General features: G+C 45.9%; 54 protein-coding genes (1 of these 54 cut by a window edge). 31 read left to right on the forward strand and 23 right to left on the reverse strand.

Annotation, left to right across the window (positions count from 1 at the left end; genetic code table 11):
• Window positions 1-198 precede the first annotated feature (198 nt).
• From ACYVGO_RS30240 to ACYVGO_RS30250, 3 genes are all read left to right on the forward strand, one after another.
• Window positions 199-534, forward strand: coding sequence for a PKD domain-containing protein (locus tag ACYVGO_RS30240; protein WP_142774744.1), 336 nt, complete (start codon window positions 199-201; stop codon window positions 532-534).
• Between the two features lie 6 nt (window positions 535-540).
• On the forward strand, window positions 541-1,683 hold the full coding sequence (locus ACYVGO_RS30245; RefSeq protein WP_460972508.1) for a hypothetical protein: 1,143 nt from the start codon (window positions 541-543) through the stop codon (window positions 1,681-1,683).
• Between the two features lie 81 nt (window positions 1,684-1,764).
• Window positions 1,765-2,586: a hypothetical protein gene (locus tag ACYVGO_RS30250; RefSeq protein WP_142774742.1), complete on the forward strand. Its 822-nt coding sequence runs from the start codon at window positions 1,765-1,767 to the stop codon at window positions 2,584-2,586.
• A gap of 100 nt (window positions 2,587-2,686) precedes the next feature.
• Here ACYVGO_RS30250 and ACYVGO_RS30255 read toward each other — a convergent pair whose 3' ends face one another.
• The 8 genes from ACYVGO_RS30255 to ACYVGO_RS30290 form a co-directional block, all read right to left on the reverse strand.
• Window positions 2,687-4,096, reverse strand: a complete 1,410-nt coding sequence (locus tag ACYVGO_RS30255) for a WG repeat-containing protein (RefSeq protein WP_460972509.1) — start codon at window positions 4,094-4,096, stop codon at window positions 2,687-2,689.
• 119 nt (window positions 4,097-4,215) lie between these two features.
• Complete coding sequence (locus ACYVGO_RS30260) at window positions 4,216-4,953, reverse strand: FkbM family methyltransferase (protein WP_460972510.1); 738 nt, start codon at window positions 4,951-4,953, stop codon at window positions 4,216-4,218.
• 48 nt (window positions 4,954-5,001) lie between these two features.
• A complete protein-coding gene (locus ACYVGO_RS30265; protein ID WP_460972511.1) occupies window positions 5,002-5,604 on the reverse strand; it encodes a retropepsin-like aspartic protease family protein in 603 nt (200 codons plus the stop codon).
• 231 nt (window positions 5,605-5,835) lie between these two features.
• On the reverse strand, window positions 5,836-7,158 hold the full coding sequence (locus tag ACYVGO_RS30270) for a hypothetical protein (RefSeq protein WP_460972512.1): 1,323 nt from the start codon (window positions 7,156-7,158) through the stop codon (window positions 5,836-5,838).
• 104 nt (window positions 7,159-7,262) lie between these two features.
• Complete coding sequence (locus tag ACYVGO_RS30275; protein ID WP_460972513.1) at window positions 7,263-10,697, reverse strand: hypothetical protein; 3,435 nt, start codon at window positions 10,695-10,697, stop codon at window positions 7,263-7,265.
• A gap of 101 nt (window positions 10,698-10,798) precedes the next feature.
• Entirely contained in the window at window positions 10,799-12,289 is a 1,491-nt protein-coding gene (locus tag ACYVGO_RS30280; RefSeq protein WP_142774736.1) for a hypothetical protein, read from the reverse strand.
• Between the two features lie 100 nt (window positions 12,290-12,389).
• Complete coding sequence (locus ACYVGO_RS30285) at window positions 12,390-12,833, reverse strand: hypothetical protein (RefSeq protein WP_142774735.1); 444 nt, start codon at window positions 12,831-12,833, stop codon at window positions 12,390-12,392.
• 107 nt (window positions 12,834-12,940) lie between these two features.
• The gene (locus tag ACYVGO_RS30290; protein ID WP_142774734.1) at window positions 12,941-14,446 is read right to left on the reverse strand and encodes a hypothetical protein; all 1,506 of its coding nucleotides are present in this window, start codon (window positions 14,444-14,446) and stop codon (window positions 12,941-12,943) included.
• Between the two features lie 153 nt (window positions 14,447-14,599).
• Between ACYVGO_RS30290 and ACYVGO_RS30295 the strand changes: the two genes are divergently transcribed.
• The 3 genes from ACYVGO_RS30295 to ACYVGO_RS30305 all read left to right on the forward strand — a co-directional run bounded on the left by ACYVGO_RS30295 (window position 14,600) and on the right by ACYVGO_RS30305 (window position 17,059).
• Window positions 14,600-16,345: an Ig-like domain-containing domain gene (locus ACYVGO_RS30295; protein WP_460972514.1), complete on the forward strand. Its 1,746-nt coding sequence runs from the start codon at window positions 14,600-14,602 to the stop codon at window positions 16,343-16,345.
• Window positions 16,346-16,467: 122 nt separating this feature from the next.
• Window positions 16,468-16,677 (forward strand): type II toxin-antitoxin system VapB family antitoxin, encoded by a 210-nt coding sequence (vapB, locus tag ACYVGO_RS30300; RefSeq protein ID WP_460972515.1) that lies wholly within the window; start codon window positions 16,468-16,470, stop codon window positions 16,675-16,677.
• 112 nt (window positions 16,678-16,789) lie between these two features.
• Complete coding sequence (locus tag ACYVGO_RS30305) at window positions 16,790-17,059, forward strand: type II toxin-antitoxin system VapC family toxin (protein WP_460972812.1); 270 nt, start codon at window positions 16,790-16,792, stop codon at window positions 17,057-17,059.
• A 343-nt stretch (window positions 17,060-17,402) separates the two neighbouring features.
• Here ACYVGO_RS30305 and ACYVGO_RS30310 read toward each other — a convergent pair whose 3' ends face one another.
• Window positions 17,403-17,771, reverse strand: coding sequence for an Imm10 family immunity protein (locus tag ACYVGO_RS30310; RefSeq protein WP_460972516.1), 369 nt, complete (start codon window positions 17,769-17,771; stop codon window positions 17,403-17,405).
• 16 nt (window positions 17,772-17,787) lie between these two features.
• Here ACYVGO_RS30310 and ACYVGO_RS30315 point away from each other — a divergent pair, with 16 nt between their 5' ends.
• From ACYVGO_RS30315 to ACYVGO_RS30390, 16 genes are all read left to right on the forward strand, one after another.
• The gene (locus ACYVGO_RS30315) at window positions 17,788-18,102 is read left to right on the forward strand and encodes a hypothetical protein (protein WP_460972517.1); all 315 of its coding nucleotides are present in this window, start codon (window positions 17,788-17,790) and stop codon (window positions 18,100-18,102) included.
• A gap of 748 nt (window positions 18,103-18,850) precedes the next feature.
• Window positions 18,851-19,576: an outer membrane lipoprotein-sorting protein gene (locus ACYVGO_RS30320; protein WP_460972518.1), complete on the forward strand. Its 726-nt coding sequence runs from the start codon at window positions 18,851-18,853 to the stop codon at window positions 19,574-19,576.
• Between the two features lie 17 nt (window positions 19,577-19,593).
• Complete coding sequence (locus ACYVGO_RS30325) at window positions 19,594-20,523, forward strand: hypothetical protein (RefSeq protein WP_460972519.1); 930 nt, start codon at window positions 19,594-19,596, stop codon at window positions 20,521-20,523.
• A 4-nt stretch (window positions 20,524-20,527) separates the two neighbouring features.
• Window positions 20,528-21,499, forward strand: coding sequence for a UbiA family prenyltransferase (locus ACYVGO_RS30330; RefSeq protein WP_460972520.1), 972 nt, complete (start codon window positions 20,528-20,530; stop codon window positions 21,497-21,499).
• On the forward strand, window positions 21,496-22,740 hold the full coding sequence (locus ACYVGO_RS30335) for a beta-ketoacyl-[acyl-carrier-protein] synthase family protein (RefSeq protein WP_460972521.1): 1,245 nt from the start codon (window positions 21,496-21,498) through the stop codon (window positions 22,738-22,740). The genes ACYVGO_RS30330 and ACYVGO_RS30335 overlap by 4 nt, the downstream gene beginning before the upstream one ends.
• Window positions 22,741-22,754: 14 nt before the next feature.
• The gene (locus ACYVGO_RS30340; RefSeq protein WP_460972522.1) at window positions 22,755-23,711 is read left to right on the forward strand and encodes a polyprenyl synthetase family protein; all 957 of its coding nucleotides are present in this window, start codon (window positions 22,755-22,757) and stop codon (window positions 23,709-23,711) included.
• 78 nt (window positions 23,712-23,789) lie between these two features.
• Complete coding sequence (locus ACYVGO_RS30345) at window positions 23,790-26,183, forward strand: TonB-dependent receptor (RefSeq protein WP_460972523.1); 2,394 nt, start codon at window positions 23,790-23,792, stop codon at window positions 26,181-26,183.
• An 11-nt stretch (window positions 26,184-26,194) separates the two neighbouring features.
• Window positions 26,195-26,992, forward strand: coding sequence for an outer membrane beta-barrel protein (locus ACYVGO_RS30350; protein WP_460972524.1), 798 nt, complete (start codon window positions 26,195-26,197; stop codon window positions 26,990-26,992).
• Between the two features lie 31 nt (window positions 26,993-27,023).
• A complete protein-coding gene (locus ACYVGO_RS30355) occupies window positions 27,024-27,692 on the forward strand; it encodes an ABC transporter ATP-binding protein (RefSeq protein ID WP_460972525.1) in 669 nt (222 codons plus the stop codon).
• 36 nt (window positions 27,693-27,728) lie between these two features.
• Complete coding sequence (locus ACYVGO_RS30360) at window positions 27,729-29,015, forward strand: ABC transporter permease (protein WP_460972526.1); 1,287 nt, start codon at window positions 27,729-27,731, stop codon at window positions 29,013-29,015.
• 598 nt (window positions 29,016-29,613) lie between these two features.
• Window positions 29,614-30,420: a 16S rRNA (adenine(1518)-N(6)/adenine(1519)-N(6))-dimethyltransferase RsmA gene (gene rsmA / locus ACYVGO_RS30365; RefSeq protein ID WP_460972527.1), complete on the forward strand. Its 807-nt coding sequence runs from the start codon at window positions 29,614-29,616 to the stop codon at window positions 30,418-30,420.
• A gap of 66 nt (window positions 30,421-30,486) precedes the next feature.
• Complete coding sequence (mgtE, locus tag ACYVGO_RS30370) at window positions 30,487-31,839, forward strand: magnesium transporter (protein WP_460972528.1); 1,353 nt, start codon at window positions 30,487-30,489, stop codon at window positions 31,837-31,839.
• A 13-nt stretch (window positions 31,840-31,852) separates the two neighbouring features.
• Window positions 31,853-32,767, forward strand: coding sequence for an AraC family transcriptional regulator (locus tag ACYVGO_RS30375; protein ID WP_460972530.1), 915 nt, complete (start codon window positions 31,853-31,855; stop codon window positions 32,765-32,767).
• Window positions 32,768-32,879: 112 nt separating this feature from the next.
• Window positions 32,880-33,344 (forward strand): hypothetical protein, encoded by a 465-nt coding sequence (locus ACYVGO_RS30380; protein WP_460972531.1) that lies wholly within the window; start codon window positions 32,880-32,882, stop codon window positions 33,342-33,344.
• Between the two features lie 149 nt (window positions 33,345-33,493).
• The gene (locus ACYVGO_RS30385) at window positions 33,494-33,811 is read left to right on the forward strand and encodes a DUF3817 domain-containing protein (protein WP_460972532.1); all 318 of its coding nucleotides are present in this window, start codon (window positions 33,494-33,496) and stop codon (window positions 33,809-33,811) included.
• A gap of 86 nt (window positions 33,812-33,897) precedes the next feature.
• A complete protein-coding gene (locus tag ACYVGO_RS30390) occupies window positions 33,898-34,446 on the forward strand; it encodes an arsinothricin resistance N-acetyltransferase ArsN1 family B (protein ID WP_460972533.1) in 549 nt (182 codons plus the stop codon).
• Window positions 34,447-34,620: 174 nt separating this feature from the next.
• On the opposite strand, the gene ACYVGO_RS30395 is transcribed toward ACYVGO_RS30390, so the two are convergent.
• Window positions 34,621-36,531 carry a S9 family peptidase gene (locus ACYVGO_RS30395; RefSeq protein ID WP_460972534.1) on the reverse strand — a complete coding sequence of 637 codons (1,911 nt, stop codon included), beginning with the start codon at window positions 36,529-36,531 and terminating at the stop codon, window positions 34,621-34,623.
• A gap of 212 nt (window positions 36,532-36,743) precedes the next feature.
• Here ACYVGO_RS30395 and ACYVGO_RS30400 point away from each other — a divergent pair, with 212 nt between their 5' ends.
• Window positions 36,744-37,556: a DUF2490 domain-containing protein gene (locus ACYVGO_RS30400; protein ID WP_460972535.1), complete on the forward strand. Its 813-nt coding sequence runs from the start codon at window positions 36,744-36,746 to the stop codon at window positions 37,554-37,556.
• A gap of 78 nt (window positions 37,557-37,634) precedes the next feature.
• On the opposite strand, the gene ACYVGO_RS30405 is transcribed toward ACYVGO_RS30400, so the two are convergent.
• The 3 genes from ACYVGO_RS30405 to ACYVGO_RS30415 form a co-directional block, all read right to left on the reverse strand.
• Window positions 37,635-38,900: a sensor histidine kinase gene (locus tag ACYVGO_RS30405; RefSeq protein WP_460972536.1), complete on the reverse strand. Its 1,266-nt coding sequence runs from the start codon at window positions 38,898-38,900 to the stop codon at window positions 37,635-37,637.
• The gene (locus tag ACYVGO_RS30410; protein WP_142774723.1) at window positions 38,897-39,574 is read right to left on the reverse strand and encodes a response regulator transcription factor; all 678 of its coding nucleotides are present in this window, start codon (window positions 39,572-39,574) and stop codon (window positions 38,897-38,899) included. The genes ACYVGO_RS30405 and ACYVGO_RS30410 overlap by 4 nt, the downstream gene beginning before the upstream one ends.
• Before the next feature lie 160 nt (window positions 39,575-39,734).
• Window positions 39,735-40,502 carry a MerR family transcriptional regulator gene (locus ACYVGO_RS30415; protein ID WP_460972537.1) on the reverse strand — a complete coding sequence of 256 codons (768 nt, stop codon included), beginning with the start codon at window positions 40,500-40,502 and terminating at the stop codon, window positions 39,735-39,737.
• A 183-nt stretch (window positions 40,503-40,685) separates the two neighbouring features.
• Between ACYVGO_RS30415 and ACYVGO_RS30420 the strand changes: the two genes are divergently transcribed.
• Window positions 40,686-41,798 (forward strand): DUF4369 domain-containing protein, encoded by a 1,113-nt coding sequence (locus tag ACYVGO_RS30420; protein ID WP_460972538.1) that lies wholly within the window; start codon window positions 40,686-40,688, stop codon window positions 41,796-41,798.
• A 148-nt stretch (window positions 41,799-41,946) separates the two neighbouring features.
• Window positions 41,947-42,075 (forward strand): hypothetical protein, encoded by a 129-nt coding sequence (locus ACYVGO_RS30425; RefSeq protein ID WP_460972539.1) that lies wholly within the window; start codon window positions 41,947-41,949, stop codon window positions 42,073-42,075.
• A 29-nt stretch (window positions 42,076-42,104) separates the two neighbouring features.
• Here the strand turns inward: ACYVGO_RS30425 and ACYVGO_RS30430 are convergent, their stop codons facing one another.
• Window positions 42,105-42,680 carry a hypothetical protein gene (locus tag ACYVGO_RS30430; RefSeq protein ID WP_460972540.1) on the reverse strand — a complete coding sequence of 192 codons (576 nt, stop codon included), beginning with the start codon at window positions 42,678-42,680 and terminating at the stop codon, window positions 42,105-42,107.
• Window positions 42,681-42,886: 206 nt separating this feature from the next.
• On the opposite strand from ACYVGO_RS30430, the gene ACYVGO_RS30435 reads away from it, so the two are divergent.
• Window positions 42,887-43,087: a hypothetical protein gene (locus tag ACYVGO_RS30435; RefSeq protein WP_460972541.1), complete on the forward strand. Its 201-nt coding sequence runs from the start codon at window positions 42,887-42,889 to the stop codon at window positions 43,085-43,087.
• A 226-nt stretch (window positions 43,088-43,313) separates the two neighbouring features.
• On the opposite strand, the gene ACYVGO_RS30440 is transcribed toward ACYVGO_RS30435, so the two are convergent.
• Window positions 43,314-43,730, reverse strand: a complete 417-nt coding sequence (locus ACYVGO_RS30440; protein ID WP_460972542.1) for an OsmC family protein — start codon at window positions 43,728-43,730, stop codon at window positions 43,314-43,316.
• A 111-nt stretch (window positions 43,731-43,841) separates the two neighbouring features.
• Between ACYVGO_RS30440 and ACYVGO_RS30445 the strand changes: the two genes are divergently transcribed.
• On the forward strand, window positions 43,842-44,435 hold the full coding sequence (locus ACYVGO_RS30445) for a Crp/Fnr family transcriptional regulator (RefSeq protein ID WP_460972543.1): 594 nt from the start codon (window positions 43,842-43,844) through the stop codon (window positions 44,433-44,435).
• A gap of 83 nt (window positions 44,436-44,518) precedes the next feature.
• Here the strand turns inward: ACYVGO_RS30445 and ACYVGO_RS30450 are convergent, their stop codons facing one another.
• The 3 genes from ACYVGO_RS30450 to ACYVGO_RS30460 are packed head-to-tail and all read right to left on the reverse strand — an operon-like array spanning window position 44,519 to window position 46,233.
• Window positions 44,519-44,839: a hypothetical protein gene (locus ACYVGO_RS30450; RefSeq protein ID WP_460972544.1), complete on the reverse strand. Its 321-nt coding sequence runs from the start codon at window positions 44,837-44,839 to the stop codon at window positions 44,519-44,521.
• Between the two features lie 41 nt (window positions 44,840-44,880).
• On the reverse strand, window positions 44,881-45,324 hold the full coding sequence (locus ACYVGO_RS30455) for a GNAT family N-acetyltransferase (RefSeq protein WP_460972545.1): 444 nt from the start codon (window positions 45,322-45,324) through the stop codon (window positions 44,881-44,883).
• Between the two features lie 51 nt (window positions 45,325-45,375).
• On the reverse strand, window positions 45,376-46,233 hold the full coding sequence (locus ACYVGO_RS30460) for an Rpn family recombination-promoting nuclease/putative transposase (protein WP_460972546.1): 858 nt from the start codon (window positions 46,231-46,233) through the stop codon (window positions 45,376-45,378).
• 230 nt (window positions 46,234-46,463) lie between these two features.
• On the opposite strand from ACYVGO_RS30460, the gene ACYVGO_RS30465 reads away from it, so the two are divergent.
• The 3 genes from ACYVGO_RS30465 to ACYVGO_RS30475 all read left to right on the forward strand — a co-directional run bounded on the left by ACYVGO_RS30465 (window position 46,464) and on the right by ACYVGO_RS30475 (window position 52,548).
• The gene (locus tag ACYVGO_RS30465) at window positions 46,464-47,903 is read left to right on the forward strand and encodes a TolC family protein (RefSeq protein ID WP_460972547.1); all 1,440 of its coding nucleotides are present in this window, start codon (window positions 46,464-46,466) and stop codon (window positions 47,901-47,903) included.
• Window positions 47,904-48,064: 161 nt separating this feature from the next.
• A complete protein-coding gene (locus ACYVGO_RS30470; RefSeq protein ID WP_460972548.1) occupies window positions 48,065-51,292 on the forward strand; it encodes an efflux RND transporter permease subunit in 3,228 nt (1,075 codons plus the stop codon).
• Between the two features lie 113 nt (window positions 51,293-51,405).
• Window positions 51,406-52,548: an efflux RND transporter periplasmic adaptor subunit gene (locus ACYVGO_RS30475; protein ID WP_460972549.1), complete on the forward strand. Its 1,143-nt coding sequence runs from the start codon at window positions 51,406-51,408 to the stop codon at window positions 52,546-52,548.
• 150 nt (window positions 52,549-52,698) lie between these two features.
• Here the strand turns inward: ACYVGO_RS30475 and ACYVGO_RS30480 are convergent, their stop codons facing one another.
• Both ACYVGO_RS30480 and ACYVGO_RS30485 read right to left on the reverse strand, forming a co-directional pair.
• Window positions 52,699-53,871 carry an exo-beta-N-acetylmuramidase NamZ family protein gene (locus ACYVGO_RS30480; RefSeq protein WP_460972550.1) on the reverse strand — a complete coding sequence of 391 codons (1,173 nt, stop codon included), beginning with the start codon at window positions 53,869-53,871 and terminating at the stop codon, window positions 52,699-52,701.
• 161 nt (window positions 53,872-54,032) lie between these two features.
• Window positions 54,033-55,259 (reverse strand): FAD-dependent oxidoreductase, encoded by a 1,227-nt coding sequence (locus tag ACYVGO_RS30485; protein ID WP_460972551.1) that lies wholly within the window; start codon window positions 55,257-55,259, stop codon window positions 54,033-54,035.
• Between the two features lie 87 nt (window positions 55,260-55,346).
• Between ACYVGO_RS30485 and ACYVGO_RS30490 the strand changes: the two genes are divergently transcribed.
• The gene (locus ACYVGO_RS30490; protein ID WP_460972552.1) at window positions 55,347-55,829 is read left to right on the forward strand and encodes an ankyrin repeat domain-containing protein; all 483 of its coding nucleotides are present in this window, start codon (window positions 55,347-55,349) and stop codon (window positions 55,827-55,829) included.
• Between the two features lie 146 nt (window positions 55,830-55,975).
• On the opposite strand, the gene ACYVGO_RS30495 is transcribed toward ACYVGO_RS30490, so the two are convergent.
• From ACYVGO_RS30495 to ACYVGO_RS30505, 3 genes are all read right to left on the reverse strand, one after another.
• Complete coding sequence (locus tag ACYVGO_RS30495; protein ID WP_460972813.1) at window positions 55,976-56,692, reverse strand: SDR family oxidoreductase; 717 nt, start codon at window positions 56,690-56,692, stop codon at window positions 55,976-55,978.
• A gap of 92 nt (window positions 56,693-56,784) precedes the next feature.
• Window positions 56,785-57,123 (reverse strand): translation initiation factor, encoded by a 339-nt coding sequence (locus ACYVGO_RS30500; RefSeq protein WP_460972553.1) that lies wholly within the window; start codon window positions 57,121-57,123, stop codon window positions 56,785-56,787.
• A gap of 135 nt (window positions 57,124-57,258) precedes the next feature.
• Window positions 57,259-57,671 carry the 3' portion of a LytR/AlgR family response regulator transcription factor gene (locus ACYVGO_RS30505; RefSeq protein ID WP_460972554.1) on the reverse strand. 370 nt of this gene lie beyond the right edge of the window, so 413 of the gene's 783 nt are visible here — the last part of the coding sequence; its start codon lies beyond the right edge, outside the window; the stop codon is at window positions 57,259-57,261.

Genomic DNA, 57,671 nt, shown 5'->3' on the forward strand with positions numbered 1-57,671 from the left:
CCAGATTGCTATTTTGGTTTTGGCAGACCAGCGCATGGCGTAAGGCAAAGGCAGTGAGTTGTATAAATTTACGAAAATGTTGGGTTCCGTTAACGACTGAATCTGAAATTGGAAATCAGCACAAGAAACGGATTTCCTTAATAGACTGTATTTCGTTCCATAAGTATTGCTTACTTTGTTACGTCCGAGCAGATAATTATGCTAAAGCGTTCTGTTTTTTTACTGGTATGGCTGGCTACAATAGCCTGTGAGCCCTTTGATCTAACGAAAAAAAACTTCCCTGTATGCGCGAAACCGTCGGCTTCGATTGGCTATACAGTTGGGCAGTTAGATGTTACTTTTTTTCTGGATAATCCCCAGGGCGACATTGGCGTTGCTGGCTGGGACCCGGGCGATAATAAAGGGAAAACCCGCGTTGGTACACGAGTAACGTACAGCTACGATCAACCTGGCACGTACACGATTACGCTCAGTATTGCCAATTCGTGCGATGATAAATTTACGGCTACCCGGCAAGTTACTGTCAGCAATTAACTCATTATGCGCCTACTTCTCCTCTTTTTTCTTTGCCTATTTCTGGTTTTGCCGGGCCAGGCGCAGGAGCGCGTCCGAAATGTTCGGATTTATGTGGTTGATTCTGTACAACTCGAAATTCGGTATGATCTCATTAATGCCCGTGCTGGCGACTCTGTCTATTTTGAGATACGTAGTCGCTTGCGGGGACCGTTACGCATACTGCCCGAATTTGTGCGGGGCGATGTAGGCACTCAGATTACGGCGGGGTCTGATCGACGGATTATCTGGGATGCGCTGGCCAATGGGTATTCATTAAATGAAGAAGTGCAGGCAAAGGTGCTTGTGAAAACAAGCATTCCGCTCGTTGCTTCCCAACCCACAACCCTACCAGAGCCCGTAGCCGTTCAGAAGCCGGTTGTGACAACGTCTAAACCGGAGCCTGTTCCGCCAAAACCAACAGCAAAAGAATCTGTCGTTCGTGAAGAACCCGTATCGAAAACGTCGACATCATCACGTAACCGAACAACTCGACCAAAACCATCCATTTTCGCAGCTGATTCTGTACCCTCGCAGCCAGTCACGCCCACGCCTGTGGTTGCTGTGCCGCCCTCTCAGCCACCGGCTTCAGTAGGGGTTTCAACGCCGGTTCCACAACAACCAGCCTCACAAACCACCGCCGTAGTGCAATCTGTTGAACCTGCCCCTACGGCTGCGGTAGCGGATACGGTTCGGCCTAAACGAATGCGCTATGCCGGACCCGCCTGGGCATTATTGTCGGCCGTGGCACCGGGTATTGGGAATATTTTTGTGCAACTGCCGAAACCCAAAATTGGCCTGCGTCCGTTATTGACGGTCGGCTGTTATGGGCTGATTGCCTATGGATTGGCAGAGCGGAAAAAATCGCAGGATGCCTTTGCCATTTACGAGGATCAGAAGAACGCGACGGCGGGGGAACCCTACTACCAAACTGCCAACGACCACCACCATCGGTATTTCATGGCTACCCGAGGTGCTGTAGTTGTGGCGGCTGCCGATGTGATTCTAACCTTTATTAAAGGCCTGCGTAATACTCAGATTCAGAAAGAAGCCCGGCGTATTGATGGGGTTTCACTTCGGCCCGGTCTTCAGGCCGGACAGATGACGGCTGTTGTACGGTACTCGTTTTAAATTTGACTGAGTGAAGTATTGAATGCCTCAAGTACGCTTCATTCAACATTCACTCAGTCACTCAGTCAAAATTCGTTCATTATGCGTCTGTTCCTGACAAGTAGCTTTATCGTTCTGGTATCGGTCATCAGCGTTGCGCAGTCGACGGGGCGACGTACAAAATCGGCAGTTTATTCGGCTTCCAGCGAATGGAAAAAAGTAACGCTTAAAGCAACCGCTCGATTGGCCACTGCCCGGCCTGTTAATACGCCAGCGGCCCCTGTTCCTCAACCGGTAGTCCAGCCCACTGAACAAGCGGAGCCTGCTCCTGTTATCACGTCGTCCAGTCCCGACTTTCGGCCCGCTTTTACAGGCGATTTTGCAACCAACCGGAATGGCTGGAAAGCGGGTAATCATGGGGATTACAATTATCAGATTGGGATGGGGCGTTACAGCATTCGAAAGCGTAATACAAACACCCAGCAAGTGGCGTTCAGTGCTGTTGAGTTGCCCACCGATATCAATCTGAACCGGGCTGATCTTTTCACGATAAAAGTTGATGTATTAGCCGATTCTGGTCAGGTTCCAACAGGTGGAGTGCTCTTTGGGGTAAAAGATTCGCTCAATTATTCGGCCTTTATGCTGAATGTGAAGGGCGAAGTATCGATTATCCGCGTGGCCAACGGAAAAACCTTTAGCGATTATATGCCCGGCGATTACTTCCTGCCCGGCGTGTCGGTTGAAAAGAACCGGAATAGACTGATGATTCAGCGCAAAGGAGAAACGCTACGATTTTACATTAACGCCCAGGAAATCCGAACGAGTCCCTACGCCTTCAAAATGCTTCCCGGAAATGGCATCGGGTTAGCCGCTTCGGGCTATTGGACATCGTTCCAGAAGCTAAGTGTAGTGTTGGGGAATTAGCGATTGGTGGAGTGAGTGTAGTAGTGTAGTTAGTGAAGTAAGTGTTTTTCCTACTGCATTTACTTCACTCATTACACTAACTACACTACTTTCACCAACATTAATTCCTCACCTGTTCGCCGTTTCGATTGATGGTCATGAGCTGGCCGTTGAGGAATACGGCGGCTGTGTTGCCGCGAAAGGGCGTAACGGCTTCAAATTCGGGCTGAATTACCCATTCGTCATCTTCATTAATGTAACCCCAGCGTCCTTTGCTACGGGCCCGTCGCCAGCCGCGTTCATCGGCTCCGAGTTCTACTTTGTCGTACGATTTGTTGCCGAAAGCTTCTTCGTATTTTCCCTGCCGGGCATCGGCTGGGGTAGCGGGCTTTGTTTCAGGCTCGGGTATAACGGGTTTCGCTTCTAGGGGCTTGTTTATAGGTTTGTCTTCGCGTTGAGGGACATCGGTCGAGGCAACGGTCGGTTCGTTTGGAGCAGCCGTTGGCGAATCGGTCGCTTCACTTGTTGGGGGTTCTTTATCGGGTTCCTGATGGCTTACTGTCGAAACCTCGGTTGGCTGTTCTTCCTGTCTCGAACTAGTTCTTTGTTCGGTTTTACGCTTTGGTTTTGGCTCAGGGGGGCGGGAGTTACTGCTTTTGATGAACCAATAAATGATGGCCAACAACACCATCGCGAATACAACGCCATAAACGCCACTCCGGTCGCGGGGAATCACATCTACCCGGACGGTGCTCAATGGATTGTTATTCGCATCAAAAAGGGTATAGTCTGTACTTTTCGTCGGTTTAACCCAGCCCCGATTAGTGGGCGACAGACCCTCTCCTAAATCATCAATTGTTACGGCCAGCAAATTCTCGACTTCCCAGGCCAGTGTTACGGATTGGCCCTTATGCACACGGGCAGGAGTAGCCGTAAAGGAGCGCACAATAGGCGGGGGCTCTGGCAGGCTAGATGACGTTGTTGGGACCGGTTGTTCAACCACTACAGGTGGTGGCGTAACAGGTGGTTTGATTGGCTCTGGATCACGAACCGTAATCTGTTGAGGCTCTGGTTTGGGTAATTCCGGTTCTGATTTGATTAACTCCTCAAACGTGTCGGGTTTAGCAATAGGAGCGACTACAGGTGCAGGAGGCACCACTACAACAGGCTCAACTGGTTTTGGAGCCGGAGTAGGAGCCAGACGTTGCAGGACAAGGGGAACCCAGCGATTCCGGACAAAATCCGCAGAGAGCTTTAACGAAGTAGCCGCATTGACAATCTGATTCAGATCCTGATCAATCAGGTGAGCGCGTGAAGGCTGAGCCAGACGGGCAATACGAGCCTGTATGTTTTGGAACAACAGGCTGTTATTGGCTACTTCCTGGCTTATTTCGTTTGCCCGCTTTAGCGCGTCGGTCAACGAAAGGCCTGCCTGTTGTGCATCCTGAAGGTAGCCGTTGGTTCGCCAAACGTCGGGCCCGTCGAGAACAATGGCTTCGCGAAGTCGGTCGGTCAGTTCGGTTTCAGTCATTGGATGGCGTTGAATAGAACGCTGATTGTTATGATTAATATGATTTAGGATGATCTTTAAATTAGTTTTTAAAATCATACCTGTTCTTAAAGATCATAAGAATCAGCGTTCTATTTGTTTTAAGAATATCGCATAAAGAGGGCAGTTGTCCAGGAAAGCTCCATACCACTTGCCCGTTCTTTTTCATAGTAATCAACCAGTCGCATGTTGTGGGTGCGCATCAGCGCAAGAATTTCCAGCGGATCGGATTGCCCTTCGTACAGGGGGGCAAAATTCAGTTCCAGTAAGACGGCTCCAACCCGTTTTTTCCGGAACAGTTCAGCTCCTCCGCGCAACACTGGAAGTTCAAAGCCCTGCGTATCAATTTTAAGTAAATCAATCTGTTCAATACCGTGTGTTGCACAGAAATGATCCAGCGTATCTACCTGAACGGATTCGGCCAAAATTAGCTTCTCTTCCGCAAATATATTTTCTGATTTGTTGACATTCATCGGAAGAAATGAACTCAGTTCCGATTGAGTGTAATTCCGAAACTCAGCAACGCCTGCCTGTTCCCCCAAGGCAAGCTGGTGAAGCTTTACCTGTGGACCGAACGATTGGCTTGCTAAGGCCGCAAAGGTAGCAGATGAGGGTTCAAACGCATGAATAGCTGGGCTGCGGAAGCAGCTTTTAAGTAGTTCTATGGTTTGCCCACGGTTAGCACCTATATCAAAACAAAGCGGATTTTCCTTGCGGACCACTACCTTCAGATCATACGTAAGGTCATGACCATTTACCGCGTTTGGATATCGACGAGCAACGAATAGGCCAAAGGCGGAAAAAACCGATTTTACGTAGTCAATTACCGTTTTATTCATGGTCGTCAAATGGGTCGGAATGCAGTATCCTGCAATAAACACCAAATTTCAGTCGAACGTCACCGTGTTCCGTCGATAATCCACGGAAATTTTACCAAACTTCGATAACGCCGACTGACCCAGCAGCAAAGGAGCCTTTGTACTACGCACTACATTGGCCGTCACATTTTCGAGAACCCGGTCGCCGATCTGCACGGATTTTAGCCGAATTAGATCACCGGGCGATAAGTCGCCATTTGCGTCTTCAAACCGCGACTGGCCTACAATATCATCTTCGGTAATTGTGCCTTGTTTCATCATGAACTCGGCTTCAGTGGAGGATATAGAAATCAGGCTGGCGCCGGTATCCAGAATGAATTTCATGGGATGGCCATTAATGATAACCGGGACTTTATAAACGCCTTTTTCTTTTTCCATAGCCACTTCCGTGGGGCCACTCCCAATTTGGGTTAGGGTTGGTTTTGGTATCGGGGCTGCTGTCTGGGCCGTTTGACTCCTGGGCTGATCTGCCTTACTATGTTTGCTTTTGCGCGGCTGATGACTTCCAGATCGTGAACATCCCGAACAACCTGACAGGTAAACGGTTATTGCGAACAGGCAGATGAATATAGTGAATCGGATAGCCAATGAGCTAACATGTGTGGTTTTCATACCTATGTAACGAATGAGCGACCCGGACAAGACGCCTGGGTACATAATTTTTTGACAGGATTACAGGATTAACAGAATTTTTGGTGGTAAAATCAATCCTGTTAATCCTGTAATCCTGTCAAAAAATGAGCATATCTCAGGCGTGGTGCTCTTCTTTCTTGTGGTATAACTTCTCAAAGATTTCAGCGACAGTGGTGATATAGACAATCCTCGCACTGCCATCGGCCTTGTTTATTCGTACCGAATCAATGCCTTTGTCTTCACGCGCCAGACTCCGTTTTCGAGCATTGCGGTCCCATCCCGACGCATCGTAATACGGGTGTGGGTAGCCGTATAGCTATTCTCACTCTCGCAGGCGGGTTCAATCATGTAGTTTCGATACGTCAGAAACCGTGCTAGACGGCCTGGTTCGGCTTCAAACCGGAACGAAGCTACCGATGGGTTTTCGGCGCTAACACTGAACCGGTAGGCCGATTCGGGGGAGAGTGAGCCGGATTTCTGGGATAGATCGAATTGTCCGTTTGGATCGGGTGGGGGGAAATAGAATACTTCCGAGCGGGTAGGGGCTGGTAGAGGCTCGGGCGCCTGAACGATGGGTGTTGGCTCCTGAATCTGAACGGGTTCAGGCGCTGTAACTGGCTCAACAATAGGTTCACTCGAGCGCACAACGGGCGCGGATTTTGGCGGGACATCGCCACTTTGTTTTTTCAGTTGCCGAATCACAACCAGCGGTTTATCAGTATCCAGTTCCCTGGCAATCGCGTCGTAAGCATCTGCTTTCTGACGATAATCGACTCGTACCGTGTTGACATTGTTACCAGAATTAGCCTTCTGGAATGATTCCAGGGAATTTCGCAGCCGATTGTTTTCCGCCAGTAACGCTTGCAATTCGGCCTGCGCTGACCGGTATAATAATAAATAAATGGCTCCTGCGCCGACCAACAATCCAACTAATCCACTGACGATCATCATCCAGAGTTGTTTTTCCTCTCGTTCCTTTCCTTCACGCTCTAGCTTGCCAATTTGAAAGGCTGCCGGGTCAATATCATTACCTGGCACCGCTTCAGAAACCAATGCACTTTCCGAAACCGTTGGGGTTGGCTCAGGGGCCACGGCGGGCGGCAGCATGCGGTCAATTTTAGCCAATATCTGCGCCTGTACCGATGAGTTGAGCGGCTTACCATAATTGTTGTCGGCTTTGTATCGAGCATAGAAAGTAGCTAACTGCTTCCGAATGGCCGCGTTTGCTTCTTCTGGCGACATCGTGTTAAAGGCCGCTGTGTTTTTTAGTTCACTCAGCTCCTGCATTTTTACGCCAACCTGATCCCAGCTCCCAACGGTGCGGATAATGGTCTGCGGATCGCACCCATCGCTGCAACTTAGTAACTGGGTATAAATGGTTTGCGCTTTCAACTGACCTTTTTCCTGGCTGATTTTACCAAAAACAGCAATGGCCACATCCTTCGTCATCGTATCAACCGCCGATTGGTTGATGCTCTGAGCGAAGGATCCGGTTGTAAGCAGAGTTAGTATAAAAAAGAGGATTGTTCGCATAAGTTTGTCATTCATAGTCATTAGTTGTCATTCATAGCCAGTGATTGTAATTTGTAACCATACATGACTACCAATGACAATTATTGACCATGAATGACCCTATTTTACGCTAATGCGTTGGCTAATTTGTTAATGGCGCCAATGAGTGGATAAAAGAACAACGTTTCTTCAATCGGCGCGCCAAGGGCGTCGGTCATGCCACTGTACTCCGCAGCCACATCGCCCTCTTTCCGTTGAATACCGTCCATAAGCGAGGTGTCCAGGTGCGTTCGTAGCTCCTGCTGCGCAATCACCAGCGACCGTGCCGATACATTCAGGTTTCTGACGAAACTAAACTGCTGGTTGATGGCGAAGAAGAAGTCGATGAACGCATTGGTTTCTTTCAGCAACGAGTCGATCACTTCCGGCTTGCGTAAGTCAGCGTACGTTAATGCCGAAAACTCGTCATTAAAGGTAGCCGGATAGACATAATTAATAGCCTCGGTATCAACCGGGCGGCTGTTGGCGGGCTGCATAAGTGCGCCTTTGCAGGTTACTTCTTTAGGGCCCTTACGTTCATAAAACAGCGTTAGTCCACTGGGATCGTACGTTTGATCGTATACTTTCTCGAAAATTGCCCGTGCCAGTTTACCCAGCATCTGATCGTCGGAACTAATGATAGTGAGCAGTTTCGAGCCCGTCCCGCTAAACGTAATGGCTCCCGGTAAACTGATATTCCGGTGTTTCATCAGCCGCGCAATATGGTAAAGCAGCGCCGAATAGAACAACACGAATACTACTTTCAGATCCTCATCTTTGGCTAGTATGCCGTTGAACGACAGCATACTTTTGGCTTTCACATCGTTGCTTTTTTCGATGGAGAACCAGAATGCCATAATGTCTTCCGACCGATTCGTATCCAGAATTCGCCGGTTGTTATCACTCAGGTTACCTAGGCTCTGGCTATCCAGCAATGTCTGAATCCGGTCGGCGTATTTGCGCACGAAACCGTTGTGACTGGCCGCACCGTATTCACTGAAGGCATCACCGTAGATGGCATTACCCGCAAACCGGAACGAGGTCAACAGCTTAGGCTCGTTGCGTTCATACACGACCACATCAGATGTGCCACCACCAATATCCACGTTAATAACAGGCCGGGCCGATGCACTCAACGTTGGATTCTGTTTGTAATAATAGAATGGAGCTACCGACTCCGACACCTCGCGCAATCGACCCGCCGACCCGCCAATATAGCGGTCATACAGCAACTGCCAGTCGGCACGGAGTTGACTCACCCGGCCGGGGGTCATACTGGCGGGGAAGAACCAGTACACTGTAGTTTGGGCCAGATTGCCACCTTCGGTCAGCACCTTATTCTTGATGAGCATCAGCAACTCTTCCAGGAAGGCCTCGACACGACGTTCGGTCTGGTCGCTGGTTTTGGCCCATTTTAAGTTGGTGGTGATGCGGTTGGAACCGGCCGGTTGCCGCTCTACGTAGAATGGAATATTGAAATCGGCGAGCGCCTGCGTCTGCTGATTGAAACTTAGATTCATCGGCTCGGCAATGGCCGTTCGTGTCGGGAAATTATCCGGGCGACCGGGACCGATAGTTGGCGGAACGAACTCCAGGTCGTACAGCAAAAACAACTCGAACAGGGCCGGATTGTACTGCGCCGGAGCTACTAAAGTAGCTACCTGTGGGGTTAGTTCGGCCACGTCGAACGGGCGGGGTGATCCCCCATCCACTTTGTATTCAACGTGGGTATTGGTTGTCCCAAAATCCACCGAAAACTCAAACTGCTTGCTACCGCCGTTATACAACTGCCAGCGCGGAATGAGCACCCCATTCATTTCACGGCCATCGCCACGAATGTTCGCCTGTAAGTAATCGAACTCCTCGCGCAGTACGTAATACACACTCGATCCATCCGTATTCTGTTGACGGACTGTGCGCTGATGCTTCGATTCCGCTTTTACCTCTGCATTGTCCTTCTGGCCGAAATAGGCCAGCTCATATTGGTTCTGGCTATCGAAACCCGATTCAATAAGCTGCACCCGATAATCGGCAGGTACAGTAACCGCACCCGACCGAACAAACGGATAGATGTTGACCGTAAATGAATTCTCGACAATGATGCCCTCGTTACTGGCTTCGTTCGGTGCACTTGAGGTGCCCGCTGTGAGACTATACACCCGTTCGAAGGTGACGAACTGGTTGCCGGGTTGGTTGGGCGCTGTGACCGGAATATCGAGCGTTACATTGATACCGCCCCCCTGTGGGGTCATCTTCAATCGAACCCGACCCGTGAGCAAATCATCGACATCGAAGAAGTCAAAGAAATCCTTTTTGAGCGGAAGCAGAAAGCCTTTGTCGGTAGCGGGCGTTTGTAGATTTCCATCGAAGAACCGACCCCGATCGGTTGGGAAGGGTAGCCGGATCAGGTAGGGCTCCAGCAAATCGCTGACCGTGAGCCAGGGATAATTTCCGGGCTGACCTGGTAAGGGACGCTGGTTGTCGCGCCACGACTCGCGGGCGTAGTAGGGCACCGGCGTATTCGAGTTCCACTGCGCCTGTGGTACGTACATGAACTGCCGGAAAAAGCGGTTTTGTAGCGCCATTGGCCGTGGTTGATTTGGATTCAGCCGGGCGTACTTATCAGACTTGATAATGAAATCACTGACTTTGTCGATTGCGCGGGCATCGGACTTTTTCTTACGAAGCGGGAAACCCAGTACTTCCACAATATCACCCGGTCCGGTGGTCAGTTCATCGAAATCCTGATCGAATTTTTCGCGTGTTAGCAACGGTTGCCCATTATGCGACTCGATATGTTCGTAGAACAAGCTCGGGTTTTGCTGCTGCAACAGACTGCGGCTTCGGTTCAGGTAGTCGTCTACTTCGCGGAAGCGGTCGCGGAAGTTGGGCATGAACTGCTTGATTGCGTACCAGAACTTCTGGTATTCAATGTCACGCTGGTGCAACGGACAAACGGATGCGTCGAACAGTCGGTCATTTCCCATCGACACATCGACCCAACTTAGATCGTTGCCTGAACTGAAAAACAACGTTTTGGGCGATGTTCCGCCAACCACCCGCCCCCGGTAGCTTAGTACGAACAGGCGGTTGATATCCCCGAAATTGTACTCGGGCGCATCCTGATCCAGAAAGAGTTTCAGCGCATCGCCAAGACGTTTGTGTCCCTGATTGGTCGACTGGCGAAGCCGATTGAGATCGGTTTGAACGTCGAAGGGGGTAATGGTGATGTAAGTCTTGAGCTTGTCGTAGTTGAAAAACAACTCACCCACATCCAGTGCGTCGGATACCACACGCTGATCGTTCATGGTGCCGCTCAGGTCGGGCCTAAGAGCCAGATTGAGGAAGGCCGAACGCACCAGATCCATCCGGGCAAATGGACTTGGAATAGAGGTGGGCTGTTTTATGGTTTGACCACCCTGAGGGTCACGAATGGCCGCAATCTGGTCGGTGCCCAGCGGTTTGCTGACGTACCAGTGCAGGCCGGGAGTAGGGTTATGTAAGCTGAATGTTGTTGGCATAAATAAGGGTCATTTGTTGTCATTGATGGTCATTATTTGTCATTAATTGTTAGACACCAGGAATGACAAGTAATGACCATCAATGACAACCTAATGACGTTTTAATAATCCATCACTTTAGGCAGTTTCTCGCGGACGAACTGGTCGGTTCCTTCCGAGAATAACTGAATGAATTTATCGGCTTCGCTGCCGTAGGCTTTTCCCTCGGCGGTTTTGTTGAGCGTCTGGTCGAAATCGTCTACGATGTCCAGTTTTACATCCGATTCCCCACCGAAAATACTGCGTTTTTTTGGCTCGAACCCCCGAACCGTATGGCCCAGATTGCCCGCATCGAGCAGGAAGGGCTCAAACGAACGTTTGTTCTCACGCATTTCGGACAGCCACTGCCGGAAAGCCGCATCGAAATTTTTGACGCTGTTGAAAAAGCCAGAATTCAGGAATGAAGTCGAAATGGTTGGATTGGCCTTTGACCACTGAACCGTGCCAGCCGCCTGCCGAATCCGTTGGCTCAGATACGTACTGAACAGCGCCATTTTGGACAGGGGTAAACTAATGAGTTGCTTGGTCGGATTGGCGAGATGGCCCAGCTGAATGCTGATGCTGTCCTGCTCGATACCAAACTCTTTGTAAACCGGGTTCGTTGGCTTGCCATTGGTGACCGATAGGCTACCATCGTCTATATTCATGAAATCGACAATGGCCAGAGCTGATGCCATTTCCACGAAGTGGGCTTCGTTTTTCTGCCCGCCTGCGCCGGGGTCGTAGGTATAGGCTTTCGTCTGATCGTCGCCGATGTAATAGAGCGCGTTTACGGATGGGTTCACACCCTTCTGGTAGTAATTGAGAGCCGCTTTGGTTTTGGCGATGAACGAAGCCGGATCAATCAGCTTGTTGTCGTTGGTGGTCAGGCTGAAATACGGCATCACCGATACCGCACCGATCTTGGCGTTGGTTAGAAAAGCCGGGTTCGGAATCTGTCCAATGGCTTGCGCTCCCCGAATATTTTTGAGCAGAATCGGGAAACCAGCCGCGCCGGTTCCACCAAAAATCGAACTGACAATAAAGATCCGGTCGTTGGCTCCGAAGTTCTCTGCAAAGGCCTGAAACACATCAGAGTAGCGGAACTGATTCAATACCGTACTCCCAATATTGGGGTTGCCTACAAACCCAATATCCATTTTGGTTTCCAGATTTTCCTCCGAAAACAGCAAACTGGCGAAGGCTTTACTGGGGCCATCTAAGCCCTCATAATTGATGTAATCCCGAAATTTTTCCTGCTGAACCCCCTGTAATTCAAAAACATAGGTATCAGCAATGGTGGCATTGCCCCCAATTGAACGGTTCAGGGTTTTAATCTCAGTGCCAAAAAAACCGGAAGTCGGTTTAGTTTGCAGAGCCGCCCGGATGTTGCCATACTCACGCAGCAAATCTTTGGTTCGGAGCAGGTCGTCATTGGTGGCATGGGGGTCCAGCACAATGGGGATCACCTCGTCTGTATTGTTGAGTTTAACCCCGGAGGCCAGCAAAAACGTCAGGGCTTTCAGCACCCGAGAACCCGTTCCGCCAATCGCGAAGACAAATAGTTTAGCCATAGTTGTTGGTTTGACGTTTGTAGTCTGATGTTTGAGGTTGGCTGACGCAGGATTCTGGACGCGTCAGCCAACCTCAAACATCAGACTACAAACTTGGAACTTACTTTGATGGCCACAGCATGGGCCGGTGTTTTGCGTTTTTACTGAAGTTCTTCATCACCATGGAGATAATGAAGAAAATGAGAGCGGTGAGTAAGGCCATTTCGAAGGCGTAACTCAAAAATACGCTGATGCCCTGATCGAATAAGGTTCCCTGATTGGGGTCGGCTTCGTCGCGCGGGATATCCTGATTCGCTTTTTGGTAACAGGTGACCAGCGTAATGATGAACAACAATAGCGCGCTTATGCCATCCATAAGCAGCCAGCTGCCCATGCCGCTGAAGCTCACCTTATTGAACGGCCAGATGTAGAATGCAAACGCAACTACAAAGGCCAGCCCGATAGCCGTCCAGGTAAGTGGTGATAACAGTTCTTCCTGATACAGATCTTCGAGCAGGTTGCCGTTAACAAACAGATTGTAAAAGTTATAGAGTGATTCTTCCATGTGGGATTAGTTTGATAAGTAAGGTTTGAGGTTAGTAGTTTGAGGTTTGAGGTTTGACGTTTCTCCAGCCTCGGCCAACTTCAAACTTCAAACTACAAACCTCAAACCTAGTTTAACTTAATAGTCAACGTAAAATACTCGGTTTGGTTGTTTGGGTTGTAAGCACGTTCGACACCTTGTAACAGGTTCTGAAGGCCAAATGTTGAGTTGGCATCGGGCGCGGCATCGTTGGTAGTGTTGGTATTGGCGATCCAGCGGGGGGGGAACTGCCGACGAAGCCGAATCGTTGCTGTACGCTCACCTCGCGCGGGTTTGTCTGTCGTCAGTACTAGTTTATGGGTAGTTCCATTAGCGCCAGAATACGTTTGTACCGCTGACACCTTGAAGTTGTCTTTCCCCTCTACGGCATACTGACTGGCATCCGTCAACAACGAGGCTGGCACCCGCAAGGCCGACAGATCAACGGCTACGGGAATCGTCAGGCTTTTGTCGGTTACGTCAGGCTGAATATCCGTAATGGCGTGAACCGCTTTGGCATGACTACGCACTTCGTCGTCAGACCGTTTGAAACGTCCTTTGCGAGCCGGGTCAGTTACCAATATGCTGTAGAATGGGGTAGTAGCTTTCTCATCTCGACCGAAGAACCACGAATCAGAAAAGCCCGGTAGCTGATCGAATCGACGGATGGTTTGGTAGGCCTGATCCTGGTAGAGCCGTTGCATGGTTTCATTACGACCAATCAGGCAGAGGTAATATGGACGTTCGCCCGTGTACTTTTTCTTGGCGTTGTTCCAGCTATAATACGTTCCGTCAAAATCGGCGTTGAATTTCAGCACCAGCATCGAGTGCGTACTGGCGTAAGGATTAAACACCGTTGTAAGTAGCGAACTGGCCGCATCCAGGGTTTTCTGAGCGCTCATGCCCGTCAGATTGGCGTCGGAATAAATCAGGTCTGATACTAAAATACTTAGATCGTCGCCGGAGGTGTTGCTGAGGATATCCGTGAAAATCTTCTCGAAGTCAGTACTGGTAGTTTTTCCTTTGGTCTTTGCTACTGTAAAGATGTTTTTCTCCTTGAAAAACTGCGGCAGTGTCAAGCCCAGATCATTAACTTCGGTGTTCACCACGAATAGCTTCCCCTGACCCGGATTGACCGCGTCGAACTCGGTCAACACATCATTGAGCGTACGTTTGAACGCGCCATTTCCGCCCGGAGCATCGTAGGGAAACATACTGCCACTGGCTTCCAGATAGAGTTTCAGCCGCATGGGTTTACTCGAAGCCACCGCACCCGACAACTTGACGGCAGGGGTTTTTCCTTCTTTCGCTAATTTGCGGTAGGTGCGATTACGTTTAATGTAAGCCAGCAGGGCCGATTCTTCGAGCTTACCATCGGGAGTGAGCAGGGCTGCCGTCTTTTTATCTTTGCCAAGTTCTTTACTTTCCTGTCCTACAAATACCCGAAGGGCATCGGCTTCGGTTACGTCGATGGTATTATCATCCAGTGCATCGCTAATTTGCTCGTCTAACTGGTCTGCTGAACTGGAACAGCCCGATAACCATCCCGCCGATACAACGAGAAGTACTAGTACATAAAAACGGGGGTGGGTCATGCAACGGTTAATTTTTCTTAAATTTCTATAGAACGTAACGAACCAGCGACCCATTTTATGTCAATCGGTACAGATTAACGATGAACGGACGTTTACCTTTGTAGTTCTGAATACGTAGTTCGGTGTCACCGAACAGACTTTGAATTCCCCAACATGACGTTTCGCCACTTTGTCGTAATTTTCTTACTGTCTCTCCCGATTCTTCTCCAAAACTGCGCGCAGGTGGCTCAACCACCTGGGGGTAAGAAAGATACCCTGGCCCCCAAATTAGTGAGCAGTATGCCCACTCCCCGCCAGTTGAACTACTCGGGGAAAACGATTGAACTGGAGTTTGACGAATACGTGAACAGCGAAAACCTCCAGCAAAAAATTACCATTACGCCCCAGGACAGCAATACGTTTGTCGTGAAATCGCTGCCCCTGGGTATCCGGTTAAACTTTAATAAGCCGTTCCTGCCCAATACAACCTATACCATTGATTTTGCCGATGGGATCAAGGACATTACGGAACGGAACATTGCCAAAAATACCAAAGTTGTTTTCAGTACGGGACCGGTTATCGACTCCCTTTTTCTGACAGGCAACGTGGTGGATGACGAAAGTCGCACGCCGTTATTAGGGTTTGTAGTGGGCCTGTTTGCCTCGACAGACACGCTACCCATTAACCGAAAACGTCCGCAGTACTTTGCCCGTACAGACAGCAGTGGCAACTTTCGCATAGAAAACGTAAAGGCGGGATTGTATAAAGTCTACGGCTTCGATGACAAAGACCTGAATCTGGTAAATAACACACCGGGTGAGCGGGTGGCCTTCCGGGATAGTGTCCTGAACTTTACCCACAACTATAGCGATGTGAATCTGGTAGCTTTCCGGGGCTATGGGAAGCCGCGCATTAGCCGACGTGAACGTACCGATGAAACCCTGGGGCTGGAATTGAGCAGTGGCATTGCCAGTTATAAGTTGCGCTATGGGAAGCCGATAACGACAACAGCTGTATCTACGTCGGGCGTATCAACATCAGGCATTTCTACCACGGCTACGTCTACCCCAGTTGCATCCACCACGACCGCCCTGGCGCCTTATACCGGGGATACGCTGGTGTCGTTTCTGGAAAATCCCAAGATGATTCGGCTTTTCCGGCCCGCCAACCGCGCGGCCGGTGATACGCTTCATCTGACCATTGTGGCTGAGGACTCCGTGGGAAACGTTACCGAACTTAGGGAGCGAATTTATTTTTCTCCCCTGAAAACCAAGGCTAAAAACAGAACGGCGCTAACGGCTCAGATAAACCCTCCGTCGGGCGAACCCATTGATAAAAATCTGGAATTCACGCTGGTATTTAACAAGCCGATCTTTCAGTTTAAGACCGACCTGATTATCATCGGCCCAGATAGTACGAAACCGCTCAAGCTCACGGCGGCAGATCTGACCTGGAGCAACAACAACTCGCGCCTGATTATCAAACGGCAATCCAATTTGCGCGATACGCTGCTGTTCAGGCTGCAAAAAGGCGCGTTCATAAGTGTCCAGGGCGATACAATGGCGCGGTATTCAGCGCGATATACAATTGCTGAAGAAGACAGCTACGGCCTGATTGCCGGTCGTGTTAGCCCCACTACGCTTGGCTCGGCAGGAAAGAATTTTATTGTAGAACTGCTGGATGAGAAGTACAACGTAATTCGAACGGCTTACGGCAACTCAAACTACAGTTTCGGTCGGCTCAAACCTGGTCTCTATCGCGTTCGCCTGATTGTTGACGCCAACGGCAACCGAAAGCGCGACATTGGTAATGTGCAAAAGGGGCTTCAGCCCGAACGGATCATTTACGCCCCCGGCACAGAGGAAAACGGCACAATACGGGTTAAGCAGAACTTTGAGTTAACGGATACTGATTTCTGAGTTGGAGGCAGTGCTGGCTAGCTACTTTACCCTCATAGAGTTATACTTTTCGCTGTTCTCACAGAGGCTGGTGAACGAGTAAACTCACTATCTTTGTTACGGGCCAAGCTAAGCGTACAACCATGACTTACCTACAATTATATCAGAAATATCAGACTTTACCACCTATTTATCAGGCGGAAGTCGCCGATTTTGTTGACTTTCTGGCTACTCGAAAATCACCTGATAAGCCCCTTGAACGAAAAATACCCGTATTTGGTAGTGCGAAAGGCCAATTTCAAATGAGTCCTGATTTTGATGCACTGCTGGACGATTTTGCTGACTATCAATAATGAATTTGCTGCTTGACACCCACACACTTATTTGGTTTCTCAACGGCAATGAAACAGACCTTTCAGCAAAGGCTAAACAACACCTTGCTCGGCTAACGTCTCCTATGTAAGCATCGCTTCGCTCTGGGAAATGGCCATTAAAATTCGGCTTGGTAGCCTTTCCTTCGAGCCAGGCTATGATAATTTACTGGCTTTGCTTGCTCTGAATGGTTTCGAGTTGTTACCCGTTACCTTTCAACACACGAGCCAATTACTCACCTTACCCATGCATCATCGTGACCCATTCGACCGGCTCTTAATTGCCCAAAGCATGACAGAAAACCTGTTACTCGTTACTGCTGATGCTCACATTCATCAATATGATGTTGATTGGGCTTGGTAATTAAGTCACTTTGTCCAGCGGGCTAATTCACAAACTCTACTGTTGACTAGCATCTGACCAAGGAGATGTGCAAGCTGTCTTCCGGACAATGGTGCACGAGCTTTTCAAGCGTTAGACCTCTACCCAACGATCCTTAGTGTTGATGGCTTTGCAAGAAACTTGACAAAACTCACGTAACTGATGCTTTTACACCCTCTGTAGATGTATGAAAAATTTTTAACTTACTGATAATCAATAGTTAAGAACTTTTAATTTTCGGGGGTTTGTTCGTGCGCGAACACGGTGGTGGTTGGGCTGCCGACTTTCCTGCGGGACGTGCCCTTGTCGACGGAAAGCTACCCACTTATAAGGTATCAATTAACGCACCTGAATGACTAAATATCAGATGCAATGTAACTTGCAAACGAGAGAAATTGGATTCATCAACTTGAAACCCAATCTCTAACCTGTCACAACCCAATCTGGCTATCCCTTCTTTATTTAGTTCAATCCTAAAACCTGTCCGACTCAATTCGGCATGTTGAATACCGTCATAACAGCCTTGACTTTGGCCATTTCGTTCACAATAAATCGGCTGGTCTGGTTCTTCAAATAGAGCGTACTGAAGCATAAAGACCTCTGTCGGCTGAATTGCATCATCGGCAAAAGCGACTATCGCAACTTCATCTTCTTCTTGGACAACAACTGTATTTGCCTGAAACTGAACTTTCATTCAAAACAAGTTTGGCTTGTCGCACACTACTTGGCAAACCCACTTTTGGGTCGCCCAGGTGGGGCGTTTCTCGTGTCAACCGCGACTCGCCGAACTAGACACCGCCCTGTCGCAGGACGTATCCCCTGTCACACGAGACCCAACCGCTACGTTATTAGCTGTTTCCAGCCACCCAACGGCCATGAGGGTTGTTGGTGAGCAAGTCACTAGACTGAACAACAGCCATTTAACCTTTACACCCTCATTTGGTTGGGCCTCCGGGACGTGCATCCTGTCACAGTTAAGCTACCCCATGCGGAGCGAGTCACAGCGCAACACATCCGCTTTTTAGACCCGTGCGAAGCCTCACACTATGTATCGTAATCCAATTTTACCAACGCTGGCTTTGGGGTGGTTGGCTTGTCGCGGAGGATGTAACAAACTCACTTTTGATTTGCCTACCTCTGGCGTTTCTGGTGTCGCAGGCAACCCAAAAAAGCCGCTATCTCAGGCGTTCACTTTGTCGACCGGAAGCCGGCCAACGAGCCAAACAGCCCGACTTCGAGACGTGCTAGCTGTCAGACGCGACCCGACACCCCAAAGAGCTGCTGAGTGATGGCAAGTTATACTCCACATGAGCCGCGTCTCACCTTTACACGCCTGTATTTATTAGGTCGTCCACTTTCCTATAGGCCGTGCTTCCTGTCGAAGAGAAGGCACCCTACCTAGAGTGGTTTGCCAGATTAAGTACCGACTTATACATACTATATGCTCAAAAATAGCCCGAATAATCATTACGATAAGTTACTTTTTATTGACATAAATAAATTAATAAAGATGCAATGATAAAATATACAACACTTATCTCTTTCATTGTATATAAAATATATAGGAATTTATAATCTTATATATTTATATAGTATACTTATTTTTATAAATATTTTGTAAATATTAGTATTTATCAATAAAATTGGGGCGATAAAAAGGAACTACTAACAACCCTGAAGGTAGTCAGTGTAGATGATTCTAAAAGAATCGAAATGACACCATACAGTCCTTGTATATAGTAGAGAAGTATTCAATAGTACCCTAACAAACCCATGAAATATATTTGTTTATTACTTCTTTATCTATCCATCAGTACAAGCTCATTCAGTCAATCGACTGCTACAAAACTTAAAAAAGCCGCAAATTATCAGAAGCCGTGGACAAGCTACCAGTTTGATGCTGACATGTCTATTATGAACGGTCAACACCTGGTATCAACTGCTTTCGTGCAGCAAAGCAATATCTTGATGGCTATTACAGAGCCAATAGCCCGCAAAGGGGACCTGATGCTAATAAAGGATTCCGACATATATATCAGAGCTAAACACGCGGCCAATACAATCCCAATCAATGCGAATGGACATCTGATGAGTCCAATATATTACGCTGACTTACTGAATCTGAATTGGCAACGGGACTATAGAATTCAGGAATCATCATCAGATAAAGCAAAACTCTATGTCGGATTGGTGGCAAAAAAACCAGCTACTCTATACAGTAGGGTAGAGCTATGGATGGACACTAAAACCTATCAGCCACTCGAATCAAAGGTCTACCTTCAATCAAAGACCTTATTTAAACTAGTAAAATTTGATAAGGTAAAATCAATCAATGGGCGAAAAATAATAACCCAAATTCGATTCCTTAATGCTACTAATCAAGAAGAGGACGTGATTACGCTAAAAAATATCAAACCAAGAATAACATTTCCATCAAACTATTTTAATCCTCAAAAATTAGGCGACATAGCAAAGCAATTCGACAAGAGTAAAGATTAGTAATGCACCTGTGTACTATGAATGAAAATATACGAAAGCACAAGAAGTTCATTAAAAAGCAAATCGCCGAAGAAATAAATGGGAAATACGTGTACTTACAACGGATGTATATAGCCTATCATTCCGATGAAGAGCATTACACGAAAAATGTGATATTCTCTGAAATGCTTCATGGCGATAAGCCGCTTACTTATATAGCTTCTTATCTACTGGACTGCATTAATATAGCCTTCAAAATGCACCAAAAAGTAGCAGAATATAATGGATTTCTGAACAATATAAATAAATTAAACATATTGCTTGGAGATATGCTCTTTGTAATATGTTATAAAAAATGTTTTGAAATAGACGAATTTGAATGTTTTAAACATGCTAATAAATACGTAAAAGATAAATATGAAAAGTCAATAGTCTATGAAAATTTATTAATTGATAGTATTGACGATTATATTAACTATTCAAACTATAAAAAAGGGGATTTAAATATATTGTCATTTAAAATTGCCTGTTTGTTGAGTAAAACAAATAAAGAAATTGCCGAATCTGATTTAAATGAATTGGGTAAAAATATTGGCATACTAGAGATGATAATTACCGATATGAAGGACATAATAAATATCAACAAAAATAAAGCTCCTTATAACAATTTATTTTATGTGTTGGAGAGAAAGTATAAAGGAATAGAGAGTTTCAGTACTTTTGAAAACAAAAAAAATAGATATAAAGAATATAAAAATCAAATGCAATATATAATAAATCATTTATTAAACGATTGTACAGAATTTTTCAATTCAGTATTTGATGAGACTTTAATGATAATATATACATTAAACGTAGATGCGATTGATCCTATCCTAGAATACACCCAAAACCTAAAAATAGGCTACGATAAAGAGATCAGTTATATGTTAGATTATGACAATCTAATTTATAACAAAATAATCTAAATGAATGAGTTCTACTACACTAGTATTAAAAGGTACTATGAAGCTAAAAGCTATCTTAAGTTTGATTAGACCCAGAACAATTCTTTGGGTATCAGTAGGTTCTGCTTATGGTTTTGCCACAGTTCTACTTGGTCATTTCCCACCAAAAGAGTTTACATTATTTGTTATAAGTGCTTGCCTGTGTCATGCTGTAGCCATCATCTGGAATGATATAAGCGATATAGAAATAGACAGAGCAAGTGAAGAAAAAATTAAACGGGAGAGACCTTTAGTATCAGGTGTATTATCAAAAGGAGAAGCTATAGCCATTTCAATTGTCTTATATACATTAGCTCTTCTAATTGGTGGATTGCATAGTAATCTTTTATTGTCTTTCATTATTGGAGCGGGCATACTTTGCTATTCCTATTCATTTAAACCATTATACTTATCAGGCCATACCTATTCAAGTGTACTATTCTGGGTTATTAGCGGTATTATATCTTATATATTTCTAACCCTATTTCTATCGAATGAATCAGTCACTAAAATTTTTGATCTGAATTTTTACGGCAACAATAAAATGCTAATCTCTACAAGAGGCATCATGTTTATCATATCGACTATTTTATATATAGGAATTGGCTATATTTTATCCAAAGACCTTAGAGATTTAGACACTGATTTGCTAGGAGGGAAGCTCACCTTCGCGAATACAATAAACTTAAAAGTAACATTGAATATATTACTTACATTATCATTTATTGGTATACTATTATGGAATTCTATATTCATTACTGAAGGAGCCTTTATGAGCAGTGTCTTTCCCATATGTTTTTTGTGTTTAAGCTTTTCCAGCATCCTAGAAATATATGCAACAGTTAGTAGTATGTTAAAAAATGGATTTGACAAAAAGAGTGCAATCAGTATGAGCATAAATTGGATGGATAATTATCTACTATTACAGCTCTTCACCATCTTATCATTTGCCAAATGAAAAAACGTGTCGTTATATCAGGTGTAGGCTGTATTACGCCAATAGGGAATAATATATCTAATTTTTGGAATTCATTAAGTGCTGGCAAGAGTGGTGTAGCAGAGCTTACTAGATTTGAATCAAAAACAGGTATTAATACAGTTTCCGAAATAAAGAATTGGAACCCATTAGATTCTTTCGAGAAAAAAGAAGTAAAGCGATATACCCGTCATAATCTATTTGCTTTAAAGGCAGTAGGAGACGCAATTCATGATGCAGGACTAGATTTAAATACTGTCGATAAAAGACGATTTGGTGTCATATTCTCGTCCATATTTGGAGGAATTGAAGCATTAGAGAACGACTTGGACTTTTTTGGGGAAGCCAATAAAACCTATAATAGTTATCTCATCCCTAATCTATGCCCAGACATTACAACTGGTGTGATCAGCATAAAGTATGGATTAGAAGGTATTAATTATGCCATAGGCACTGCCTGTTCATCCTCGCTTGATGCTATAATCGAAGCCTATAAGATCATTGCTGCTGATGAAGCAGACTACATGATCGCCGGTGGCACGGAAGCGCCTATCACAAAAAACGTGATACACGGATTTGCTTCCATGAAAGCCTTATCGACTAAAAAAGATAATGTAAGTGAGTCATCTAAGCCATTCGACAGGAATAGAGATGGTTTTGTGTTAGGTGAAGGAGCTGGTTGTGTGGTCGTAGAAAGCTACGAATCGGCAAAACAGCGTGAAGCCACGATATACGGTGAAATAATCGGGTTTGGTCGAGCGACTGACATCTATCATATAACGAGTCCAGATCCATCCGGAAAAAGCGGATATGAAGCCATGAGTAATGCCATTAAAATGGCTAGCCTGGATGCAAACGGCATAGACTATATAAGTGCTCATGCGACAGCTACACCATTGGGTGATATATCGGAAGCCAATGCGATAGAAAAGCTCTTTGTAGACCAGCTCAGTACAATTAGGGTTAGTGCAGTCAAATCAATGACAGGGCACATGATGAGTGCTTCTGGAGCTGTGGCAACCATAGCCACACTATTGTCCATGAAATTTGATACGGCCATACCGACGATGAATCTTCAGGAACTAGACAATCGAATAAATCCAGCCATTGATTTTCTTCCCAATCGACTTGGTGAGCCTATCAATCTATCCACCTGTTTGATTAATGCATTTGGGTTTGGTGGTAAAAACGCTTCGATAATCGTCAGGAAAATTAACCCTTAGTTACCCCAGATGTTATGATTGGAAATTTACAAAGCAATTTTGATCTAGAATTTGAGGAGTTTGAAAAATACTATTCAAGTATCATCGACCATGAACATGATAATATCAATAAGACATGGATCTACCTGGACGAAAATAGAGGGAAACGAATTAGACCCATGATGTCCTTATTGATATGTGGTGTTATTAGTGGATCTATAAAAAACAATTATTCCGTTGCCGCTTTAATAGAAATCATTCATACCTGTAGCCTAATACAAGATGATATTATTGACAAAGCCTCACATCGAAGAGGATTAAGAACAATCAATAAAATAGCTGGAAATAAATTCTCATTATACTTTAGCATGTTCATTTCCACCCACTACATTCATTATTGTGCGTTATCGGATGGGAAACGATTATTAGATAAAGTCTATGGGAGCCTACAGGAAATGATTGATGCTGAAATTCAGCAGGCAAAACGAAGTCTTTTCACAAGATTTTCGGATGATGAATATTATGAAATCATCAAAGGTAAAACGGCTTCATTGTTTAAAATCTCCTTTGAACTTGGAGCATATTCCTGTACCAATGATGAAGACACCCTTAAAATAGCGGCCAGAATTGGTAATAATATTGGAATTGCTTTTCAAATATTAGATGATATATCCGACTTTGTGGGTGGGAATGGGAAAGAACGCTTTAATGATATATATGAAGGTAAGATCACTCTTCCGTTAATGGTTGTCTTAAAGCAAAGTAATTTTCTTGAGAAAATGTACTTGTTGTTTATTGTTCGATTCCTGCCAAGAAAAAGTGTTTCTCATTCAATAATTGAACGATATTTAAAGAAATATAATGGAATTGAACAGGCTATAGATAAGGCATGTGGATTTATAGCAGAGAGTGAAACCCTCATACATAAATTTCCTGATTCGATTTATAAAGACAAATTAATAAATATTCTAGAGACAATGCATACTAAATAACATCAAGGCAGTTTGTAATGAGTGTATTTCATTTTTCCTCTCGAATTTAATATGATGCAAAAACTACTTTTCATATTGATGATCATCTTTTTAACTCCTGATTGTTTTGGTCAGGCTAAAATCGTTGGTCAGTTACGGAATAAAGTAAATAATGATCCTATTATTAGTGCCATCATAAAAATACAGGACAATAATGTAAATGCTATTTCGGATACATTAGGCAAGTTTACCTTACTCACTCCACGAAAAGGATTATATAATTTAATCATCTCCTGTGTCGGCTATAAAGCAACAACACTTTTCGACGTAGAGGTATTTGAGAATAAGGATACATACATAGATGCTACACTGGAAGAAAATGCGACTGAATTACAAACCGTTACGGTAAGACCATCGGATTTCCATAAAACCTATGAGAGTCCTGTTTCCATAAAAACGCTCAGTAGTGCTGAAATAGAACGAATGCCCGGAGGATTTAGGGATATATCCAGAGTCATTCAAGCCTTTCCCGGTGTAGCATCTCCCCCTACAGCATGGCGAAATGACATAATCATACGGGGAGGAGCTTCGTATGAAAATAAATTCTTTCTCGATGGTATACAGATACCGAACATCAATCACTTCTCAACACAGGGATCAGCCGCTGGAGCCTATGGGTTAATCAACCCTTCCTATTTAAAAGAAGCCAACATATACTCAGGAGCTTTCCCATCTAATAGAGGAAATGCACTTAGCTCCATATTCGATTTCAGGTTAAAGGATGGATCATCTCAGCCTATTAAATCAAATATTGTAGCTGGCACTACCGATTTCACCCTATCTACAGATGGTAAACTAAGCAAGAAAATTACCTATATATCATCTATTCGGGTAGCCAACTGGAATTTCATTTCTAAAACGCTTGGGTTATTTGTCCTGCCCGTGTATTCTGATGCGCTCCTAAAGCTCAAATACAAAGACATAAAAAATGAATTCACGCTTTTGGGTGTGGGGGCTAATGATAATATTCAACCCAACCTACGGGCTGAATCGGGACCATTCGTGGATCAGAACAATATCAATGTCACCCAAACAATGAATCGATATTTAAAACAATTAGCCTTCAATAGTCAGTGGAATTTTACTATTGGTAGTATCTATAAGCACTACTTTAAAAATAGTAATCTACTTGTTTCTGGTAGCTATTATAAACTGTACAATAAGCTAGAAAATTATACAAATCAACTTGAGAAAATAGGCAATTATATTGATTATGCGTCGTATGAGGGAGAATCTAACTTACGAGTTGAACATAATATCCAAAAGAATCGGTTCAGTATCAATTACGGTGTTGCCTATGAAAATCAATCTATTTCTGTCGATAATTTTTTAATTGGGCTGAATGTTCGTAAAAGTGCTATTGATACATCTACCTACAATTCCAATATAGCCTTCAATCAATATTCTATCTTCTCCCAATTTAGCTATAAATATAATCGAGGATCTATTTCATTTGGTTTACGAACCGATGCTAGTGATTTTTCGCATAATGTAAGTAATCCTCTCTCTCAGGTTTCTCCTAGAATCTCATTGTCGTATGATCTCAATAATAAGTTTAGTTTAAACTTTAATAGTGGGATTTATTATCAAACACCTTTAAGTACAATGATTGCGTATAAGAACGCAGCAGGCGTTTTTGATAATAAAGATTCATTAAAATACATGCGTTGTTTCCATATCATTGGTGGAATTGACTATTTGAATTCATCAAATTTGAAAATTAGTGTAGAAGGATTTTTTAAATCCTATCAAGATGCACCTTTTCTAAAAACAGAAAATATTCCATTAGCTACCTATTCAAGTATTGTTAGCCAACAAGCTATTGGTAATGCACCTTCATCCTCTCAGGCCGTTGGCAAAGCTTATGGCCTTGAGTTATTAATCCATCAAAAATTGTGGAAAGGATATTATGGAATCCTAGCTTATACATTTCTGCATAGTATGTATAAAAGCAGTACAGCAGCCAATTACATTCCTTCTATATGGGATTATCGACATACTCTTTCAATAACAGGAGGAAGACGATTTGCTAACTCATGGGAAGTAGGTGTGAAATTTAAATTTCTTACAGGCAGCCCTTACACACCCATTAATCAATCCTTATCCTCGTTAATTCCTGTCTTCAATGTTAACCCGATTGGTTATACTGACTTCACTAAAATTAACTCCCAGCGGTTCAATGTGTATAGTGCTTTTGATTTACGGGTGGAAAAGACAGTGATCATTAAACGATTCAATGTGAGTGCCTACGTCGATATTCAAAATCTGTTTAATTCAAATTTCGTCGTTCCTCCCTTTCTGGGTGTGAATTTGGATGCTAATCATATGCCGATTGTAGATAGTAATGACCCAACCCGATATGACACGAAGGTGTTAATCTTTAAAGCTCCCTTCAGTATTCTGCCAACGGCTGGTGTTAGTGTTACCTTTTAACTTAGATTTCTATGAAACGATTTATAAAATTGACTCTACAATTCATTATCGTATTACAGTGTAAAGCGGCTTGTTTGGCGCAGATTTCTTCAGAGCGAATTGATCTGGGCATTCGAGCTGGTGGCTTACTCGCTGGAGGTTACGCTAGCATACCTGTTCAATATTCGTTTATCTCAAACAATCAATTACAGGGGCAATCGAATGGACATACTGTTGGTTACATAGTGGGACTATTCACCCAACTTAAAACGAAGGATCAACGAAATTACCTTCAGGTTGATGTCTTGGCCATCAGTACGCCCTTAAAGCAGCGTACTACTATTCCGGTCTCTGTAGATAAAGCTGTAACCAGTCTACTCGGAATACCTGCTGTTTTAGTACCCAATGGTGCTTCGACAACCGTCGATGCAGCGTCCGAACCTTCACTTAAAGCTATTGAAGTACCTATCCTGTTAGGGCGGTATTTTTTTAACAATCGCTTCAGAATCAGTGCCGGCCCTAGTCTTTTATTCTACTATCAGGCAGATCTGATTCGCAATGTAAGCGGACAAATGAGTCTTGACCTGGCTAATCTGAAGTTTTCTATCCCTGTTAACAACGCTTTAGTTCAGCAACTAAAGCTAGATGAAGTCTTTGATTTAAAACCCAAACCGATTTCATGGGGGATCAATGCAGAAGTAGGAGCCGCTATTCGACCATTCCTTGATGTTAACGTTCGTTATGGCGTACCCGTCGGAGGTATTTTTCAAAAATCAGGAATAACAGGCTATTTAGGCATGGTTAGCGTTGCGGTTAATTGTCGGTTTTAATCCTTTTATTCATTAAATAGTGCTTTCGTTCATGGAAATTTTAAAGGCAAAGAATATTAATAAATTCTTCCATAGTCCTACTAATTCTCAAGTCTTATTTGACATAAACATGTCGATTTATGAAAGTGAATTATTAGGTATTGTTGGAAAATCAGGTTGTGGAAAATCTACACTCTTATACATACTATCCACACTTGATACAGATTATGAAGGGTCATTATACATTGCGAATATATTGATACCTAAAGAGTCTAATGATGCATTAACCAGTTTCAGAAATAAAAATATTGGCTTCGTCTTTCAAACGAATTTTCTTATTTCAGAATTGAATGTTCTTGAAAATGTCATTTTGCCATTAAGGAAAAAAAATGAATGTTCACTTAAGGAGGCAGAAAGCATTGGCATTGACCTACTCAAGAAGGTTGGGTTGAATGAGTATAGTAAGCGAAACATATATCATTTGTCTGGTGGTCAACAACAGCGGGTAGCTATCGCTAGATCATTGGTAAACTCACCATCCTTAATCATTGCGGATGAGCCTACAGGGAATTTAGATAAAAAGACTACACAAGTTGTCTTAGAGCTATTTCAACAGATCGTTCAGGAGGACAAAAAAACGATCGTTGTTGTGACGCATGACGAAGATTTTTCCCAAAAATGTAATCGAATAATTAGCCTGAGTGACGGAAAAATTATTTAGTCTATTCGATTTAACTATTAATTTTTTAACCTTCTTATGGATTCACCTAATCAACTGATTGATAATTCACCTGTAAAAAATAACAATCCTCTTCTCATTGTTTATCTGGCAATCAAGTATTTGTTAGCGAAGAAGGGGCAGTCGCTTATTTCAGCGTTAAGTGTTACGTTCGGAACATCCATGTTCATTCTATTGATTAACTTCATGAATGGCGTGAATGATTTCCTAGACAATGCTGCTCTTGAAGGGACACCAGATTTAAAAGTATCATTTAATGATTCACTACCTAGCACAGACTCAATAGCTAACAATAATCTATTTGCCCTGTCAGAAAGTATTGCTAAGAATACACCTAAGTTGGAAAATTATAAAGCCATTGACGTATTCTTAAAAAGTGATGATAATGTAAAAGGGGTTTCTCCCCAAATTACAACCCAAGCTATATTTTCTCGGAATGGGGCAGATCTACCCGGTGCAATATTTGGCGTGTCTATTGGTGACGAGGATAAGTTGTTTGATTTAAAAAGCAGGATTATTGCCGGAGATATATTTTCCCTTCAAAGGAATCCAAACGGGGTGATATTAGGACAGACATTAGCCAATAAGCTAAATGTAAAAGTAGGGCAACAGGTTACGATCACAACCTTGAATGGCAAAATCGAACAGTTGGATGTTGTTGCGCTCTTCAGTTTTGGAGTCAGCTTTCTTGATAATGGGAAATCTTACATGAACATTCACAAGGTTCGTGAAATCTTAAACGTACCTGACTCAACGGTTTCCGACATTAATGTCAAGCTGAATGACCGATATTTATTTACGGACATTTCGTCTCAGCTTAAGCAAAAGTTTACTGTTAAAACGGAGAACTGGCAGGAAGCTAACCAGATCATCATGACTAGTATTGAAGTGCGGAATGTTCTGACCTGGGTGGTTTCTATTGCGCTATTGATTGTGGCTGGTTTTGGTATCTACAATATCATGAACATCAATGTGTTGAATAAATACAAAGACATTGCCTTGCTAAAGACGTTAGGGTTTTCGTACAATGATGTTAAATACGTGTTTTTTATCCAATCATTAATTGTAGGATTAGTAGGCTCCCTTTTAGGGATGATCATTGGCTATATCCTTTGCGTGATTATGTCAAAGGTTCCATTTGATACAGGTGAAATCCTGAATGTTAAGTATTATCCGATGAACTATGACTTCATCTTTTATATCATCGGAGCTGTTTTAGGAATCATCACTACTGTGTTAGCTGGTTTTATTCCGGCTAAGAAAGCGTCAAAAATTGATCCAGTTGTTATTTTAAGAGGACAGTGATATTCCATCAGCTAGGTATAGGTCTCAATACATAATATGATCAAAGCGTTTCTCGTGTCAACAGGAACTGAACATGGAAAGCTAAAAGTCTGCTATTCGAGTCTTACCCTGTGTCAACCGGAGCCGCCGAATGAACCCAAAGGCCTGCCTGTCGAGCCGTGCGGCTTGTCGCCGGAGCGATGGCAAACATTCATTTTTTATATCTGTTTTGTTCACCCAACAAACTATTGTACGCAACATCACGGAACTACATCCTGCAGATTATCAGCTTCTTTAAGTTCCTTGAACTATTGAATCGCGCGCTTATGCTTACTCCGAGGTAAAGCAATATGTAAGCCATGAGACTTCCTAATTTCGTTTGGCGAAATGACTAAACGATGGGGATACTGATTTTTATACCGCGGGATTGGAAATAGAAACGGGTCTCAGTTGCTTATTAGGGGCTGATAAACAGGTATATAGGGATTACTCAAAGGGTGTGTGCCGCTAACTAAATGGGCTATGGCCTCTAATCTGACTATTGACAATACGCAATCACAACCAATCGTGAATAATTCGCGCATAGCCGCGTACCTTTGTGCCCGAAAATCAGCCTTGCATGTACGTCAAACCCAAAAAAGAACTCGGTCAGCACTTTCTGAAAGATCTTAGCATTGCCCAACGCATTGCTGAGCTTCTGACTGGGCATGGTGAATACAAAAAAGTCCTTGAAATTGGGCCGGGTATGGGCGTTCTGACGCAGTTTATACTCCAGGATACTCGCTTCGAAACCTACGTTATTGAGATAGACAGAGAGTCAGTTGACTACTTAAAGCTGAATTTTCCTGTGCTGGAAGGTCATATTTTACCCGCCGATTTCCTGAATATTCGCCCAGATTTACTCCCAACCAAGCAGCCGGATAGCACGGAGTCGTTTGCCATAATCGGTAATTTTCCCTACAATATTTCGACCCAGATTCTGTTCAAAGTGCTGGACATGCGCGATCGGGTGCCCGAAGTTGTAGGTATGTTTCAACGCGAAGTAGCCCAGCGAATAGCCTCAGGGCCGGGTAACAAAGACTACGGGATTCTGAGCGTATTACTGCAAGCCTGGTACGATATTAAGTATGAATTCACGGTCGACCCGACGGTATTCAATCCGCCACCAAAAGTGTTTTCGGGTGTTTTATCCCTCCGGCGAAATGAAACAACAGACCTCGGTTGCGATGTGCGCAAATTTACGCAGGTGGTGAAGCACGGATTCAGTCAGCGACGGAAAACACTTCGTAACGCCCTGAAACCCCTAAATCCACCCGAAGCTGCCCTCGCCAGTCCGTTCATGGACAAACGCGCCGAGCAATTAAGCGTAGCGCAGTTTGTGGAATTAACAAAGCTTATGACGGAGGAAAGGGAGGAGCAGGAGTAAAGGGAGGAGGAACGTTGCAAACCTTTCTCCCTCTCTTCCCTTTCCTCCCATTTCTCCCCTTACCCAATGACTTTCGAACTCACAAAAGACTATCTCGATCATATTCAGTCGGCTATTGAAGCGAGCGATGAGAAACTGCTGCGGACTGAGATGGAGGAGTTGTTTCCGGCCGATATTTCGGGGATTCTGGACGAGCTGGAGCCCGAATCAGCGCATTATCTGCTAAGCCTGCTGGATAAATCGGTTGGGGCCGAAATCCTGGCCAATAGCGACCCTACTGAACGAACCAACCTGCTCAAACTTTTTACGTCGGAAGAACTGGCTCCGTTCATTAACCAGATGGATTCCGACGATGCCGTGGATTTGCTGAATGAGCAGCCTATTCAGGTGCGGGAAGAGGTTATTGGGTTTCTGGAAGATCGGGAGCAGGCCCGTTTTATCCTGGATTTACTGCATTATGAAGACGGCGTTGCAGGTAGTTTGATGCAGAAGGAGTTGATCAAGATCAGCGTCAACCTGACGGTCAATGCCTGCATCGAAGAAATCCGCCAGCAAGCCGAAGATGTCGAAAATGTCTATGCCGTTTATGTGGTCGATGAAATAGGCAAACTGCTTGGCCTCATATCCCTGAAGAAGATCGTGCTGGCTCGTAAAAACGCCAAAATTGCGGATCTCTACGACGACGATGTTGTCTTTGTCGAAACCTATCGACCTGTTGCCGAAGTGGCCGAGTTGATGCAGAAGTACGATTTGGACGCCATTCCGGTCGTGAACGTGCAGCAGCGCCTGCTTGGTCGGATTACGATTGATGACGTGGTCGACGTAATTACCGAACAGGCCGAAGAAGATATTCAGGTTATTTCGGGTTTATCTGGCGAAGTAGAGGAGGACGATAGCGTTTGGCAGCGCTCGAAAGTACAGCTTCCCTGGCTCGTAGCGGGTGCCGTTGGGAGTCTGTTAGCCGCAACCGTTATCAACGGTTTTCAGAGTGAATTAGGGAAAGTGGCCGCTCTGGCCGCGTTTATTCCCATTATTGGCTCAACGGGCGGGAATGTGGGTATTCAAACATCGTCCCTGATTTTACAAAGCCTGACAGATACAACTGGATTGAGCATGACCATGGCGAAACGGCTCGTACGAACCCTCCTGGTGGCGATCATTAACGGACTAGTTGTAGGCCTGATTGCGGGTACGTATACCTTCATTATTGGCGAACCACGGCTATTTTTTGTCGTCGCAACGTCCTTGCTGGCGGTTGTATTACTGGCGTCATTTATGGGGACGGTTACGCCGTTGTTGCTTAATCGAATCGGAATTAATCCGGCAGTAGCATCAGGACCGTTTATCACGACGGCCAATGACCTGATTGGCATCGGCGTGTATTTCCTGATTGCCCAGTGGTTGCTGGCGGAGGTGTAATTCATCAATAGACGTGTCGAAAACTAACATACGAATCTACAGTACAGAAACATTTCGGGATGCGTATATGCAGCCCGAACAGCAGTTGGATGCTATCTTAAAGTCAGATTTCGGGAAGTTCTTTATCGTAAAAGTCGAGAAACTGATTCGCCTGATCAAGCTTCCGATTCCGCCCATTCGCTCCACAACGCATACGTTTATTTACCTCACCGATGGCGAAGCGGTGATGACGATTGGTAGTGAAACCTACACGATTTTCAAGAATGAGTGTTTAGTTGTGCCCGCTGGCCAGGTGTATTCGTTCAATAACGTTGATGAAAATCACGGCTATCTGTGCAATTTTCACGACGACATTGTGATCGGGAAATTTGGTAAAAACGAGCTGCTCAAAGACTTCGAATTTCTGCGGGTTTGGGGTAATCCGCGTATTCAGCTGGATAAACAGACCTCAAAATTTGTCCGTCGTCTGCTCAAACGAATCTTGCTCGATTATTCAGAAAATGGCCTGGCGAACCTGGACATCATTCAGTCGTATTTTATTGCATTACTGTGCGAGGTGAACCGGGTATATAAACCAGTTTCGGCCAGTACACAAACTCATGCGGTAGGTATTGCGAATCGATTTAGAGAGCTATTGGTCGATCGGATCAAAACCAGCCACCGGGTAACGGATTACGCATCCGAATTGAATATCACGCCAAATCACCTGAATAAAGCAGTCAGGACAATTACAGGCAAATCGCCTACCAAATGGATCGACGAAGCCATTGTTCTGGAAGCAAAAGTGCTGCTGTATCAAAGCAAGTTGTCGATCAGTGAAATAGCTACTGAAATTGGCCTGGCTGACCCTTCCTACTTTAGTCGGCTGTTCAAAAAACAGGAGGGTGTTACACCCGTAGCGTTTCGTAAAATGATTGAAACGTCCTAAAAATCGCGTTATTAGTCCTAGCCTGATTTTGCCATAACCGTGACCTTTGCAGGACTCTTTTTATGGAATAGGGTCTGCTAAGCAGGCGGGCCACTATCGTACTGACAGGAATATGTATTCGTCTTTATTGGTCGCCCATTCGCTGTTTCGCTGGTTGGTTTTGTTAAGTTTGGGCTATGCCATTGTAAGGGCGTACCGAGGTTATACATCAGGTACTGTATTTGCAAAGACGGATAATTCAGTGCGTCACTGGACGGCTACGATTGCTCACATTCAGTTAGTAATAGGCTTCACACTCTACTTCACGAGTCCGGTTATTAAGTACTTTTGGGCTAATGCTAAAGGCGAAATTGGCCATATGGACACCGTCTTCTTCGGTCTCATCCATATCCTCTTGATGCTTATTTCGGTAGTCGTTTTGACCGTTGGTTCTGCTCTGGCAAAGCGCCAGCCAACCGATCATGAGAAATTTAGAACCATGTTGATCTGGTTTTCCATTGCGTTGTTCATCATCTTTATCGCCATTCCGTGGCCATTCTCGCCCCTGGCGAACCGACCTTATTTCAGACTTTATTAATTGATAACCCTATTTGGTAGTTTTCTGTCATCTCGACGTAAGGAGAGATCTCAAATCGCCACCTTGAGATCTCTCCTTACGTCGAGATGACAGAAAATGAATACCAATCATAAAAATCTACCTATCCGCCGGTGCGGTTTAAACTGACCATGAAAAACTTCCTTACTACCAACATTGGCCGGTTGCGGCTCCTTGGCCTTTTAGAAGGTATTTCGTTACTGCTGTTGATCGGTATTGCCGTTCCGGCGAAACACATGTTTGGCGATCCGACCCTTGTAAGAGCAATCGGGCCCGTGCATGGCGTACTGTTTTTGCTGTTCGTTTTCAATACAATAAGTGTAGGCGTTGAGTACCAGTGGAAATTTAAAACCACGACCTGGAAAGTGCTACTGGCTTGCCTAGTTCCGTTTGGTACGTTCTATATCGATAAAAAGATACTGAGCAAAATAGAGCCGTCGGCAGACTAGTTTCATATGCCATATCTCCAAGATATGGCATATGAAACTAGTCTGCCGACGGCTCGTTGGTAAGGTTTTCTTATCTTGCCTGGGCTATGACCATTCGTTTTGCTACTCCTGCCGATGTTCCCGCTATTCTAGCCATTTATGCGCCTTACATTACGGGATCGACCATTACATTCGAATATGATGTGCCAACGGTTGCTGAGTTTACCGAACGAGTCCAGACCATTCAGCAGCAGCTTCCTTATCTGGTAGCCGAGTCCGACGAGCGATTATTGGGTTACGCCTACGCATCGAAACACCGCGACCGAACGGCCTACCAATGGTCTGTTGAAACATCGGTTTATGTACACCCGGATGGCCATAGGCAAGGGATTGCCCGGCAGTTGTATGCCCGATTGTTTGAGTTGTTGCGTCGGCAGGGGTACTACAATGCCTATGCGGGGATTACCTTGCCCAATCACAAAAGCGAATCGTTTCATCGCTCGGTAGGTTTCGAACACATTGGAACTTACTCGAATATCGGTTATAAAATGGGGGCGTGGCATAGTGTAACCTGGTTTCAATTAGCGCTGCAGCCCTATCAGTCAAACCCAGTTCTGCCAGTTTCGATAACCCAGCTTTCTACCAAAAATGGATAGTTTTTTGTCATTCCGACCTCAGGAGGAATCTCAAGTTTCGTATTAATCAAGCTTGAGATTCCTCCTGAGGTCGGAATGACAAAAAAAATGTTTCTGCTCTATTTTTCGGTTTTGAGAAACCTCATTTGTCAGCTATAAGTAGCTGACATCACGCTTCAATAACTGCGTTTGGCATCATTGCCCTGGTCCACGGAGGTATTTGTCCAGAAATTCTTTGATCGCTTTGTTGGCGGTAATTTCGTTTTCCTTTTTCACGAAACCGTGCCCTTCATTCGGGAAAGTAACGTATTCGACGGGCACGCCGTTTTTCTTCACATTCGCTACAATCTCATCCGACTCAATCTTTAACACGCGTGGGTCGTTGGCGCCCTGGATAACGAGCAGCGGTTTCTTGATCCGGTTCGTGTGAAACAACGGCGATTTGTTGTAAAGCGCAACAGAGTCCGTTTTGGGATGACCGATTTCCTTGAACATGGCATCTCGTTGAGGACCCCACCATTCGGGCATGCTGTTCAGGGTGCGAATCCAGTTCGCTACACCAAAAATATCGACGCCAACCGCAAACTCATCGGGTGTAAATGCCAGGCCCGCCAGTGTCATATAACCGCCGTAGGAACCACCCATAATGCCAATTTTCAGTGGGTCAACATAGCCCGTTGCGGCCAGAAACTTCTTCGATTCGACACAGTCTTTCAAATCCGCGTCGCCATGCTTGCGATCATCGGCGGCATAAAACGTTTTGCCGTAGCCCGAACTGCCCCGGTTGTTCACGGCCAAAACCACATAACCGTTGTTCACCAGGTACTGTACCAAAGGCGAGTAGTTCAACCGGGTTTGGCCGCCCGGACCACCGTGAATGGATAAGATTGCCGGGAGTTTATCGCCCGGTTTGGCATCTTTCGGTTTGTAGAGCAGGGCCGGAATTTCCATACCATCAAACGACTTGTACCGAATCACTTCACCCGAAACCAGGTCCTCCGCATTGATTTCTGGATTTAACCCACGGACCAATGGGGTTACCTTGCCGGATTTGAAATCGTACGAATACAACGTTGCAGGTGAGTTAGAACTATTGACAAAGAACGTCATCCGGTCTTCGCTGTCCGTGATGTTTACGCCGGTGATGTCGCCACCCGGCAGCGCCGGTAAACTGATTGGCTGATTCGTACGGTTGTCAATGATCTTTAGTTCGGTGCGGGCATCGTTATTGACTGAGAGCACGCGGTAACGACCATGATAGGACAGATAATCACTCGAAATATCCCAATTCGCCTTGTCAAGCACTGTGCTTTGTCCCGTTGCCAGATCATAGGCTTTTACGTAGGAGAATTCATTGCCATCATCAGTTGAGATGAGAAGCTTCTTGCTATCGGGCGTGAATCCTTCTGGGCCGTTGCTTACGTCGCTGGTGTGCTTCGTCAGAAGTTTGGTTTCTTTGGTTTGTAAATCGTAGAGGTACGTATCGCTGTTAGTCGTTGTGATCGTTTTGGCAAGGGCGATATAGCGTTTATCGGGCGACACATCGCCGGGGAAGAAACCGCCCGGATTTTCGAACAGGAGTTTGGGTTTCAGGGTCGCTATGTCCATCTCGTACAGGTCAAAAGCTGCCGGGTTCCGCAGGTTTGATTGATAGAAAAAACTCTTGCGGTCGTGACTCAGTCCCCCAAACTGAAACTTTGCTTTGTCGGCTGTAGTAAGGTCTTTTATGCGCCCATCTTTTTCGCGCAAATAAATGTGATTCAGTTCGTTACCACCCTGGTCGCTGCTGTAGAGAATTCGGCCATCGGGCAGGTAGCCAATAGCGAAAATAGCGTTGGTTTTAGAGGAAGTCAGTTGTTTAGGCTGGCCGGTTCCATTGAACGGAATTTCATACAGGTTGAACACACCATCCTGATTACTGCTGTAAAGTACTTTCTGCTCATCGGGCGAAATGTCGGACCCACCAAACCGGATGGTTTTCATGAACTGCTCGATCGTGTATTTGGGAACGGCGGCTGGTTTAGGTGCAGGACCTGCCAAAACTCGACTGAAGCATAGAGAAAGGATTAGTGCGAAACGCAACTGTTGGACTAAGGGTGTTTTCATGTCTGGCTAGTTTGGTGAGAAATGAGTTCGGACGTTCCGGGCACAATACTGATTTGAACAAAGTTGGTAATTAAAATCTAACCAGAGCGGTTGAATGTAGAATTTTCGGAATGATTTGATTTATAGGTATTTCTGAGGTGCAGGATAGGTATTATTATCAAATTGTTAATAGTACTATGCAGATAGTAATGTCTGCATAATCTGCTCTACTTTTGCAGACCGTAACAAACCATACAATGGTGAGCCGCTTTCGAGTCACGTTTTATTTTACAATCAGTTTATTCATTTGTACCCTCAGCCGTAGTCTGGCACAAACATCGTTAACACCGGCCACGCCCTGGGGAACCTGGTTAATTGGGACACTCGTGTTGCCGGGAGGTGAAAAAAAATGGGGCGGTTTTGCCGAAGTACAGGCCCGGAGTAATGGCGTATTTAATCAGTATTTCTACAATGAACTGAAAGGTGGGATCAGTTACGATATAGACAAGAATTTCTCAGTCATGGTTGCCGGTGGTCGATACGCAACCTATGACTACCAGGCCTTATCGGATGGGCCACTGACAATTGAAAAACGCCTGTGGGAGCAACTTACTATCAATCAATATCTGTCCCGGCTGAAGTTTGAACACCGGTACCGGATAGAACAGCGGTGGTTTGATAATCGCGACGGGACTACCCCGTATCGAAACCGGATTCGCTATCGACTAAATATGTTCGTGCCACTCAATAACCACACGGTTACGGCTAAAACGGCCTTTTTGTCGATGTACGACGAGATTTTCCTGAATCCAATCGGGCCAACCTTTGAGCGAAACCGGATTTATGCGGGTATCGGCTATCAGTTTGATCAGCAATTAATTTTGCAGGTTGGCTGGGTAAACCAGACGAATTATAACCCATCTACGTTTGAAAGTGGCGTTTATACACCCCAGTCGGCAACCGGAAAAAATAACCTTGTTGTGGGGCTGATTTATCGGCTTAAACGTAAAAGTGCGTCGGAGAGATTACCAACACAGCCAGATTAATTTTTCAACAGGATTTACAGGATGAACAGGATTGGTTTTACAGAGGCTATCCTGTTCATCCTGTAAATCCTGTCGAAACTAATCTATCCGGGAAATGCAAAACTGGTGGATTCCTCCGGTTTCCCGATAGGAAATCTGAAGCCCATAACTATCGCAGATTTGCCGGACAATGGCCAGCCCTAACCCCACTGAATCGGGGCCGGTACTTTCTTTTTTGAACCGTTCAAATAATCGTTCCGGGTCCGAAATAAGCTGACAGCCCGTGTTGCTCAAACACAACTGCTCGGCGGTTGATGTTAGGTTGATCCGGCCATTTGGCTGATTGTGCTTAATGGCGTTATTGACCAGATTCGTGACCAGACTATCGGCTAACGAGGACGGAAGCTGAACGACAAATTGCGTCGTTGTTTGTACCTGTACCGACAACTGTTTGAACGATAGAACTTCGTCCATGTCGGCCAGCTTTTCAGTTAACAGGCTTGCTAAATCCACGATATGCGTATCGTTGAACTGCCGATTTTCGATCTTAGCCAATAGCAATAATCCCTGATTCAGGCGCGAGATTCGTCGGGAGGCCTGATAGATGGATTCGATCCAGTTGGTCTGCGTTTCGGTAAGTTGTTCTGTTTGAATAAGTTGCTCGACCTTGGCATTGATGAGCGCCAGCGGTGTTTGCATTTCGTGCGAGGCATTCTCGGTAAATTCTTTCAGACTCCGATAGTCCTGCTGCATTTTAGCCGCCATTTTCTGCAACACATCATTCAACTCATTGAACTCCGTAATTTCCGGTTTGTCCAATTTCAGGGATGTATCGCTGTTAAGATCGAACCGTTTAATGCGTGACAAGGTATCGTAAAATGGAAGCCAGAGACGCCCCGACAGTTTTCGCTGGAACCAGAACATGCCCAATAATAACAAGCCCAGAAAGAGTACCATCGCTACGCTGATCACTTCTATGAGTCGGTACGTCTGAATCAGTGATTTACGAATAGATACCCGGTGGATAACGCCCTGAATAGGCTCGTAGAACGTCAACTGCCGGAACGGAATCAGTTTATCGTCGTAGCGATTTTGGATGAGCGTATCGGTGAAGGCTTCTCTAATGGTCCCTCGTTTGCTGACTGGGACTACTTCAATCTTGTTTTCAACAAAATAAGGGCTGTCTGTCCAGGTGTTATGGGCACGTACGTAGGTTTCAAAATCCCGCCGTTCAACCCGCAACCGGCTTTCAACTTCGTCGTAAATCAACAACCGGATGATCTGGTAAAACACCAGTGCCGTGAGCAGGTAAATGACCAGCGAGAAACCTAAGTAAATCTGGTTGGTTTTGGTGAGCAGTTTCAAGGCTGACTGAATTTATAGCCGATGCCGTAGATGGATTGTACGTAGTCGGCGGCCCCTTTTTCCAGCAATTTCCGACGCAAATTTTTGATATGCGAATACACCATATCGAACGAATCGGCGGAGTCGATGTTGTCGCCCCAAAGATGCTCGGCGATGGATGCTTTGGTCAGCGCAACATCCACATTCGACAGGAAATACAGCAGTAAATCATACTCTTTCCTGGACAGGGTTGTGAGCTGTCCATTTACAAACACCTTGCGGGTAAGCGGCACCACCACGATTTCCTGAAACCGAATTTCGGTATGGCCACCAAACTGCCGTCGACGCAGCAACGATTTTACCCGTGCGTTCAGTTCAGATAGGTGAAATGGTTTTGTGAGGTAATCATCGGAGCCGATTTCCAGCCCTTTTAGTTTGTCTTCCAATGCGTTACGGGCCGATATAATAATGACGCCCGTGGTGGCAATGAGTCGTTTCAGCATTTCGATGATCTGAAACCCATTGCCATCGGGCAGGGTCAGGTCAACGATTACGCAATCGTAGGTGTACAGGTGAATTTTCTCCTCGGCATCCCGAAACGTAGCGGCTGTTTCGCAGATGTACCCATCCTTCACCATGTAGTCCGTAATACTTTCGGCCAACCCCTGTTCATCCTCTACGACCAGTACTTTCATCCCGTTGTCTGTTCTAGCAGAGCACTAATGTAGGGGGCAATGTTGGAAAGATTCTGGAAAATAAGGTTGAAACACAGAGGACACGGAGATAAAACGGAGAGGCACAGAGGTTTTTCTCCGTGACCCTCCGTTTTATCTCCGTGTCCTCTGTGTTTCCCTATTACAACCTTGTATCCGCGAAATACACCATTGCCTTGTTCAAAAAAGCCGCGTATTCAGGGTTTGCCTGTCCATTTTGGCTCGTAAAGCGAGGATCATCCATGTACAACTTCGCCAACCCTTTATAGGCCTCCGCCATATTTTTTGATTGACAAAGTTCTTCGCCCCAGAACCCCCGAATGTTGGCATAATGGCGTGCGATCTGTTCCTGCACTGCCGGGCTGGTCGGGTCTATCGTAAGCATTCCAGCCAGTGTTTTGGCAATGTCCTTCTGGTCGGCTTTTAATTGCTCAAAGCCTGCTTTACCCTGTTGACGCAGGTTTTGCTCGCTGGCGTCAACTTCCTCGGTTCCGTATTTCTCAATAGCTTCCTGCCGGTACGCCTGACCCTTGGGAAATCCTTCGTATAACTCTTCGTTGGTTAACATGATTCGTTCTCCTTTTAAGGTTGAAATTGTTTTGTCAATCGTCATGAGTAGCGTTGAGAGCCGGTATTGTCGGGCCTGGAGTGCCAGCTTATGGCTTTCCAGCGCCGTTATCATGTTGAAATCCGGGTTTTCCAGAATAGCCAGAATCTCGCTTAACGAGAAGTCGAGTTCTTTGTAAAAGAGAATCTGCTGCAGTCGGATTAACTCTTGCTCACCATATAGCCGGTACTTAGCCTCCGTACGGATAGCTGGTTTTAACAGACCCAGTCGGTCGTAGTGATGCAGCGTGCGCACGCTAACACCCGCTAGTTTCGCCAGATTTTTGACAGAATACTGTCTCATGGAAACGCCTTGTTCTGATTGACGAAACAAATGTAGGCTATGACGTAAGGGGAGAGTCAAGAGAAAATTTCAGTTTTTTTATTTGGATATGGACCTACTCCTTAGATTATAATAAAGCAATATAACGTTCTTATCCAGTTACTAATCGCTGTTAAAAACTGGCTGTTCTACATAACGACTCAGATGAAAGTCATTCTACAGGAAGAAAAAAAGTACTGGTCTTTAGTTTGGTTATGGGCTGTGTTTCTCCTAGCCGTACCGGGCTGTTTGCAAGCGCAGCTTATTAGTAAAATTAACGGTTTCTTTCCTAAAGATTGGGAAGGTAAACAGGCCATGGTCGTGGCTAAACCAATACATGGGTCACCTATTATTGACACCACTACGATAATGAACCGGAGTGCTACATTCACCGTCAGATTAGGCGAACCCAGTCCGGCTTATCTTTGGATCGAGGGGAGTCAAGACGACATCCACTTTTTTATCGACTCGCCAACCATCAATATCGGAATTGAGCCAGGAGCCTTCGCTAAGCCATTAATTACGGGCTCTGCCAGTAGCGAGTTATGGGTAGATCAACTGGATTTCCTGATGCAGATTCACGAATCCCGACCTGATCTGCATTCGGAAACATTTTCTGCCCTACAAGCTGGTGATTCGCTGGTTGCTTTCAAGTTTGAACAGATCGCAGATTCTCTACGTAAGGTCGATGATGATCAGCTAATCAGCTTAATTCAGAATCACCCATTACTACCCTGTAGTTGGTACCTTTTTGCATCTAACTCGTTCTCCTATTCTCAAACATCCCGTTTATTCGACAGCTTGTCTACTTTTGCTACTTATCCATCTTACCGGGAATTGAACGAGAAACTGGATCGTAAAAAGCTGGGAAATAAAGCCCCAGACTTTAGCTTACCCAGCCCATCTGGTTCAGTAATTACGTTATCAAAACTTGAACGGACATATATTTTAGTCGATTTTTCCAGCCAGTACATATTACCCTGCCAGAAACGGCATTATGATTTAAAGAAGCTGTACGCTACCTATCACCCACTCGGATTGGAAATAGTTACGGTCGCATTCGATATCGATAAAAATGCTGCTATCATACCCACTACGCCAGACCGTTTACCATGGCTTCAGGTTTTGGATTCCATTAGCCAGTCATCAGTAATGGAAGCATTTGCTATAGACCAAATGCCTGATAATCTATTGCTCGACGCCAACAAAATAATGATTGGACGCGATATGTCTGTTCCAGAACTGGACGAGAAATTACAGCAGTTGTTAAAGAAGTAATACCTAGTTGAGAATAGGTCTCAATGTGATTTACACTCGTTTTTAGGCCGTTTATCGGTTATAATAGACGCTTGGTCAATTTAGGGTAGGAGGAGGGGAGGTTATACCTCATTTTTGTATCATCCTTCCATCTGAAACAACACTACTCATGAAATTCAAACACTGCTTACTACTCGGTGTCATCTTCGCTTCACTACTCATTGGTACCTTAATTACGCTAAGTATGACAGCGCCCCATGAGGGAGCTATTGGTATGGTGAAAACACTAGGCCAATAGTCTTGCCCGTAAGTTGTGATCGGCCAATTTTATTGCCTATAGGCTACAGGCTTGGGTAACCGATTCACGAGCCAAAGACAAAACAGGGCATTGAAAACCAGCGTGAAGGGAATAACGGATATATTCTTGAAGAACAGAATGATCGCCCATTCCGACGATTGGCTGGAAATAATCTCGCGAGCCTTTAACGTAATGTACAGGCAAGTCTCATACGCAATGTGATTAATCAGCTTATTGAACAGCAGCGCGATAAGCGAAAACGCTAGTAGATTAATCAGTAAACTAGGCCATTTATCCCTCATTCTCTGAATCGCTAACTGCCAGTTCTGTTTACGGCTCTGCTTGTTTGTAATAAGCTGGCTAAGGCGAACGATGCCCGTTTTTATATGGGTAAGCCCTAACGCATAGACGAAAATCAGGACACGGGCCGACTCTACTACGATTTCGAGCAGTGTATGCGATACTGGACTGATGGGGCCGAAAGCCTTCAATTGAATAGCCCGCCCAAATGCAGCGATCAGCCCTAATCCGAAGATGAATAAAAAGTGATTTTTGAAAAACCGAACTGTTTGAATCGTCCAGTCCAGCGATGTGAGCAATTTCATCGGTGTAGTCATGGCAAGGAGTTGATCACCCAAAATGGATGTACGCTTATTAAAAAACGTTAAAATAAGCCAAATAGACGGTGTTTTTGTCAGATTAGGCCGTTACACTTCATATCTCCTGCAATTGAGTGCAACACGAAAGTAGCCTGAGACGTAAGGAGTGTATCAGACGAATTTAAGTTATTTTTCATAAACTCTCTATAGCCATGAAATTCCAACACTGTTTGCTCCTCAGCGTCTTTTTCGCATCCCTGTTGATCATTGCACTGGTTATGGTTAGTAAACCAATGACCCAGGCCACTCCTGAACGAGTTGTTATTGCGTCGAAATATGCCCCTCGCAAGATGACTATGTTACCGGCACGGCATGTTCCCAACGATCGTCCAACAGTTAGTCGTCCTCTCTGAAATTCAGCTTTGTTGGTAAACATGCGCAAGCTGGTCTGCCATTTTGTTCATCATCTGATAAGCCAAAGACCTTCAGGATGCTCTTTACAAATGGCATCCTGACGGTCTTTGGCTTATTAAATTCTACTAAAAAGCTGTCTAAAAACCCCTAAATCCCCTGAAGGGGACTTTGCTCGTGCTTAGAGAAAGTCCCCTTCAGGGGATTTAGGGGTTTTTAGACAGTCTCTTACGCCAGCGTAGCGTCGACGCTGATGGCGGTATTGAATAGTTTCGAGATGGGGCAATTGTGTTCGGCGTGGTCAACCAGTTCATCGAATTTAGCTTTGTCCAGGCCTGGTACACTAGCCGTAAGCGTCAATTTAGAACTGGTAATGCCACTGTCTTCCAGCGTAATGGTGCATTTTACGTCCAGCGAATCGGCGGCAAAACCTGCTCCCTGAATATTGAAGGCTAATTGCATAGCGAAGCAGCCTGCATGTGCAGCCGCTACCAGTTCTTCTGGATTGGTACCCACGCCATCAGCGAAACGGGTGTTGAACGAATATTGTGTTTGATTGAGAACGGTACTGGCTGTAGTCAGGCTACCTTTTCCATCTTTTCCGGTTCCGGCCCAATGTGCTGAAGAGCTGCGTGTGATTTTCATGAGTGTATGATTTAGATTTGTTAGCGATTTGTTTTTGATAGGACAAAAGTAGACGGTCAATTGTTGCCTATTTTTCACCTATGTTAAAAAGCGTAAGAATAAGATAAAAAAATGATTTCGGCCCCACACGACGTACTACACCAACATTTACAACAGTTTGCCCAACTTCCTGAAGCGGATATGCAACTGGCGGATGAATTCTGGCACGTCAGGAAAATTGCCAAACATGACTTCTTTAATTTCCAGAATTCGGTTTGTCGGCAAGTAGGATTTGTGCTGAAAGGTATGTTTCGGGTGTATTACGTTGATCCAAAAACTGAACTGGAACACAATCTCTATTTCATTCCCGAGCATATGTTCCTAACCTCGCTGAAAGGACTGTTGACCAAAACCACCTGCCCCTACCTGATTGAAGCCCTGGAAGATGCAGAGCTACTGGTAATTGACCGGGAAGATCTACAACAACTTTACCCTCGATCGCACAGTTGGGAGCGATTCGGCCGTATCCTGGCTGAGCAGTATTTTCTGTTCAATCAAATGCGCTCGGAAAGTTTACTGACGCAAATAGCCGAGGAACGCTACATTGATCTGGTAGAAAACTTTCCGGATATTCTGAACCGGGTGTCGCTGGGCCATATTTCATCTTATCTGGGTATCAAAGGGCCATCCCTCAGCCGTATCCGGGCGCAGCTAGCCCATAAATAAGATTGTCATTGATTGTCATTGGCAGTTATTGATTATCAGAATCTTGCACTAGATAACAACGAATGACAATCAATGACAACTATCTAATACCCCTCATCCGTGACCAGATAATAGCTCTTAGGATGGGTTGACTGATCTTCGTTCTGAATCGTGACCGTCAATAATTCAACATGCGTATAGGGGTTGAATAGGACGGTCACGGTGTCGATAACGAACTGGCCCTGAGATAATGTCTGGTTCTGAATAAAATCCAGCGCTTCGTCCTGTGAATCGAAGCTACCCAGCAAATCACCCAGATCGAGCGTGGGTTCCTGGTCGGGGAGTTCTCCGATTGTGTTGGAGATGGGGGAATCAACGGGCCCCTGCGAATCATTGATGGGAGCCGTATACAGTTCTATAGTCATCCGGATAAAATGTAGTGTATAAACGGTTAACTAATTTCGGCTCATTTTGATCGAATATATTCCCATTCCCACACGTCGCCATCGTCGTCATCCCAGATGGTTCCGAGGTGCACAAAGCCATTTTTCTTGAGAATACGGGTGGAGTAACTTTCCTCGGGCAATGTCCGGGCTGTGACCGTAACGGTAGGATCGGTTTCTAGCGCAAGCTGTACCAGTTGGTTACACATTTCGGCACCAACGCCCTGATGCTGGTATTGAGGGAAGGTACCATACGCAATTTCCACCCGCCCGTTTTTAGGTTTCCCTTTGAATGCACAACCACCCACCAAGTTGCCGTCAAGCTCAGCATAATAGCCGATCCAGGGCGGCTGGTAGCCTATTTTGTTGAAAAACTCAATCGTCATCGAAAGCCCCGGTTCACAATCGGGATGATTGAGAAATTGGATGTTTTCTGAGAGGGTTTGGTGGATAGGGAGGAGGATCATATCCATCCTTTTGTTAAGTGGAATAGATGTATATTAACTTTTAAGTCTTTATCATTCAGTGAGTTGATTCTGAATATTAAGGACAAAATCAGTTGAAACGTCATTATCCTCAGCAATCTCTTCAATAGATAATTTTTGTCGAATTAGTGCTTTTTTCACTGCTTCTGCCTTCATTTCCTCAATCTTTCTCTTTTCTGCATTCACGGCTTCTGCATTAATAGCTGTGATACGGGCAAACTGGAATCGCTCCTCAGGAGACATTTTTCGTGTGTCTAACTCGTCAATAGCTTTCTTCAACCATTCTTCATTCCAAAAAGCCGGATACTGAGTTGGTTCCGTGACCGTGTGCAACGTCTTCATGGTGAAAATCAGTTTTTCTAAATCAGTTTGAATATCAACTGTATCCTTGTCAAATTTAGCTAATTCTACAGTGATAAACGACATTTGACTATCTATGAGTTCGCCTGATTCACTTCGTAGATTGGCTATAGTATGGTAACTAGTGATCGGTAGGATACTCTTTTCTAAAAATGCGATGCAATATATTTTAGGAAGGTTTGAATAATTGAATTGCCCACGTTCGACTAAAGTATTGAATTTATGAAGAGCATAGAATTTCATGCGTTGGATGAAGTTAGGCGCATGGGCTAACTGCATTTCAACTATAAACTGATTGCCCTGTTCGTCAGTGCAGGCTAAATCATAGATTCCACTTCGACTATCCACGGTGAGGGCTTCAAAAGCATTCTTTTCAAATTGCACATCATTGATTGGAACCGAAGATTTAATTAAAGCCTGAAGAGAAGTACGTAGAAAAAGCGTATTCGCTTCATTCCCAAAAGTGGCTTTAAATCCATAGTCGGATATAATTGGTATAAAGCGTTGTTCACTAATTTCGGGTATTTCCATAGCCCAATATTAACCACAAGAATTAACTTCAGAAAAGGCTAGTATTTATTTTAATGATTTTTGTGACATTAATTCTGCTTTGTTGAGAACTTTATTCTGTTCGACAAATCTTCCAAACACCCCCAATTCTTTCTGTCAAAGGCCATTTTTCCCAAATGTTTCCAAATTTGAGATCGTGTTTTGTAGACACCTGATCGTACCGTCGCCTAAGGTCGTTCAGGTTGTTGTGAATGAAACACGCTCTTTTTCATTGCTCCCGACAGCGATTCTCCAGCCGTTTCGCATACCGAACCCGAACTGGCTGTCTCCTGATGCTGGTTACAAGCCTGCTGACGTTTCAGGCGTCGGGGCAATCGCTCACGTTGAATCAGGTAGTCGAGCAGTCTGTTCGGCAATATCCGTTTCTAAAATCCAAACAGGCCGAAGTCAGTAGCGCCGAGCGACGACTCCAGGCCAGTCGGACCGAATTGCTGCCCACGGTGATCCTTCAGGATCAGTACAATTACGCCACCAGTAACAGCCTGAATAATTCCTTTTTTCCTAACGAAGGCACGAATATCTCGACCTCAGGTGGTGTTCGGGCTAACGCGATTTCTCAGGCTAGTTTCGGTAGTTATACCAGTGCTTCCATCGAGTGGCGAGCCATTACATTTGGGCGTATCAAAGCTAATCTGGGCGTCGCTAAAGCCGATCTTCAGCGGAGTCAGGTTGATTACGAGAATGAGATCTTTCAGCACCAGGTTCGCACCATTGATGCTTATTTGCTCCTGCTGATCAACCAGAAACTGGTTCAAATTCAGCGTAGTAACCTGGATCGGGCGCAGACCTTCAAGCGAGTAGTCGATGCGGGTGTCCGGTCGGGGATGCGGGCGGGTGTCGATAGTTCGCTGGCTACCGCCGAAGCCGTTCGGGCACGATTGCTTTTACTAAGCAGCCAGCAGCAGGAACAGGTGCAGCGACTCCGACTTTCCGAACTGGCAGGCCAGCTCCAGCCTACTATGCGGGTAGATAGTATGCGTTTTTATACCGCGCTCCCAAACGGTGCTTTTCTCTCCGATTCGCTTTCGCCCAAGAACCCGACCTTACAGTTATTTCAATCGCAGATAAACCTGTCGGCGGCTCGCAGTCTGGCGACCCAGCGATCTGGAATGCCCGTTATTTCGCTGGTTGGCGTAGGGAATGCACGGGGTTCGGGATTCTCGAATCAACAGGGCGATATTTTTCAGACTAATCAACTGAATGGCCTTGGTTATCAGGTTGGTAATTACCTGTTTGGTGTTGTGGCCCGCTGGAATCTAACCAACATGCTCCGTACCCGGCAGGATTATCAGGCCGACCAATTTCAGGTGGAACGATCGCGGCAGTTATTTAACACGCAGCGATTGCAGATCACCCGTCAATACCAGGAAGCCGACACCCAGTATCAGGTTGCACTGGAGCAAGCGCGTCAGGCCCCCATTCAGTTACAGGCCGCCCGGCAAGCCTACAATCAGGCAAGATCGCGCTATGAAAGTGGCTTAACGGATTTGGTAACCTTACTCCAAACGGTCGTTACGCTGAATCGTGCTGAAGTAGATGGCTACGTTGCCGTCAGTAATGTATGGCGGTTTCTGTTGCTCAAAGCGGCTGCTGAAGGGGATTTATCGCTGTTTATGAATCAAGTGAAATAAGGTTTTAGGTTTTTCGTGGTGTCAGGCTCTTAAACCTGACTAGAGCGGTTTCTCAAAACCGTCTGAGTAAGAGATGCATGTGGTTTTGAGAAACCGCTCTATGTCGGGTTTAAGAACCCGACACCACAGAAACAAACATCAAACTGCAAACCCAGTTTTTTATGTACAACATCATTCGTTCCGCGCTGCGTAAACCCATTTCGGTGGTTGTGGCGGTTATGGGGCTTCTGTTTTTTTCGGTGATGTCGCTGTTTACCATTCCGGTCGACATTTTCCCGAACCTCGATTTGCCCACCATTTATGTGGTGCAGCCCTATGGCGGTATGGCCCCCGACCAGATGGACGGCTTCATCGCGACGCGTTATCAGGATCACTTCCTGTATGTGTCGGGTATCCGCGATATCGACGTGAAAACCATTCAGGGGCTTTCGCTGATCAAACTCTCGTTCTATCCGGGAACGGATATGGCGCAGGCGGCTGCCGAAGTTGCCAACAATGTGTCACGGGCTAAAGCCTATATGCCGGAGGGAACGGTGCCGCCCCAGGTTGTCCGATTCGATGCCAGTTCGGTGCCGGTTGGACAATTGGTGTTTGAGAGCCAGAGTCGCTCGCTGAACGAAATTCAGGATTACGCTTCCTCGCGGGTGCGGCCGATGTTCTCCCGAATTCCGGGGGTATCCAGTCCACCGCCGTTCGGGGGTAACCAGCGGACGGTGATCATCAAGGTGAATCCGCAACTGGTTCGTAGCTATCAGCTAACGCCCGAAGAGGTTATTAAATCGATTGTGACGAATAACCAGCCTTCGCCAGCGGGTAATATTCGCATCGGCGATAAGGCGTTGATGACACCGGTTAACTCGCTGATAAAACGCCCGGAAGATTTCCTGAACATTCCAATTCGGGTTGGCTCAGGACCGACAGTATTCGTGCGGGACATTGGTACGGTAGAAGATGGTGCCGACGTAACGGTGAGTTACGCGTTGGTCAATGGCCGTCGGGCGGTCTATATTCCGGTTGTTAAAAAGTCGGATGCCTCCACGCTCGATGTGGTGAATAATATCCGAAAAGCCCTGCCTGAACTTCGCGCTGCGGTGCCGGAAGATGTGAAGATCTCCTACGAATTCGACCAGTCGGTGTACGTAACCAACGCCCTGAAAAGCCTCGTAACCGAAGGTATTCTTGGGGCTGTATTGACGGGTTTAATGGTACTGCTTTTCCTCCGTGACTGGCGAAGTGTAATCATTGTGGTTGTGACCATCCCGATTTCGATCCTATCGGCGGTGATCATGCTGAATCTGTGTGGGCAAACCATCAACATCATGACCCTATCGGGGTTGGCGCTGGCCATCGGGATTCTGGTGGATCAGGCTACGGTGACGATCGAGAATATTCACCAGCATCTGGAAACCGGTAAACCGAAAGCTGTTGCCATCTGGGATGCCTGTAAGGAAATTGTTTTCCCGGAATTCCTGATTCTGCTGGCAATTCTGGCCGTATTTGCCCCCGCCTTTGTAATGAGTGGCGTACCCCGATCCATGTTCCTGCCGCTGTCGCTATCCGTAGGTTTTGCCATGATCGCGTCGTTCCTGCTCTCGCAAACGTTCGTTCCTGTGCTAGCCAACTGGCTGCTGAAAAGCCATCCCACGCATGAAGCGCCAACATTAGCACTCGATGCGCAGGAGCGCCATGCCATGCTTGAGGAGGGTGCTCATCCAGTCAAGAATGCAGTTGGTTTTGAGAAATTCAAGCAACGGTATTCGTCGCTACTTGAAAAAATCCTGAACCGAAGAGGATTGATTGTTGGTGGCTATCTGATTGGCAGTCTGGCTATTATCGTTGCCTGCTTTCTATTTATTGGAACGGATATTCTGCCGCACGGCAACAGCCACCAGTTGCAAATGCGCCTTCGTATTCCCGATGGAACGCGCGTTGAACGGACTGAAATGGCTACGCTGAAAGTGCTGGATATTATTAAAGAGTCCGTCGGGAAAGACAATGTGGAAATCTCGTCGGCTTACGTCGGAACGGTTCCATCTAGCTACGGTACATCCAATATTTTCGTGTTCAACAGTGGGCCTCATGAAGCTGTTTTGCAGGTCTCGCTAAAGGAAGAGCATCCTGTTAAAATGGACGATCTGAAAGAGGAACTTCGGACGAAAATTGCCAAAGCATTACCGGCTGCCAGCATCTCGTTTGAACCGATTGAGCTGACCGAAAAAATCATGAGTCAGGGGGCTTCGACGCCAATTGAGGTGACGGTTGCCGCTAAAGACATCAAAGAAGCCGGACGCTTTGCCAACAAGATTCGGGCGCGGATGTTGACAATTGATTTCCTGCGCGATGTGCAGATTCCCCAACCACTCGCTTACCCGGTTCTGAACGTAACCATGAACCGCGAACGGGCTGGTCAACTGGGCGTTACATCGACACAAGTTGCCCGCTCAATGGTGGCCGCTACATCGTCCAGCCGTTTTACGGATAAAAATCTCTGGCTTGATGAGTCGAAAGGATTGGCCTATCAGGTACAGGTGCAGATTCCTGAATACCAGATGAGCAGTGCCAGCGACATTGGCAACATTCCCCTGCGAAGTGGCGAAATGCGCCCGCTGTTATCAGATGTGGCCACGTTTTCGGAGAGTACGGCACCGGGAGAATATGACCGCGCTGGCCCAAACCGACTGGTAACGATTACGGCAAACTTGCAGAAAAAAGACCTTGGGTCGGCGCAGAAAGCGGTAGAAAACGCCATCAAAGAAGCGGGTGAACCTCCTCGGGGTGTGCTTGTCGAAATGGGTGGACAAACCAACCTCCTGACCGATACCCTGAATAGTTTGCAAACGGGTCTGCTGGTGGCCATTGTGATCATTTTCCTGTTGCTGGCGGCTAACTATCAATCGTTCAAGTTATCACTGGTGATTCTGGCGGCTATTCCTGCCGTGGTTGCTGGTGCGTTACTTATGCTGCTGGCTTGTGGCGCTACGCTGAATCTGCAATCGTATATGGGGCTGATTATGTCGGTGGGGGTATCGGTAGCCAACGCCATCCTGATGGTGACCAATGCGGAGAACCTGCGGCTCGAAATTGGCGATACGCGTAAGGCGGTTGTCTTGGCCGCTAATAGCCGGATTCGGCCGATTCTAATGACCAGTATTGCCATGATTGCTGGTATGGTGCCGATGGCATCGGGACTGGGTGAAGGGGGGGATCAGATTGCCCCACTTGGACAAGCCGTTATCGGTGGACTGATTGCCTCTACACTGGCGGCTCTCTTGATTTTGCCCTGTGTATTTACGCAGCTTCAGGCGAAAGCCACGACCCAATCTGTATCACTCGACCCGGAAGATCCGGAAAGCAAATTCTACCATCAGGAACTGAGTCATAGTGTATAGTATAGATTCTTTTGATTCTGAAGATTCTATGGTTTCTGAGGAATAAAATAACTACGATTTAGAATCTACAGAATCACCAGTTAAGAACAGTCAATCAGTCAACCATTGTCTATATGAAATCGCTTTTTAATCTAACCATATCTGTCGCCACTGCTGCCGGAATTGCCGCCTGCTCGACGGCCAGCAGCGATAATAAAACGACTGCGGCCAAGGAACCCGAAGCCCAGCAGGTTGCGGTGACGACTGTGCAGGAATTACAACCCAGCAAGCGCGTTACACTGCCCGGCGAATTGAAGCCCTGGAATCGGGTGAACATGTACGCCAAAGTAAAAGGTTTCGTGCGCGATATTTCGGTGGATCGGGGAACGCTGGTTCGCAAAGGGCAGGTACTGGCCCGGCTCGATGCCCCCGAAGTAATTTCGGAACTGAGCCAGGCGCAGGCGCAGGTTCAAGCGCAGGAGGCTACGTTGGTCGAACAAACAACCCGCGCCCGTGCCAGTCGATTAACCTACAATCGACTGCTGCAAACGGCCAAAATGGAGGGTGCGGTATCGGCCAATGAAATCGATCAGGCGCTCGCCAGAATGCAGGGCGACAGTGCCATGGTAGCCGTAGCGAGGGGTACGGTTCAGGCTGCCCGGTCGAACTACCAGGCCAAAACCGAACTTCGGCAATACCTCACTATTACGGCTCCTTTCGACGGTATGGTGATTGAGCGGAACATCAGTCCTGGTGCGCTGGTCGGTGCGGGCGATAGCGGCAAACCGCTGTTCGTACTGGAAGACAGCCGGACGTTGCGGTTGACGGTGGCCATTCCGGAGTCGTTTGCCAATCAGCTACAGGCAAAAAGTGCCGTTTCCTTTACGGTGAACGCCATGCCTAACCGCCAGTTCAATGCGAAACTGGCCCGCTCTGCCCAAAGTTTAGTAGAAGCCAATCGCTCCATGATGGCGGAATTTGACGTTGCCAATCCCGGCCACGAATTGAAAGCGGGTATGTACGCTGAAGTGTTAATGCCAATCGAACGAACCGGGAAAACCATGTTCGTACCCACAACATCGGTGGTTAGCTCCAGCGAAAAAATGTTTGTGATCAAAGTCAACGACAACCGGGCGCAGTGGGTATCGGTACAAAAAGGCAACGTGCTGGATAGCTTAGTCGAAGTCTTCGGCGATGTACAACCCGGCATGACCATTGTGAAAACCGCTTCCGAAGAAATTCGGGATGGTCAGGAAGTAAAGGGTGTGAAGAAATAGAGTTTCTATTGTGAGTTATTGTGATGTCAGTTTCTTAAAACTGACACGCGAGGTTTCTCAAAACCTAACGAATTACAGTAGGTTTTGAGAAACCTCACTGTGTCGGATTTTAAGAATCCGATACCACTGTAAATCCGGAATCACCCCATTTCAGTACAATAAATACGGCCTTATCTCGCCAACCCACGCTTCACAAATCAGCAGTTTGTGAAGCGTTTTTGTGAACTCTGCAATAGGGAGCTCAAAAAGTGATTCCGAATCGGGAATGCCTAACAGCTTATCCAGATGATGTTTTCCGCTCGGATTAACGTGGGTTGGATAGGTCGCCCATGTAAAGTTATCTGGCTGGTGATCATAGACTAGTTTGATGAAAAGCAGTCCAGACAAAACGGGTTTGAAGCTAGCTGCATCCATAACATGAAACATGACTCCCCGGCATAGTTGTCCTGCGTATTTGCCACTTTGTGGTGTAAATGTAATGGCTCGTCCGACAATGCCTGATAAGCCCAATTCATTGAACTGAGTGGTTACTTGATGAGCATCCAGCCAGGGCGCTCCTGCGATTTGAAACGGCGTAGCTGTTCCGCGACCTTCACTGAGGTTGGTCGCTTCCAACAGACCTAAACCGGGATAGAGCAAAGCTGCTTCGGCATTGACCATAGCGGGCGAAGTCGGTACAAAAGACGGCTGCCAATCACGCGCAAATGTTTCCCGATGCCAGCCTTCGGCTTTAATAACCGTAAGGTTTAGCGACGGCATTCGTTGCTGTTGCCAGTACCTTGTCAGTTCACCAAATGTACAGGAATGCCGTAGGGGCATTTGCCATCGGCCAATGAACGAAGAACACGCATCCTCGTTCAATAACGGCCCTTCTACCAGTTCCATGCGCCCCGAAAGAGGATTAGGCCGATCAAGAAGAATTAAGGATTTCTGGTGAAGCGTACAGGCTTCCATGATGTGCGTGAGCGTCCACAGATAGGTGTAAAAACGAGAACCGACGTCGGGTAGATCGACAATAACGACGTCCACATCGGCTAAATCTTCTGCCGAAGGTTGAAGCTTATTGCCGTATAAACTGACGATTGGTAAACCCGTTAAGGCATCAAGTCCATTAGGCATCAACAGGCCATCCTCGCCAATTGCTTCCAGGCCATGTTCAGGAGAAAATAGCTTAACGATTGGGTAGCCAGCAGAAAGTAGCGCTTGCCGGGAGGGGATGTAAGACGCCGTTGTTGCCGCCTGATTCGTGACGAGTGCTAGTCGCTGGTGTTGATAGGTAGGAGTTTGTTTTAAGAAAATATCTACGCCAAATTGGACTGTCATGGGAAGAGGAGCTTTGTGTGATGTCAGATGCTCACATCTGACACAAAAGGTTTCTCAAAACCTATCGGTGCAACTAGTAGGTTTTGAGAAACCTCATTTGTCGGTTATAAGTAACCGACACCACTATACAAGGGATGGTTCAAGCTGGCTAGTAAATTCACTTATTTCATACGAATATGCTCGGGCCGCGGGCCAACACCAATCAGGTAAGCGGGCAAGCGACGGATCAACGATACGTGTTTGAACAACCAGAGAATAACTGGAGGAAAAGTAGCCGGATTGGTTACCGACGCATTGATCAGCCGCTTGTGAACGAAGATTTGTCCCGATTGAATAATTCGAACCGGCCACAGACGTCGGCGTTGAATACGGTCTAATTCGGCACTAGTAACAGGGCCCTTTTGAAGCGAAGACGTCAGTTGATTAGCCGCAGCAACGGCATCCTGAATGGCCATGTTGACCCCCACACCCCCCGCTGGCGACATGGCGTGGGCGGCATCGCCAATGCACAAGAGGCCCGGTTTATACCATTGCCGTAAACGGTCAATTTTGACGGTCAGTAGACTGATTTGATCCCAGGTTTTTAATTCCTTTACATAGTTGCCGACGAACGGGGCCAGGCTCAGAATATCGGCTTGTAAGGCCGCAATACCCCGTTGTTTTATTGGCTCAAATTGACCTTTCGGAATGATATAGCCACATTGGAAATAATTCTGACGGTCAATCAGAACCATGAACTGGCCCGATTTAAAATACCCTAATGACTGTTCGCCGAGCGCAGGATCTTTCGGAATCCGCATCCACAATACATCAATCGGAACCCCAAAATCCTGAACTTTCAGGCCCGCTTTTTCCCTAATGATAGACTTTCGGCCATCGGTGCCCACGACTAAATCGGCCCGTATTTCCAATTCACCCGTGGGTGAAGTAGCTCGCACACCTACGACCTTCCCACTTTCCTCAATCAGATCAGTGGCTTCGGTTTCCAGGTGCAGATGAAACGTCGGGAATTGCCTGGCTTTGTCGGCCAGGAAGTTCAGGAAGTCCCACTGGGGCATGAAAGCAATAAATTTACATTTTGTAGGCAGGTGTGCGAAGTCTGCGATAGGAATAGTTTTTCCCTCAATGGTTGCATGAACCGCCCGTAGTTCCTGATGAGGAAGTTTAAGGAACTCATCTAACAAACCCAGTTCAACCAGTAATTCCAGCGTGGATGGGTGAATGGTATCACCCCGAAAATCGCGCAGGAAATCTTTATGTTTTTCCAGGATAATCACCTCTACCCCCGACCGGGCCAATAGAAAACCCAGCATCATACCAGCTGGTCCACCGCCTACAATACAGCAACGTGTTGTAAGTACTCTCTGATTTTGGTGAGCCTGTTGCATCGCTATATGGTCGTTTTTGAAACAAATAATCCGGTTGAGGTTGTTTACTCCTTTATTGACAACGAATTTTCAATCATACAGTTTCTCATGTCTTTTTATTCGTACCCTCCCGACTATTTACTTTTTGATTCCGCCCGAAAAGGCGATGTTGCTACTATTAATCAGCTGACTGCTTCTGGCGTCGATGTGAATATACAGGATGAAAAAGGCTTCTCGCCTTTGATTTTAGCTGCCTATGGTGGACATCTGGAGGCTACTAAAGCTTTATTGGATACCAAGGCTGATGTGAATGGGCAGGATGCGAGTGGCAATACAGCATTAATGGGCGTTTCGTTCAAAGGGTATCCCGAGATTGCCCGCCTGCTAATTGAGCACGGGGCCGACCTGAATCTGCAAAATGGAAATGGGGGTACCGCGCTGATGTTCGCTACATTATTTGGCCGGAATCAGTTGGTGAAAATACTCCTCGAGGCAGGAGCCGATACGTCTATTTTAGATAATCGGGGGCTGAGCGCTCGTAATCTGGCTATTCAGCAGGGAAATGAAGAAGCATTGCAACTGTTGCAATGAGCCAAGTCGATGGCGCAAGGCTCTTGTCTTGTGCCTACTATTCACCAGCCTCTGGCCGAACGAACTAAACTTAGCAAGTTCCGGCCAGAGGCCGGTGAATAGTAGGCACAAGGCAGGAGCCTTGCGCCATCAAGCCATCGACTTGCTTACTTCCCGCCTGGTCGGGTAGGGCGTACCTCAATTTTGCTGGGTAACGTACGCGGGTTCATTTTCAGCAAATCGGAAACGATCTGGCCAATATCTTCAGGCTGGATTTTCCAGGCGTCTTTGTCGCTGGGCTGGTGGTCATTGAAATAGGTAGCCACAGAACCCGGCATGATGGTGGATACTTTGATGCCTTCTTTACGCAAATCGAGCATAACAGCCTGCGTGAAGCCTACCAAACCGAACTTGCTGGCATTATAGGCAGCTCCGTTCTCGAAGAAATTGGTGCCTGCCAGACTCGCAATCGTGATGAAGTACCCTTCCGATTTTTTCAACGCATTCAGCGTGGCCTTAGCGGTGTAAAAAACACCGGTCAGGTTGATGTCGATGGTTTCTTGCCATTGTTCGGGAGTGAGTTCCTGAATGGGAGCAAAGTGACCTACGCCTGCGTTTGCTATGACGTAATCCAGTTGGCCCCATTGGTTTAAAATGGCCTCTACCGCTTTCTGCTGCGATGCCAGATCACGAACATCGGCAGCTACACCGAGCGCATAACCCGGCTTAATTTCATTCAATTTCGCGGCTGCTAATTCAGCGGCTACCGATGAGCGACTGGTAATGGCAACCTTGATACCTTCGTTAATTAACACTTCGGCAATGCCGTAGCCAATGCCTTTCGATCCGCCTGTAATAAGGGCTGTTTTTGTACTATCTGCCATGAGAAATTCGATACGCATCGTTTAAATCAGTTGTGCGTATGTCGGGAGAATAACGCCAGAGATGTACGAAGGGTTTACGGAGTGGCTGAAAGTTAACCTCCCGCTTTTTTTGCTTTGTAGCCTTTACCGGTAAGCCACGCCAGAGCCTTATCCCGGTGGTCGCCCTGAATCAGGATTTCATCGTCTTTGGTAGAGCCGCCCGCTCCACAGGCCGATTTGAGTTGCTTTCCTAAGTCCGCTAAATCAGCATCTGTGCCGATAAAGCCTCGTATTGCTGTCACTACTTTGTTACCCCCTAACTTCACCAGCCAGATTTTAAGTGTTTGCTGGGCTGGAGGCAATGTTTCGGCTTCAGGCTGTTCATCGGACTGGTATTGAAAGTTGGGATCAGTAGAATAGACTACCCCGACAGGTCGGTTTTTCTTGCTCATGGCTAACTGTATTTATGAGCAAATCTAATGCGTTTTGTGGATTAAATATAGAACGCTGATGACGCAGATTTTTATGATTTTCACAAATAAAATCTATATAGATTATAAAAATCTGTGTCATCAGCGTTCTATATTTTAAAGTTCCATCAACTGCCGAACGGCATCGCCGTACGTGCTACCGCTGGTTAATTTTGTTCCTTTTTTATCGCTCATCGCCAGCATGAATTTGCCGTCGAAATGGCGATGAATTTCGACGATTTTATGCCGGTTAACCATAACTGATCGACTGACCCGGACGAAAGTATCGGGTAATTTTTCGTTCAGTGTTGTCAATGTATAGGTCGTCAGGAATTTCTGGCCATCCATCGTAGACAGGAAGACATATTTATCTTCGGCTTCAAAGTAGGCGATGTCTGAGAGGGGAATCAATTTGATTTTTTCACCTGTTTTCACCGAGATCGAGTAAACTTCTTTCTTTGGTTGCATCTGCGCCAGAAGCCGCATAACGCTCTCGGTCATTGGGTTTTGCGTCGTTTGAATCGTTTCGC

The organism is Spirosoma migulaei, from assembly GCF_054776855.1.

Bases quoted from the DNA above. Each gene is read 5' to 3' on its own strand.
- ACYVGO_RS30430 (WP_460972540.1), bottom strand. From the start codon at position 42,680: ATGAAATTGCTCACATCGCTGGACTGGACGATTCAAACAGTTCGGTTT.
- ACYVGO_RS30465 (WP_460972547.1), top strand. From the start codon at position 46,464: ATGAAACACGCTCTTTTTCATTGCTCCCGACAGCGATTCTCCAGCCGT.
- ACYVGO_RS30280 (WP_142774736.1), bottom strand. From the start codon at position 12,289: ATGGCTAAACTATTTGTCTTCGCGATTGGCGGAACGGGTTCTCGGGTG.
- ACYVGO_RS30250 (WP_142774742.1), top strand. From the start codon at position 1,765: ATGCGTCTGTTCCTGACAAGTAGCTTTATCGTTCTGGTATCGGTCATC.
- ACYVGO_RS30240 (WP_142774744.1), top strand. From the start codon at position 199: ATGCTAAAGCGTTCTGTTTTTTTACTGGTATGGCTGGCTACAATAGCC.
- ACYVGO_RS30265 (WP_460972511.1), bottom strand. From the start codon at position 5,604: ATGAAAACCACACATGTTAGCTCATTGGCTATCCGATTCACTATATTC.
- ACYVGO_RS30325 (WP_460972519.1), top strand. From the start codon at position 19,594: ATGAATGAAAATATACGAAAGCACAAGAAGTTCATTAAAAAGCAAATC.
- ACYVGO_RS30480 (WP_460972550.1), bottom strand. From the start codon at position 53,871: ATGACAGTCCAATTTGGCGTAGATATTTTCTTAAAACAAACTCCTACC.
- ACYVGO_RS30335 (WP_460972521.1), top strand. From the start codon at position 21,496: ATGAAAAAACGTGTCGTTATATCAGGTGTAGGCTGTATTACGCCAATA.
- ACYVGO_RS30310 (WP_460972516.1), bottom strand. From the start codon at position 17,771: ATGAAAGTTCAGTTTCAGGCAAATACAGTTGTTGTCCAAGAAGAAGAT.
- ACYVGO_RS30260 (WP_460972510.1), bottom strand. From the start codon at position 4,953: ATGAATAAAACGGTAATTGACTACGTAAAATCGGTTTTTTCCGCCTTT.
- ACYVGO_RS30290 (WP_142774734.1), bottom strand. From the start codon at position 14,446: ATGACCCACCCCCGTTTTTATGTACTAGTACTTCTCGTTGTATCGGCG.
- ACYVGO_RS30475 (WP_460972549.1), top strand. From the start codon at position 51,406: ATGAAATCGCTTTTTAATCTAACCATATCTGTCGCCACTGCTGCCGGA.
- ACYVGO_RS30395 (WP_460972534.1), bottom strand. From the start codon at position 36,531: ATGAAAACACCCTTAGTCCAACAGTTGCGTTTCGCACTAATCCTTTCT.
- ACYVGO_RS30270 (WP_460972512.1), bottom strand. From the start codon at position 7,158: ATGCGAACAATCCTCTTTTTTATACTAACTCTGCTTACAACCGGATCC.
- ACYVGO_RS30425 (WP_460972539.1), top strand. From the start codon at position 41,947: ATGAAATTCAAACACTGCTTACTACTCGGTGTCATCTTCGCTTCACTA.
- ACYVGO_RS30415 (WP_460972537.1), bottom strand. From the start codon at position 40,502: ATGAGACAGTATTCTGTCAAAAATCTGGCGAAACTAGCGGGTGTTAGC.
- ACYVGO_RS30355 (WP_460972525.1), top strand. From the start codon at position 27,024: ATGGAAATTTTAAAGGCAAAGAATATTAATAAATTCTTCCATAGTCCT.
- ACYVGO_RS30320 (WP_460972518.1), top strand. From the start codon at position 18,851: ATGAAATATATTTGTTTATTACTTCTTTATCTATCCATCAGTACAAGC.
- ACYVGO_RS30350 (WP_460972524.1), top strand. From the start codon at position 26,195: ATGAAACGATTTATAAAATTGACTCTACAATTCATTATCGTATTACAG.
- ACYVGO_RS30490 (WP_460972552.1), top strand. From the start codon at position 55,347: ATGTCTTTTTATTCGTACCCTCCCGACTATTTACTTTTTGATTCCGCC.
- ACYVGO_RS30340 (WP_460972522.1), top strand. From the start codon at position 22,755: ATGATTGGAAATTTACAAAGCAATTTTGATCTAGAATTTGAGGAGTTT.
- ACYVGO_RS30495 (WP_460972813.1), bottom strand. From the start codon at position 56,692: ATGGCAGATAGTACAAAAACAGCCCTTATTACAGGCGGATCGAAAGGC.
- ACYVGO_RS30460 (WP_460972546.1), bottom strand. From the start codon at position 46,233: ATGGAAATACCCGAAATTAGTGAACAACGCTTTATACCAATTATATCC.
- ACYVGO_RS30385 (WP_460972532.1), top strand. From the start codon at position 33,494: ATGAAAAACTTCCTTACTACCAACATTGGCCGGTTGCGGCTCCTTGGC.
- ACYVGO_RS30455 (WP_460972545.1), bottom strand. From the start codon at position 45,324: ATGATCCTCCTCCCTATCCACCAAACCCTCTCAGAAAACATCCAATTT.
- ACYVGO_RS30275 (WP_460972513.1), bottom strand. From the start codon at position 10,697: ATGCCAACAACATTCAGCTTACATAACCCTACTCCCGGCCTGCACTGG.
- mgtE (WP_460972528.1), top strand. From the start codon at position 30,487: ATGACTTTCGAACTCACAAAAGACTATCTCGATCATATTCAGTCGGCT.
- ACYVGO_RS30470 (WP_460972548.1), top strand. From the start codon at position 48,065: ATGTACAACATCATTCGTTCCGCGCTGCGTAAACCCATTTCGGTGGTT.
- ACYVGO_RS30295 (WP_460972514.1), top strand. From the start codon at position 14,600: ATGACGTTTCGCCACTTTGTCGTAATTTTCTTACTGTCTCTCCCGATT.
- ACYVGO_RS30390 (WP_460972533.1), top strand. From the start codon at position 33,898: ATGACCATTCGTTTTGCTACTCCTGCCGATGTTCCCGCTATTCTAGCC.
- vapB (WP_460972515.1), top strand. From the start codon at position 16,468: ATGACTTACCTACAATTATATCAGAAATATCAGACTTTACCACCTATT.
- ACYVGO_RS30360 (WP_460972526.1), top strand. From the start codon at position 27,729: ATGGATTCACCTAATCAACTGATTGATAATTCACCTGTAAAAAATAAC.
- ACYVGO_RS30245 (WP_460972508.1), top strand. From the start codon at position 541: ATGCGCCTACTTCTCCTCTTTTTTCTTTGCCTATTTCTGGTTTTGCCG.
- ACYVGO_RS30485 (WP_460972551.1), bottom strand. From the start codon at position 55,259: ATGCAACAGGCTCACCAAAATCAGAGAGTACTTACAACACGTTGCTGT.
- ACYVGO_RS30345 (WP_460972523.1), top strand. From the start codon at position 23,790: ATGATCATCTTTTTAACTCCTGATTGTTTTGGTCAGGCTAAAATCGTT.
- ACYVGO_RS30255 (WP_460972509.1), bottom strand. From the start codon at position 4,096: ATGACTGAAACCGAACTGACCGACCGACTTCGCGAAGCCATTGTTCTC.
- rsmA (WP_460972527.1), top strand. From the start codon at position 29,614: ATGTACGTCAAACCCAAAAAAGAACTCGGTCAGCACTTTCTGAAAGAT.
- ACYVGO_RS30380 (WP_460972531.1), top strand. From the start codon at position 32,880: ATGTATTCGTCTTTATTGGTCGCCCATTCGCTGTTTCGCTGGTTGGTT.
- ACYVGO_RS30410 (WP_142774723.1), bottom strand. From the start codon at position 39,574: ATGAAAGTACTGGTCGTAGAGGATGAACAGGGGTTGGCCGAAAGTATT.
- ACYVGO_RS30440 (WP_460972542.1), bottom strand. From the start codon at position 43,730: ATGAAAATCACACGCAGCTCTTCAGCACATTGGGCCGGAACCGGAAAA.
- ACYVGO_RS30420 (WP_460972538.1), top strand. From the start codon at position 40,686: ATGAAAGTCATTCTACAGGAAGAAAAAAAGTACTGGTCTTTAGTTTGG.
- ACYVGO_RS30435 (WP_460972541.1), top strand. From the start codon at position 42,887: ATGAAATTCCAACACTGTTTGCTCCTCAGCGTCTTTTTCGCATCCCTG.
- ACYVGO_RS30500 (WP_460972553.1), bottom strand. From the start codon at position 57,123: ATGAGCAAGAAAAACCGACCTGTCGGGGTAGTCTATTCTACTGATCCC.
- ACYVGO_RS30445 (WP_460972543.1), top strand. From the start codon at position 43,842: ATGATTTCGGCCCCACACGACGTACTACACCAACATTTACAACAGTTT.
- ACYVGO_RS30330 (WP_460972520.1), top strand. From the start codon at position 20,528: ATGAGTTCTACTACACTAGTATTAAAAGGTACTATGAAGCTAAAAGCT.
- ACYVGO_RS30285 (WP_142774735.1), bottom strand. From the start codon at position 12,833: ATGGAAGAATCACTCTATAACTTTTACAATCTGTTTGTTAACGGCAAC.
- ACYVGO_RS30450 (WP_460972544.1), bottom strand. From the start codon at position 44,839: ATGACTATAGAACTGTATACGGCTCCCATCAATGATTCGCAGGGGCCC.